The organism is Methanolapillus africanus, assembly GCF_032714475.1.
GTDB classification, from domain to species: domain Archaea; phylum Halobacteriota; class Methanosarcinia; order Methanosarcinales; family Methanosarcinaceae; genus Methanolapillus; species Methanolapillus africanus.
The window spans coordinates 1-57,671 of record NZ_JAWDKD010000015.1; the positions used below are offsets into that span (position 1 = coordinate 1).

Below are 57,671 nucleotides of genomic sequence, written 5' to 3' on the forward strand. Positions count from 1 at the left end.
GATTGATAAAAGGTATTTTAATCTTTACTTAAAAGAATGTGAATTTAGGTACAATTATAGGAATGAGAATTTATATCTGAAAATCCTGGAAATTATCAGAGAAAATCCTCTATTCTTATCATGACCCTTATTATTTATCTTAATTTTCCGTTCCGACAATGATAAAGTTTTAATAAAAATGGGGAATTAGTCCCTCAATCTATCCATTATATTTTATCAAATTATTTCACTCAAAAATCAAATTTAAAAATAAATTCAAAAATGAATTTTATTCATCAAGGTATTAAAATGACAGAAATTACACATTGGGCCGACGTTGTTGCCGAAGAAGTCGCGTCAAAACGCGCGCAAAACACCATCTCCACCGGCATTACCCCGTCCGGTCACATCCACATCGGAAATATGCGTGAAGTGGTCACGGCGGACGCCGTTTACCGGGCCGTAAAGGACCAGGGCGTCAACCCCGAATTTTATTACATTGCCGACAACTACGACCCGCTCCGGAAAGTCTATCCGTTTTTAACGGAAGAAGAATACGCCGGACACGTCGGCAAACCGATTTCCGAAATTCCGTGCCCGTGCAAACAACACAAGAGTTATGCGGAACACTTCCTGGAACCCTTTTTAGAATCCATGAACAAACTCGGGATTCATCCGAAAGTGCATCGAACCGACGAACTTTACAAAGCCGGCGCCTTTGCCGGCTCCATTAAAACAGCGCTGCGCTGCCGCGACCAAATCGCCGTTATTTTAAAAGAAGTGTCCGGCAAAGACGTGCTCCCGGACTGGAGCCCATTCAATCCGATTTGTGAAAACTGTTTGAAAATCAATACCGCCAAAGTGACCGGTTTTGACGAAGAAGAAGAAACCGTCAGTTACACCTGTTCCTGCGGCAAATCCGGCAAAGTGTCCATGACCGGCGGCGGCAAACTCACCTGGCGCGTCGAATGGCCGGCCAAATGGGGCATTTTGGGTGTCACCGTCGAACCGTTCGGCAAAGACCACGGCTCCAGCGGCGGTTCTTACGATTCCGGCGTTCGGATCGCGCGCGAAGTTTTCGGCTACGAACCGCCGTACCCAATCGTTTATGAATGGATTATGCTGGGCGAACAAGGCGCTATGTCGTCGTCGTCGGGCGTCGTCGTGTCCATTTCAGACATGCTTGACGTCGTTCCGCCGGAAACGCTGCGTTTCCTCATCATGAAAACAAAGCCGGAAAAGCACATTAAATTCGACCCGGGACAGCCGCTCTTGAACCTCGTGGACGAATACGAACGCTTGCGCGACAAAGAAGACGCGACCGGTATCGAGAAGCGGATCGTCGAACTCTCCAAAGCGGAAGGCGTCCGCCAATCCAAGATTCCGTTTAAGCAAATGGTTACTATTTATCAAGTCGCCGGCGGCGACCTGGCGCAAATCGATAAAATCGCCAAACGCTCCGGCTTTGACGAAGATCCCGAAGTCATCAACCAAATGGCAAAAAACGTCGGTGTCTGGCTCGATAAATACGCGCCGCCGTTTGCGAAGTTCGGCGTCAAAGACACGGTTCCGGTTCAATGCGCGTCGCTCACCAATACCCAGCGCGCCTTTTTGAACGCCTTTGCAGACGAATTATCCGGCCTTCAAAACGAGCTGACCGCCGAAGACGTTCAGCGGATTGTTTATGAAACAAAAACCGCCGGCACATCCATTGCCGAAAGCATGGTGAAATACGCCGGCGCTGCCATTCCGGAAAGCGAAGTCGACCCGAAAAACTTCTTCGCCGCCATTTATCTGGCGCTTCTCGGACAAACTTCCGGCCCCAAAGCCGGCTGGTTCTTGACGTCCTTTGACAACGCCTTCCTCATTCAGCGGTTTAAAGAAGCAGCGGCTTACCGGCCGTAACTTCTTTTCATTTTTTTCCGTTTTTTTATTTTACCGGGAACTTTTATTTTGTAATGATTTATTCTTTCCGTAATTGATTCTGATTTCTTTCGGAGATGACAAAATGCTTGAAAAACTCAAAAAATCTCTTGTCGAGGCGCCGGTGATTCAAAAAGAGTCCGACGGAAAGATTTACAATTATTTCGTTCATCCGATTTCCGACGGCATTCCGTCGATTCATGCGGATATTTTGGATGAAATCTCCGATTTCATCATCCGTTCCGAGGGCGGCCTTTCCGGCGTCGACGCGGTTTTGACGGTGGAATCGATGGGCATTCCGATCGCCATTCCGGTGACCATGAAAACCGGCGTTCCGACCTGTATCGTTCGAAAACGCAAATACGGTTTGCCCGGCGAAGTTGAATTATCGCAATCGACCGGCTATTCCAAAGGGCAACTTTTCTTGAACGGACTCAAAAAAGGCGACCGGGTTTTGGTCGTCGACGACGTCATCAGCACCGGCGGTACTCTTTTAGCGCTTCTCAACTGTTTGAACCGGATGGGCGTCACCGTTGCCGGCGTGTATTGCGTGATCGGGCGCGGCAGCGGCCCGGAAATCATTTTGAAAGAAACCGGACACAAAGTGACGGTTTTGGTAGATATTGACGTGACAAAAGACGGCGTGACCATCGCCGGGGGCTGCGAATGAAAACACCGATTTGTTTGAGCCCGTGCAGCGGCGGCAACGCCGAAGATCCGTCAGCGGACGATCCGTATATTGATTTTACGAAAGCGTCTTATGATTTTGAAGTGACTCAAATATTGGACAAAATCGAACAAATTCAAACGCAGAAGAATCAGACCGGCGACTTTTCCCCAATTTTGGTCGGTCTTCAATTTCCGGAAGGGCTCAAAAAACATGCCGTCGAATTATCATTTTTGATTGAAAACATCACCGGCGCTTCTGTTTTAATCTCGGCCGACCCGTGTTTCGGCGCCTGCGACTTGGACGCCGCCTTGATTTCCAAAACCGACGTGATGTTTCACTTCGGGCATGCGCAGCTGGAACACACCGATTTGGAGAAAAAAGTTTGTTTTATTGAAACCCGTTCCAAAGTGGACGTCAACCCTGCAATTCTGTCAGCGCTGGCGCTTCTTCCCGAAAAGAAAATCGGACTGGTGACGACGGTTCAACACGTTCACCAATTGGAAAACGTCAAATCCATTTTGGAAGACGCCGGGAAAACAGTTGTGATTGCACGGGGCGACAGCCGGACGCCGTACCCCGGACAGGTTTTGGGATGCAATTTCTCCGCGGCGCGCCCGTCAAAAGGCGATTGCGACGTTTATCTTTTTATCGGCAGCGGACGGTTCCATCCGATCGGCGTGGCCCTTTCTTCTAAAAAGCGGGTGGTTTGTGCAGATCCGTTTTTTTCGGAAGCGTTTGAACTGGATTTCCGGAAATTTTTGATGCAAAGAAGCGCCGTCATCGGCAATTCCATGGACGCCGAAACGTTCGGGATTATCGTATCCACCAAAAATGGACAATGCCGGGAAAAACTGGCGCAGCGCCTTAAAGAAAAAGCAAACGCACACGGAAAACAGGCCGTCATTTTAAGAATGGATTTGGTGACGCCAGACCAGATGCTGAATTTCCCGGTCGGCGCCTTTGTCAACACAGCTTGTCCGCGGCTGGCCATTGACGATTCCGGACGGTATCCGGTCCCGGTTTTGACGCCGCAGGAATTTGAAATCGTTCTGGGAGAACGGGATTGGGAAGATTTGATTTTGGACGAAATTTTAGAAGGGGAAAGGGAATAAAATTATCTATCAAACTCTTCTCCATATTGATTCATGTCGGATTATTTCTCCAACCGATGGTTGGAGAAATTCATTTCCTTGATACGCGTTTACTATCTTTTTGTTTGTTTTTTTGACGGGCGGCATGCGCGCGCGTTACAGCACACATTTTCTTTGCATTTCTAAAATCGAGGGTGCATTTTTCGAAGATGTCGTCCAAACCAACCCGTAAAATCAAACGCGATAGCGTTTGTATTTTACGGATACCACTGAGCAGATATAATTTTAGTTGTCAGTAAGGTGCAAATCGGATCAAGAAAGACGTGTATTGTTAGAAACAGAAGATGCAAACTGAAATCTAAAAACAGTCACCTGTCGGTGCAATTTGAAATTTAAATAATGGTGAACTGTCAGATGCAATCGGAATCTAAAGATAGTAAACTGCAGGTGCAAACTGTAATTTTAAAATGGTGAACGATCAGGTACAATCTGATCCGTTTACAAAAAATCAACTCTTAACTTTAAATACAGTCGGTCCACACCAATTTGTATCTATTTTGCAGCGGTATCCGTTTAAACAGACGCGATACGCGTCTGTTTAAACGGGATGGTTTGCTTGATGACAGAAAAATATTCTTTTTGCCACTTTATTTTTTATTCTTTATTTTCAACACCCTTTTTTTAAACCCAAACAAAGAGTCCGACCACGTAAATGACATAAATAACGGCAATCAAACCGCCCTGCCACCGGGTAATTCTTTTTTTGTAGCCGAAAATTGCCAGCAGAACGAACAGAACCATCATAAAAATAAAATCATAATTCATCAGCTGGCTGTTCACCGGCAATTTGGCGAAAAGCGATGAAACGCCTAAAATCATCGTGATATCGAGAACGTTGGCGCCGACAATGTTGCCGACGGACAGTTCTTGGCAGCCTTTTCGAAAAGACGTGATGGCGGTCACAATTTCCGGCAGCGACGTGCCGATGGAAATCACGGTCAAACTGATAATCAGTTCGGGAATACCGAGTTGCTGCGCAATCGTAATACCGTTGTCCACCACCAGTTTGCTGCCGAGAATGACCAAGGCGGCGCCGACAATGAAAACAACGGCGTCGAGCTTGTATCCGGAAAGCGGCACTTTCGCCCAAACGCCGGTTTTATCGTCCGGCAATTCGCAGGAAACCGTATCCGGATTCTTCTTTTGAGCCACATAGGTGTAAATCATGTAGGCGGCAAAAATCGCCAGCAGAATAAGGCCGTCAAAAGCGGTGATCATACCGTCGAGACACAACAGGAATAAAACGGCGCCGGAAATCAGAAGAAGGAGAACTTTGACGTTAAACGCTTTGTCGTCGACGCGAATGGCTTTGAGAACGGCGATAAAACCGATCGCGATACCGATGTTGCAAATCGTAGAGCCGACCGCGTTGCCGATCGCCATGTCGGCGTGTCCGGTCACGGCGGCCATAAAACTGACGGTAAATTCAGGCGCCGTTGTCGCAAAACTGACCACCGTCGCGCCGATGACGGCTTTGGGGATGCCGCTGCGCTTTGAAATACTGACGGCGGAATCCACGAACCAGTCCGCGCCTTTGGCAATTAAAATTAAGCCGAGAATAAATAAAACATAAATAAGAATGCTTGAAATCATAGTTTTTCACCCAAAAAATTCAATTAAAACAAATCCGTTATCGCAGGATTGACCGGCAGCGGTTACCACTTGATGGCATTTGGAAATTAAATCTGAAAATTTGATCGGAGAAAATAAAACACAAAAGTGGTATAAAAGGAATTTCCTTTTAAAAGATGCCGGATAAAGACAAAACAAATCATCTTGACGCCGAAAAAAAAGAAAACAAGACAAAAGAGAAAGAAAGAGAAAGAAAAATAGAATGAAGAATAAAAAATTCCGATTATGTTTCCGTTTTTGACGTTTTGGAAATTAAATGCCCGCTCTATTTTGATTCTGATTCCGAATTTGATTTGACCGAATCAAATTATTTTTCTTTTTAACCCCGGATATTCCGATTATTGAACGTGAATGAAACCGCCGGAGGAGCCGTTTGTGCTGTCCGGAACAGTTGTGTTGTTGGCCGAAACAGTTGTGTTGTTCGTGGCCGGAACAGTCGTGTTGTTCGTTGTCGGAACGGTTGTGTTGTTCGTTGTGTTCGGAACGGTTGTGTTGTCCGTGGTGTTCGGAACAGTTGTGTTGTCCGTGGCATTCGGAGCGGTTGTGTTGTCCGTTGTGTTCGGAACGGTGGTGTTATTTGTGCTGTTCGGCGACGTATTGTTCGCACCATCATCGACGCAGCCGCTGAGAGCGACGACTAAAAGAAGGAGCGCGATAGCCGCAAGGGTGAATAAAGATCGTGTTTGTTTTTGCATAAAAGAACCTTCTCCTGAACATGTCCAAGATTCACGTTTTTCAAAAAATCGTTTTTTAGAAAATTGTTTTTTAGAAAATTGTTTTTTAGAAAATTGTTTTTCAAGTCGTTTTTAAATGGTTTTTCAATCGTTTTTACTGTTTTTCAAATCGATTTCGAACATCATATTCAGAGACCGTTTTCAGATATCGTCGCATGATATCGATTTCGAATAACCGTTTTTCAAAGTCGTTTTTAGAGATTTGAGAAGCACAAAGCTTCCGAAAAAGTATGGCATAAAATATTATTTAAAATTTTGTGTAAAATATGGGTTTTAAAATTATAAAAAAAAGAAATAAAACAGATCCGGTCGAAATGAAAATCAAATAAAAAAAGAGGCAAAAAATAAGAAATTATGGCAAAAATAAGAAGTCATTCAAAAAATAAAAAATGATTTTGAATTGAATTTTATTTTATTCATATTCCGATTCAATCCAAAATCAATAAAATCAGGCGCGTGGATGACCTTTTTCAAATATGAGATCCGTAACACTCACATCAAATGTATTCGATGTGAAAGTGTCGATATCAAAGACCAAATTCCCGGCATCGTTGATGTAAGCTTTATATTCCGTACCGGCCACTGTGAGAATTAAATCGCCGGCTTCCGGGGTGCTTGTGTCAACGGCCCATTCTGTCAGATCGTCGGCAATCAGAGCATCCGGAATTGTAATGCCTCCCGGGGCGATATGTAATCTGAAAGTGAAGTTGTTACGCAAATCCAAATAACTCTCACTCGTGTTAAAATCGGTTGTTATAAACGTTGTTGGAGCATCTTCGCCGGTTGTAAAAGAGCCTTCAAATTCCTTCAAATCCCAATAGAGCCAAATGTCTTCTTCCCAAACCAGCGTCGTCACATCGATGGTGTAATCGTTGGAAATGGTTTCAAACGCGTCGAATGAAAGTGTTCCGTCGGTTGTGTTCAACGAAACGTTATAATCCGTGCCGTTGAACGTAAAGATGTAGTCACCGGCTTCACTTGTACGCGTATCGTTTGTCCAATTTCCGTTGCTCATCCACTCCGGCTGACCGGTGAAATTCATACTGAAACTGCACGCTCCGTCAGCTGAAACGGTCATTGTGCTGTTGTCCAACTCAGATGTATTGAATGGTATTGTCGGGCCGTCAGTCAGCGTAGCATTGAGTTCAACCATTTGAACTTTCCAAGTTCCGACAATCGAAATCTCCTTCACGGACGGCGTTGAACCGCCGCCGCCCGTCGACGGCGTGACTTGAATCACCGGCAGCGATGTGCTTGGCGTCGTGTTTGTTGTGTTGTTTGTTGTGTTGTTTGTGCTTGTATTGTTCGACCCGCTTGCATTGCTTGAGCCGCTTGTATTCGATGTGTTGCTCGCGTTGGTTGTGTTGTTTGACGTATTGTTCGTCGTATTGTTGGCGGTTGTGTCGTTTCCAAAATACGTACAACCGCTGACGCTGACCGACAGCGCGATAACGACGGCAACCGAAATGGTCAACATTATTTTGCTTAAACTTTTCTTCATCAGTTAACCCTCCTGCGAAGGAATCATAGAAATAAGCATAAATGCATATTTTTTGAAAATATGCCAAAAATAGATTATAATGAATATTATATATAAATATCAAAAAGAAGAAATTGAGGGAAGCTGAAAAGGATTTTACTTAAAAAAAAGAATGATTGGATCGGAAATTATTTTTTAAAAAAAAGAAAGGAAAATTGAATTGAAAAAAGATTCAATTCAATTATTCAAATCGGATTCAATCAAATTTAAACATTGACCAATTTAATCTGATCGTTGTTCAAAAACAAGGTCTTGGACTGTCACGACAAAACTGTTTGAATTAAAGGAATTGACGTTAAAGACCAAATCCCCATCATCGTTTATTTTTGCGTTATATTTGACGCCGTTGACCGTAAAAATTAAATCGCCCGCGTCTCGGGTATTTGTGTTAATGGACCATTCTGTGTTGTCTTCAACAACCAATGGTGCCGGAACATTAGACGCGGATTCATTTAACAATATCATTGCAAAGGTAAAATCACTCTCGTTCAAAATCAAATAACTGGCTGTCAAATTAAAATCGCCTTTTGTAAAAGGTATGCTTGGGCCGCCATCTGTTGTGAACGATCCGTTAAATTCTTTGAGGTCCCATGTTTCCCAAATGTCTTCTTCCAAAACAAGTGCTTCCAAATCAATGACGAAACCGTCGACAGTCGTATTAAACGCGTCAAAAGAGATGGTGCCGTTTGAGTTGGACTGAACTTTGTAATCCTTATCGGAAATTGTAAAAATATAATCACCGACTGCGCCTGTGCTCTTGTCGTATTTCCAGGTTCCTTTGCCGGTCATATTCGGCAAACCGCCGGCTCCATCGGCATCAACTTTAAAACTAAAATTCCCATCTTTGGAAATTGTGGCAGAACTGCTTGTAACGAACGACAGCGGAGTTGTCGAACATCCAACAGCACCAACATTAACGTAAATCGCTTCAATTTGCCACGTTCCGACAATGGAAATTTCACTCGGAACGGAACTGCCGCCGATTGACGGCGTCACTTTAATGACGTCCTTGTTGGTTGTGTTATTTGTTGTGTTGTTTGTTGTGTTGTTTGTCGTGTTATTTGTTGTGTTGTTTGTCGTGTTGTTGGTTGTGTTGTTGGTTGTGTTGTTTGTTGTTGTGTTGTTGGTGACGTTTTCATCGTCATCGCCGCCCAAACATCCGGCAGCGCCGACCGCAAAAACGGCCATCAAAACAACCGCGATTAAAAGAAACTGTTTTTGATATTGTTTTTTCATAGTTCGAACCTCATTTAAATGGCTTCAAAGCATTTTTAAAAAAACGGGAAAACACAACGACACGGAGACGTTATGCTTTCCGGTTATTGGAAAGTGACACTATGATTTTTTTATAAAATATGGAAATTAACAAGTAAAGCCAGCAAAATGACAGCTATTAAAAGAAACTGTTTTTGATACTGCAGATTCATAGTTCTAACCTTATTTGAACCGCTTCAAAGCGTTTTTAAAAAATAGAAATGCATAAAGACATGGAAACAATATGCTTCCGAATTATATTGGGGAGTTTTACTATAATAAATTTTTTATAAAATATACAAAGTAATAAATAATAATTCGATTAAAAAAATAAAATTTAAAATAAGATGCAATCGGATTGAAGATTAGAAGGTGAAGATCAAAAAATCGATCGGAAAAAAAAAATGAATTGAACTTTGGGTTCAATTCAAAATACATTTAATTATCATCTAAAGGTTCCGGGATGAAAACCGCCTCGTGCACAACAATGTGGTCGCTGCCGATATCGAGGTTGAAACCGGGTTCAATGATGAGATACCTGGCTCCGAAGACATGAACGATCCGGGCATTATATTCATTACCATCTCCGCCATCCATCCGGAAGGTGTAATCTCCCAAAAATTGGCTTTCGTTGATATCCCATGTTCCTTCAATCGGACCGGCCGGAACGTTTCCATCCAATATAATGGGGAGACTCCATGCCCCGTTGTCATAAAGATAAAGATCGATCGAGTCAATGAAATCATGGACGTTGTCGATGGAAATCGAATCGTTGCTGCCGTCCGGATTACGGGTGACATTCAAACCGATTAAACCATCGAAAAACAAACCGAATTCAACCGTCATCGGATGTTCTTTCAAACGGATATCCGTTGCCGTAACATTGACGCTGCCGATATCGATTTCCAAATCATCAAAGACCAAATATCCGGTTTCATCCAGGTGCGCATTGAATGCGGACGGACCGATGAAGAAAATGAAATCGTATGGCTGGGCGGTACTGAGATTGTACATCCAAAAACCGGATTGTGCCGGATAGTCGTTGATCTTAATTTCAACAGAATTGTTCGGATGGATCAGAATCTCAGAATCAGAAGAATTGACTGATACGCCGACATCGTCGACTTCCAGCGTCAAGTTGTCAACGACCCAAAGCATGGAAAGGGAATTTTCCTGCCATTGGAAAATCGGAAGTCCGTACGGACCGGCGTCCATTTTCCAAATATTATTGAAATCCCACGATGTCCATTCTTCCGGAATTTCCGTCGTGTAAGTGGACTCCGTGTACAATTCCGTGAACATTTTACCGGTGCCGCTGTAACTTTCGGGGTTGCCTCTTGAGTAAACCGACATCAATTCATAAGCATAGTTTTGGCTGTCGCTGTAATTGTTTTTGGCTTCGTCGCCTTTGATGAATCCGACAATCCGGCCGATTTGTCGGCCAGAGGGCTCTATACCTTTCTCTTGCAAAACGACACCACCGTTTGTAAAAATATTATTTTTCACAAAAGATTCGCCGCCTTCGACGCGGCCCACAATGCCGCCGACATTTGTTTCATTGCCGCAGATCACGCCCATGACATAACAGTTTGTAATGGAGGTGTTATCAATCCGGCCGGCAATGCCGCCGACATTTCGAAGGCCTATGATGTTACCGTCACTGCCGTCGGGAAGATATTCCGCCCGGAAATAACAATCTGTCACGGTTCCGGAATAAGACAAACCGGTAATGCCGCCAATCATGCCGCCGTCGTCTAGGTCGCCGAAAACCGCCGTGTTCATCACGGAACTTTCCCGAACGATGCCGCCGGCATTCAGCCCGGCGATGCCGCCAACGGCCATTGTTCCTTGAATCCGGCTGTTAAAAACCGTACAATTTTGAATAACGGCCGGACCGCTGAAGTATCCTTTGGAAATCAGGTCTTCAAACAGATCTGCATTTTCCGTGATTTCGTCAATTGCGGATTTGATGGCGTCAAACTGGCTTTCGCTGATATTGACATTTACGCCGACGATGCCGCCCATCCCTTCCTTCGCCTGAAACGAACGACCGTAAACATAGCTGTCCCGGATGGTCCCCGAGTTGATGCCGACTAAACCGCCTTTGGCGTAATCTGAGGATTCGCTCACGCCGCCTGCAGAATAGGAGATCGAACAGGAAGAAACCGTTCCCATGTTGATGTTGGCCAACTCGCCGGCGCCGATGAGACGGCTGAAAGTATTCGAATTCATCAACATGACATCGGACACGGACCCAGTTTTACCGATGATGTTAAAAAGCCCGCCGGCGTCGCGCGGCCGAGAGAAAGAAGCGCCGGAAGAACCGACCGGAAGCGGATAGCTGCCGAAATCAATCATTTTGCCGTTTCCATTAAAGGAACCGGTAAACGCATTTTTGAAGGATAGGCCGATCGGATCGTCCGAACCGACCATGTCAAGAAGACTTGGGTAACCAATCGGCGTCCAGTTGTTTCTGAAAAACGTGATATATTCAGATTCGCCGTTCCAGCTGCCGTCTGTGCCTTTGACGGCAGCCCAATCGACTTTTTGCCAATCTGCCGGGGTGAGGTTTTCAAATGACGTGGAAGAAGCAATTTCATTGCACACGAGCAGCCACTGATAGGCGGTTTGATTCCAAACATCCTGATTGCTGAAATCATAACATTCCGGATCATTGAAAGATAAATCATTCATCACGATGTAGTTGCCGTTCAGGTTGTTTCGGACGTTATACAAGTCTTCCACCGTATAGATTTTAACGGAAGATTTGGAACCGCCGGAACCGGAACCGCCATCCTGTGAAACGTAAATCGTATTGTTTTTCGATTCCGGATCCGAGCTGTTGTTTTGGTTGTTGTTCGTATCGTTTCCGGCCGGCGTCGCGGAGCCCGGACCCGACGAATTGTTTGTTGTATTTGGCTGTACGGGGTCATCGCCGTCGTAAATTCCGGCAAAGAGAAGCAGCAAGAATAAAAGAATCAAAATAGCTGCTGCTCCGATCAGGTACGTTTTTTTCTGTTTTTCATTCATAGACTAACCCTTCTAAGAGGTAAATCGTAAAATAAGAAAGGCATAATTGCACACGAGTCATGCAAAATATGCAAAATACATAAAATGCGCAAATGATGCACCTTATGAAAACAGACGGAATCTTATTTAAAATTTTCAAGATTGAATACAAATATTAAAATAATAGTTTGAATATTAAAATATAGACAGAATAGTTATTCACTCTGTTTTAAAAAAAGGAAAAATGAATTGAACCGAAGTTCAATTCAAAATTTGGGGGTTTGGTTTGAAGATTGTTCTCATTTGTCACGAATTACGAAGTTTTGAATATCAACATCATCAACGCCGTCGCCGTCAACATCGATGAGACTCGGCTCAATCATTATGTAATGATTTCCATAAATGAGAACGAGTCTGGCATTGTATTCTTCCGAACCGGTTCCGAAAGTCAGGAGGTAGTCGCCCATTGATTGAGTTTCGTTGATGTCCCAGGTTCCGTCTAATATGAACGGAAGGAGGGCAATGTTGATCGAGAAATTCCATGTGTTGTCGGAATGCGGAATCAAACCAAATGAAATCAGGTTCACTTCGGAATAAACACCGTTGCCGGATTCAAGATCAATGTCGATGTCAAAGAAAAGATCACCGGTCCAATTTCCGTAAGCTTCCGCCGTCACCGGACTTTCTTTTAATATTATACCGGTTGCATTGACATCAGTTCCGCTAAATTCAAAGTCCACGTCTTCGACAACCAGACAACCTTTTTCGTCGACATGTGCTTTGAAAATATAGTTCGAACCATTCAAGGAGAAAACAATATCTCCGAACTCGGGTGTGCTTAAATCATATGCCCAAGTGCCGTTTAAATCATTTCGCATTCCGTCAATGTAAATATAAACGCAGAACCCACCACCGTCATGGAAATGGATGTTGGTTGCACCAAATGCTTGCGAACTGTCGTTTATATTCAGTGTCATTGAGTCAATCTCCCAAAAGTCATGAATCGACGGTTCTTGCCACTTAAAAATCGGAAGTCCGTACGGACCGGCATCCATCTTCCAGACGGAATCGAAATCCCATGCCATCCAGTTGCTGTTTTCTTCCGTATAGGTTTCCTGTTGATAGAAGTCCCACAGAATTCTCAGCGTGCCGTCGCCGTCCTGTATCCCTCTTGTCATGATATCAGCACCGGCAGCGTTGACAATACCATCATAGACATAATTGTCAGCATCCGAATAGCCAACAACATCGGATGTGATTTCGCCGTAAACGGCACCGGATTTTGTGACCTGCCATTCCATAAACGGACCGATGACAACATTGTTCTTCACAACGGATTCGCTGCCGGAGATGCGGCCGGCGATGCCGCCGATGTTGGCAACAGCGTTCTCGCTGATTTTGCCGGTGAAATAACAGTTCGTGATTGACGTGTTGTAAACGGAACCGGCAATGCCGCCGACAAAATTCGGCGAATAACCCTTTTCGTCAACGATGTGAAGGTCTCTCGTGTAACAATCCCGGATGGTTCCGTAGAAGGAATAACCGACGATACCGCCGACGGATTCGTTTCCTTCCACTTGAACATTGTTGACGGAACTTTGCGTGATGGTTCCGCCGACGTTGAGACCGGCAATACCGCCGACGCATTTGTTGCTGAGAATGTAAACTTTGGGGATCGATTCGGATTTGGAATCATAGACCGAACAGTTTTCAATCAAACCGGCGCCGCTGAGATGTCCTCCGGAAACGAGTCCCGCGAAAACATTGGCATAGACGTCGGCATTGGAAACGCCGGACGCGGCCAACGCGTCGGCCAACGCCGAGAGGATGTCTGCATTGAACCATTGCGCGTCGGCGTTGGCATTGATGCCGGCGATGCCGCCGGCGCCGATCAGATTGACGTCGCCGTCTCGCGGATCTAAATAACCGCCGATCTGGGTATCAAAAATGAGACAATCCCGAACCGTTCCGATATTGACGCCGGTGATGCCGCCGACGGCAACGCTTGTGTCGACGCCGAGCAAATTGCTGCCGCGCACACCTGAAACAACGTTCGTGGCATAATTTGCCGTCACCACACAAGAAGAAATGGTTCCGAAATTAAAACCTGAAATCATGCCGACGCCAAACGAACTGTCTGTTTGGCCGGCGTTCAGGGTCAGATTTGAAACGGAACCGTTGCTGCCGATGACGCCGAAAAGGCCGCCCGAATGAGCGTTGAATTTGTTCAGGGATTCGTCAAGCGTTCCGTTCGGAAGATAGCTTTTCCCGCCGGTTTTAGAAATTCCGCCCCGTAAATTCCAGATCGTGTGTCCGTTGCCGTCAAACGATCCCATAAAAGATGTGTTGAAACCATTCGTAAAAGCAGCGTCCAGTTCGGATTGGTTCATGGCGGCCAAGATCGTTGAAACGTTTGAGGCGGTGAAATCCACACCCATCGACGTCGCCTTTTGTTTCAAAACGGTGCTTGCCGACTCGATGTCAATGTATCCGATCGGGGTCCAGTATTTTAGGAAGAAATCCATGTAGATGAAACGGTACTTATAAACTTCTTGACCGTTTTTTAATTCCTTACCTTTGATGATCGCCCAGTCGGCATCCGTCAGATTTTCCAAGCTGTCGCCTTCAAATGTTCCGGAAGATGACGTTTCGAGCAATTGTAAAGCCGCATAATTCCAAGCGCCCTGATGGCTAAAATCGTAAGAATTTGGGCCGCCAAAATTCAAGTCGTTCATCAAAACGTAACTGCCGTTCAAATTGTTCCGGATGCCGTACAAGCCTTCCACCGTACTGATTTCGATGACAGACCCGGATTCGTCGCCCGTCGGCCCGCCGAAACTGCTGTCCGGCGTGACGTAAATGGTGTCGTTTTTTGTCCCGGTATTCGTTCCGTTGCTTTCGTTGTTATCGCTGTTGCTGTCGTTATTGCTGCTGTTGCTGTTATTATTGCTGCCGTTTTCAGCCGGATCGAAACCCGGACCTGACGAATTGTTTGTCATGTTCGGCTGTTCGGGGTCCTGCCCGACGTAAACGCCGACAAAGAGAAGAAGCAAAAATAAAAGAATTAGGAGAGCAATCGCTCCGTAGAGATACGTTTTTTTCTGTTTTTCATCCATAAATAAAACCCTCTGTGAGGACAATTAAAAAATTGAAATGCATATTGCGTGTAAAATAAATGCAAATTATGCACCGTCTGAAAACAGAAGAAATCATATTTAAAATTTTCAAGATTGAATGGCACTATAAAAATAATAATTGAAGCATTAAACCTTGAAAAGAAGGTGTTGTTTATTTTTTAGTTTTTAAAAAAAGAAAATTGAATTGAACCTTGGGAGTTCAATTCAAAAATTGAAAATTCTGTCAATTAAAAATTCTGCAAACTGAAAATTCTGTAAACTGAAAATTCTGTAAACTGAAAATTCTGCAAACTGAATGCGTTTTTATGAATTCAGGTAATATCTATCCCCCGGAAAATAAGTTCTCTGACATCAACCGGAATCGTATCAACCGTGAAATTGAAATCTTCGTTCTCAACATCAACAATCAAATAATAACTCCGGCCGAGATAAACGATTCTGGCGCCGTATTTCTCGTCTTCGATTTCATCGAAAGTAAAAATAAAGTCGCCCAACAAACGCGTTGTTGTGTCGGACTCCCAAGTTCCTCCGGATGAAAATGAAGGATCTGTCACGCAGAAATCGTAAGTTCCGTCATTGAGACCGATTCTGAGATCCGGATACTGTAAATCATTTTCCGAATAAGGCATTTCGCCGGCCGTTGCATCCAGTTTGTAAATCTCCCAGAGTGGAATCGGCGGAACATCCTTCAATTTGATGTTGGTTGCGCTGACTGTGACAAAACTTCCGGGTCCATAATAATAATCAAAGATCATATTGTCAACAACAAGATTGCCGTTGTCGTCCAACTGCGCTTTGACCATGTTGTTATAGGGAGGCCATATTTCGAAAACAAAATCTCCTTGTTTTGAAGTTGTGTCATAGACCCAGGTACCTCCGAAAATAATGTTCCCCCCCGGAAGATCGTCCCCATTAAGTTCAATCCGCAAATGACCACTCGGATCGATTCTGATACGGGAGGTAATGTCATCTTCTGTAAGACTGAGGCTTCCGGCATTAATGTTGATCGTTTCAATCATCCAAAGTTCAGATATTGAAGAATCCTGCCATTTGAAAATCGGAAGTCCGTATGGGCCTCCATCCATCTTCCAAACGAAACCGAAATCCCAAGACGTCCAATCTTCTGCTGCACTTGCATAGGTGTCTTGTTGGTACAACTCATGAATTGTAATCAGTTTGCCGTCACAAGTTTCAGGATCAATGATATTTCCGTCCCATTCAATTCCGTCATACACATAATTTTCATCAATGGAATAGGTTGAAGCAAATTCTTCAGAAGCTATTCCGATGACGCCGTTCACGTCGTCATTTTCCCACGGGATGTAGGGGCCAACAACAACATTGTTTTTCACAACAGATTCCTCGCCGGAAACGGATCCGGCAATGCCGCCGGCCATTTCAGATCCATCAAGTTTTCCGCTGAAATAACAATTTGTAATCGATGCGTTTTCAACACCGCCGGCAATACCGCCGACCTCATTCGAACCGCTAATTTCCAAATTCTTTGTATAACAGTCTTGGACCATGCCGGATATGGAATATCCGACAATGCCGCCGACATCACCATATCCGTAAACATTTGTTTCGGAAACAGAACATTGAATGATTTCACCGACACTAAATCCGGCAATGCCGCCGATGTCGTAATCGCCGCTAATATAACCATAATTGACGGAACAATTTTGAATCTGACTGTAAACGGAATTTCCGGCAATGCCGCCGACATCACTCTCTCCGTAAACATCTGTTTCGAAAATAGAACTTTGTTTAATCATTCCAACCAGATTCAAACCGGCAATGCCGCCAACAACTGAATCGCCATAAAATTCACTATCCTCGACGGAACAGTTTTGAATCGTTGCCGGCCCGGTTAAGTATCCCTTTGAAATCAAGAAGAAAAGCGGCCCCTCCTCAGGTATTACCTCGGAAATAAACGAATTGTCAATGACAAGCTCGACGTCACTCACGTTGATGTTTATACCCGCAATACCGCCGATTCCGGAATCCCCCGACACGCTGCCGGAAAAACTGCTGTCCCGAATGGTTCCGGCATTGATGCCGACCAAACCGCCAGCGGCAAAACTTGCCATTTTCTTGGCTTTGACAATTACGGGAGCGGGAGCCGATTCAAACCATCCATAAGAAGAAACCGAACAGGAAGAAATCGTTCCCAAGTTAATGCCGGCAATATTGCCGTTCCCAAGGAAGCCGCCGGATGCAGAAGGACCCGCCAAATTAACGTTTGAAACGGAACCGGTTTTACCGATGACGGCAAAAAGGCCGCCTGAACTGCGCCGGACATCGTAAAGAGAGACGTCTTCGGACTGAGAAACGGACACCCCCCGCCCGCCGCCGCTGAAAATAATCGTTTTTCCGTTTCCGTTAAACGAACCCGTAAACGCGTTTTTGAAAACAGCGGCGATAAGAGCATTCCGGTCGTCCAAAATCGAATCGTCGAGCTTGGACGTGTCAAGCGTACCGATCGGCGTCCAAGATATTGAGAAATACCTCATGTATGCGCTTTTACGGAAGTTTGGATCAATTTCTAAAATCCAAGCCTTAGCTTCGCCAATGTTGGGAAACTGCCCACCCTCAACAAGATATTCTGCATAATCATTCAAGTTTTCATCCGCAAAATCCCAAGCATCCTGATTGCTGAAATCATAACATCCGGGATCGAAGAAAAACAAATCGTTCATCACGATGTAATTGCCGGCCAAGTTGTTCCGGACGTTGTATAAGTCTTCAACCGTGTAGATTTTCGTCGGCGGAATGGCTGACCCGGTACCGCCGGGCGTGGCGTAAATCGTATCGGCGTTGCTTGATAAGCCTTCGCCCGTATCGGACGTCGTCGGATCCGCCGGATTCGGCGTGTTTGGCGTGTTCGGCGTTGTGCCGTTTGTTGCGTTGCTGACCGGCGCGTTGTCGCAGCCGGAATAGTAGAGAAGGAAGAGAGCCGCCATAACAACTACGAGCGCAATTGCTCCGACGGCTAAATATTGCTGCGTTTTTTTATCCATAAAGCCCACCATGACCTTGGTTTTCAATTCAAAAAGCTGAAGGAATGGCATGATTAAATGTGCACATTCTTTATTTTTGTGCATTAGATAAAATTCTAAAAAATAAATATATAAACATTTTGAAACAGGAGAGAAGAGAATTGATTTAGAAAAATAAATAATGAAAAAAGAAACAAATTGAAAATTATAATGTATCACGAATAATTATGAGAAAAGAACAAAGCGGTTATAATATATAGAATGAAAGCGGCGAAAAAAAAACGGATTTTGAAAAAAGAAAAAATGAGTTTTTTAATTTAAAAAATGAATTTTATAAATTAAAAAAAGAAAATTGAATTGAACGTTGAGTTCAATTCAAAATGCAATTTTTTAGTCCCAATATCCGCTAATGACCAATTCATTGACAACAACCGGAACCTCACCGGCATTCACCCTGAAATCATCTGTTTCGATGATCAGATAATAATTCCAGTTGATACCGCGGACGATTCTGGCGTTGTACTCATCGTCGTCGATCGTGAAGAAATAGTCGCCCAACAGACGTGTTTCATCGTTGACCTGCCAATCTCCGCCGAATTCATAGCCATCGGAATCGACCTCCAGATAAATAAAGTATGTGTCGGGACCTAACTCAAGACTCAGGTTGGTAATATTTTCCTCAGAAATCGTCCCGGCTTCATCAACGGTTGCGTCAAAGACAATAATTTCTTCCCAGTACCACCAAACATCTTCGTTTGGCGGAATCTCTTTCAATTGAATGTCGCTGGCATTGATTTCAGTTCCGGAAATCTCAGAATCAAAATCATCCAGAATGAGGTTGCCTTTGCCATCCAAATGTGCCGTTATTGTGAATCCGCTCCAATGGGAGAGAATAATATCATCTTGCTCGGAAGTGCTTTGATCGTATTCCCAAGATCCATAAAAATACGTTTCGTCAGCATGGATTTCTGCGTATCCGCTCGGCCAAAGAGAAATGCTGAGAGAGTCTATATCTACAGATTCCCCATCAACCATTAAAGTTCCGGAATTACCGGCCCAATAATCGGAAAGCGAAGATTCCTGTCCTTTGAAAATCGGCAACCCGTACAAGCCTTCATCCATCTTCCAAATGCCGTTGAAATCCCACGGCGTCCATTGATCCGTGACCGCTGTTGTGTAGGTTGATTCTTGGTACAAATCGCCCAGCTTTATGTCAATACCGTCATAATTTTCGGAAGGATCCGTGCAATCAATCACCACACCTTCATAGGCGTAGTTTTGCTCCGGTTCATCGTTGTAGTTATCTTTGGCGTCATTGCCTTTGATAAATCCAATGATCCGGCCAACATTCTTGTTTTCAGTCCAATATGAATCCAGCTCAATATACGAATCAGCAACCACGTTATTTCTCACATAAGATTCGCCGCCTTCAACACGGCCGACAATACCGCCGACATTGGATTCATCACCGTAAACGTAACCTGTGAAATAACTGTTCGAAACGGTTGCATTGTAAATCCAGCCGGCAATACCACCGACATGTGCTGAGCCGTAAATACCGGTTTCTGATTTCCAAACCCGGTAGTAGCAGTCCGTGATGGCTCCATAATAAGATAAACCGACAATGCCGCCAACCATTTTTTCGCCGCCAACATAAGTGTCGGAAACAGAGCTTTGCTTGATGATTCCACCGGCATTCAAACCGGCGATGCCGCCGACAGCCATGCCGCCGCTGATGTCGCTGTTATTTACGGAACATTGTTGAATCGTTGCCGGACCGGTCAGATAGCCATCGGACAACAGAATGTCAATAAAATTGTTATTGTTTTCAACCTCGAAAAGGTCCGTTTCATCATACCAGTCTCCGCCATTGACGTTCACACCGGCAATGCCGCCGGACCCGACATCCGAACGCATAAATCCATTGAAGCTGCTGTTTTGAATCGTACCGGAATTGATGCCGGCCAGGCCGCCAAAAGCAATCGATGAAGGCTCCATTTTGGAAGCAGAAACAGCTATGCAATCCATTCCATGAGACATGACATGACAAGATGAAATCGTTCCCAAGTTAATATTGGCAAGATTTCCGATTCCAAAAACCCCGCCATTTTCAGAAATGAAAATGGTGGTATTTGAAACCGAACCGGTTTTGCCGATGATTCCGAAAAGACCGCGGCCATAGTTTTCAGAGGGCAAATCTTTTTTTACCGCAGTGACCGCAGGCTCGGATGGACGAACAGCGCCATCATAACCATCGAAGAAGATTGTTTTTTCGTTTCCGTTAAAAGAACCCGTAAAAGCCTTATTGAAAACGTCGTTTAAAGCGATCTCTAAGTCGGATCGATCCAATTCTCCTGCAAAGATTTCAGACCAATCGGCGGAACCAATCGGCGTCCATTCGTCTTGGAAAAACGCCATGTATCCATAACGATAGCCATAGAGATATTCCCCCGTTGACGTGTCCGGCTGCACTTCTTTGATTTTTGCCCAATCGTTATCGGTTAATGTATCAAGGGAATTGCCTTCAAACATTCCGGGATACAGTTCAAGCAAGTTTAAAGCCACATAATTCCAAGCGTCCGGACTGCTGAAATCGTAATGGCTTTCGTTGTTGAAATCCAAATCGTTCATCAAAATGTAACTGCCGGCCAAATTGTTCCGGACGTTGTACAAGTCTTCAATCGTGTAAATCCCGGTGGCTGCCGAAGAACTTCTGCCGCCAATCTCTTGATTGGCGTAAATTGTATTGCTGCCCGAACCGAGACCTGTGCCTTCGCCGCTTCCGTTAACGACCAAACCTGAACCGGATTGTACCGGCACTTGCGGCGGCGCCGATTCGTTCGGCGGTATGGGATCTTTACCATAATAAACCCCGGCCAAAATGAGAAGCGCCAACATGAGAATAGCGAGAGCGATCGCTCCGTAAGTTAATCTTTTTTTCTGTTGTTCATCCATAAACCATAACCCCCTGCGATGTGAATCACAGATAAATGATGCACAAAAAACACACACATTTATGCACCAATAAAAAAATGGAGAAAATAATATATAATAATTTCAAAATAAAAAAAATCACGAAAAGCCGAAAGAGATTTTATTTAAAAAAATCAGACAATCGATGTCGAATAATTTTAAATTGTTTGGAGAAAATTTAAAAAGAAAATAATTTAAAAAAAGAAAATTGAATTGAACTTTTGAGGTTCAATTCAATGATAGATGGTTTATTCAAGAAGGGCAGGACTTAAAACAAGAGTATTGACGGTAACAGTATAACCATCAACTTCAAATTGAATCGGCGTCGAAAATACCAGATTACCGGTGTTGTCACACTTCGCATTTAAAGTCGCGCCATTACCATCACTTATCGTGAAAGTGAGATCTCCTGCGTCTCGAGTGGATGTGTTAAACGTCCAAGTTCCATGATTGAATACCAATTTACTAAGGCTGGTTACATTAAGTTCTCCTTTGAAATCTCCGTCGGACGTCCCATCATTTGAAATTTGAATAAAGGTATCCGGCCCCAGGCTAGACTCATCTATTGGTAATATCACCGGTGTTCCAAAGTCGTAGGAAACCGTTGCTGAAAGATCTTCCACAATCCAATACTGTGGAATAGCTTCTACCCAAACAAGATCGCTCAATGTCGCCGTAAAGCAGCCGGATGTAATGTTAAACGAATCTGTAAAATTCAGTTTTCCGTCGCTTTCCAAAATAACATTGCATTCTTCACCGTCATATTTGAAAATGTAATCTCCGACCGTTGACGTCTTTTTATTATACGCCCATGTTCCGTCACCTTCAGCAATCGTAAGACCACCAGATTGTCCCCCAATATAAAAATAAGTATACAAATTAAATGTTCCATCTTCATAAACAAAGATTTCATAAACGGAAAGATCTGTTTGATCAAATGTTACAATGCCCGGAACTTCTCCGTTAACTGTTTCAATATCCCAGTATCCGACGATGGAAATTTCCTTCGCTGATGGTGTGCTGCCACCGATTGATTGATTGGCAACGATGGTCGGCGGCGTTGTATTGACCGGCGGATTGTTTGTCGGACTGCTCACAGGCGTCGTCTCTTGAAGACTTTCTCCGGCCGTGTCGGCCGGCGTGTCGGTTGGCGTATCGTTGACCGGCGCATTGTTGTTACCCCCAAAGAGTAAAAACAGCGCGAGTATGATGACAAGGAGTGCAATGACCCCGGCCACCACATATTGTTGTGTTTTTCTGTCCATAATCTAAACTCCACTGAATTTTCTAAAACCCTAAACCGAAATAATCATGCATAATTTGACCATTATGCATGTAATAAAAATCTAAAAGAATAATATATAAATTTTTATTAAATCAACAGACAGCGAATGAAAATTTTTATAGAATGAATCAAAAAAGAGAGATTTCTCAGAGAGTTATCGATCATAATTCGTCAAAAATCGATGATAAGACGGTTGTAATAAATAGAACCAGAACAATTATTATAGTTTTTAAAAAAAGGAAAATTGAATTGAACCGAAGTTCAATTCAAAATTTTAAATTCAGGTTTTGACGATTTTAGGTTTTGGTTTTAACCACATGAAAATGACATACTCGTCCGATTGAGGACATGACATCATTCTCATGTTTTTTGCTGATCTCGAATGACAAGTTCGTTCAATTCTATGGTGTACAGTCCTTCTTCAAAGCTGAAACCGGTTGTATCAACCATCAGATAATAGCCCGAATATCCGGAGAAAACAATTCTTGCATTGTATCTCTCGTCGTCAAACGTGAAGGTATAGTCTCCCAGCAGACGCGTTGTATTGATTTCCCATTCTCCTTCTTTTTCAAGTGATCCGAGATCAGTGATCCAGATATTAAAAGAATAGTCACCATTGTCATCAAGATCAAGAGACGCGTCTTCAATGTCGTCGATTGAAATTGGATCTTCGTCAACCGTTGCGTCAAATGCAACAATCGAATGCCAATATATCCTGCCACGTTGATCATTTGGCGGAACTTCTCTCAATTCGATTCCGATCATATCGATTTTATCGTCCTCACCATAGGTGAAACTCAAATCTTCAAAGATCAGGGTTCCTTGGTTGTCCAAATATGCTTTGAATTCGTATTCAAGACCATCCAAGTACCAGTACACAATGATGTCGCCTTGATCCGGAGTGCTTCGATCATATATCCAACGTCCGTACTGTCTGGAATATTCGTTGATCTCAATGAATACACTTCCATCTCTCATAAGGGAAATGAACGAAGATTTAATTAATACAGATCCATCATTTACGGTTAATTCTGTTCCGGGATCAATTGTCCAAAACTCAGCCAGAGAAGAGTCTTGTCCCTTGAAAATCGGAAGTCCGTACGGACCTTCGTCCATCTTCCAAATTGAAGTGAAATCCCAAGACGTCCATTTATTTTGAACAGCCTTCGTGTAGGTTGATTTTTGATATAAATCACCCAACTTCCGGTCAGCGCCGTTATAAGTTCCGGAATCATCCAATGAACAACTGATGGATATGCCTTTGTAGGCATAGTTTTGTTCATCATCGTAAGTGACGTCGTCTTCAATGAACCCGGCAATCCGGCCAACATGAACGCTGTCACCTTGTAACTCAATGCATGAATCGGCAACCATGTTGTTCTTCACAATGGATTCGCTGCCTTCGACGTGGCCGACGATGCCGCCGACATGGTCTTCACTGCCGCTGAGATTTCCTGTGAAATAACAGTTTGAAACAGTCGTATTGCAAATCCAACCGGCGATACCGCCGATATCACTTGAACCATGAATATAGGGCCACGTAATTTGTTTATAATAACAATTCTCGATTTTTCCGCCGTCAGATGCACCGACAATACCGCCGAGCATATCCCCGTCACTGACAGAAGTATTGGAAACGGAACAACGTCGAATCGTGCCGGCGCCATCCAAATTTGACGCCGACCCGGAAACAAGACCGGAAAAGATTGAAACGAGGCCTTCGATTTCTTCAACTTCTTCCGAAGACATTCCATCGTTCGTCAGTTTGCGAACCATATTATCTTCAATGCCCTCCGTTATCCATTGACCACCTGCGCCAACGTTAAATCCGGCAATGCCGCCGCCGCCAAAAGTACCTGCAATATACATACTGTCAACGTAACTGTCTTGAATGACGCCTGAATTAATACCGGATATCCCGCCGGCCAACGTTGTTCCGCGAACGTCTGTCGAACATCCCGTAGAATGAACGACCGACAAGGAAGAGAGCGTACCACAATTGACGACCGCAATACTTCCGCTAAACTCGTTGATGGCGCCGGAGTTAACCGTGTTCAAGTTTGAAACCGAACCGGTTTGACCGACAACGCCGAAAAGACCGCCGAAAAGAGAAGAAAATTGATCGTTTACTGACTCGGGTCTGTAGGGAGAACTGTCCGAATCCTTGAATTGAGATATTGTTTTTCCGTTCCCATCAAAAGACCCGGTGAACGATGTTTTAAAGGCCGTGTTGGACAACGCGGCCAAATCTGCCGTATTCATGCGGTTCAAAACATATTCGGTTTGCTCAACCGGCCCCATTTCGGAAAAACCTTCGTCCTCAAGATAAGATTGCGAACGCTCCTCAATGGTATCTGCGGAAGATTCAATGTCAATATACCCAATTGGTGTCCAATAATAGTTGAAAAATCCCGTGTAACCGCCTTGATTTTGATCCTGCAACTCCGAATCAGCGAGGACGGCTTCGATGAAATCATCAACGGTTGGATAGTCTTCATCATCAGCATAATTAACTGAGTAAACATAACTCCAAGCGCCCGTATGATTGAAATCATAGTCGTTATCATCGGAGAAATCCAAATCGTTCATCAGCTTGTAATTGCCGGACAAATCGTTTCGAATATCATACAAATCTTCAATGGAATAAATTTCAGCCACAGGCCCATCCGGCACCTGTTTTGAAGAACTGCCGCCGCCGGTACCTTGATTGGCGTAAATGGTGTTGTCGCCGGCCAAGCCTTCGCCCGTGCCGGAAGGTGACGGATCTGCAGCGTCCGGTGTGTTCGGCGATTCCGGCGTGCCCGATGGCGTGCCGTTCGTCGTATTTGTGTTATTGCCGGACGGGCCAACGCAACCGCCGGCACTGACCGAAACAATAAGCACGATAATCAAAAGAATCAGTGATAATTTGTTTAATTTTTGCCCCATAAAATCCAACCCCGCTTTGAATTTGATTCAAAGATTCTTTGGAAAAATAACGATTAAATATGCACATAATATTTTATTGTGCATAAAATAAAATGATTGAAGAGAATATATAAACTTTATGAGACCGAGATGCAGAGAACGAAATATTTGAAAAAAACTCTAAAAAAAGAACAAAATGGAGAAAATGTAAACATCATGATTTGTCACAAGTGAACAATAAAGCGGTTATAATAAATAGGATGAAAAAAGCGCAAAAACCTAAAATTCAAAAAAAGAAAACAAAAAGAAAAGCGGCAATTGGTTTGCCGGATTTGCTTTTGAATTTTGATTTTTAATGCTGAAACACAGTTTGACAACCGGAATCACAGATAGTAGTAATAGTAAGCGGCCAACGCAATGATTGCGATGATCACAATCGCGACGACGCCGTAGGTCAAGTATTTCTTTTGCTGTTCATCCATAATGACTGCCTCGCTTATTTTTTGAATACAAACGAATATAACAAATTGAACCGTGCACAACTTTTTATTATGCACTTACCCATAGATATATCATTATCATTATATAAAATCTTCTAATATATTGAAGCGCACATAATATCAAAAAATTGAGATCTTATTAAAATAAAGAATAGATTTATAAAAAGAATATAAATAGAAGAAAAAACAACATCCCATGATGTTTATGTCCGCCAAGCAATCCCAAAAAGTCGGTCTCCCGCCGGGTTCTTTGATTTATATCACCGAAGAGGAAGAGACGGAAATTCCGGAAAGTGAAAAAAAAGTGACGGTCTATGCCATCACATACAACGAATCCGGATATGAAGAGAAGAAGATCGAGTCCATCAACGATTTGAAAAATTTAATCACGGACGATCCGGCTTCGGCTGCCGCCGCCACGGCGCCCGCCGCATCCGCTGCACCGACGACTTGGATTCATGTGACGGGGCTGTGGGACATCGACGTCGTCCGCGCGCTGGGCGAAAAATACGGCATTGAGCCGCTGACGCTGGAAGATATTCTCAGCATGGGGCAGCGCCCGAAAACCGAAGAATTTGAAACATACATTTACACGATTTTAAAACATGTGATGTTTGACGACGACGATAAAGAAGTTATCAACGATCAAATCAGTATTATCACCAAAGACAAAACCGTCATCAGTTTCGCTGAAAAATCATACAATATCTTCGACCCGGTGATCAAACGCCTCAAAAAGGACGGCCGGATTCGGAAGTACGGCGCCGATTATCTCACTTACGCGCTCATTGACGTCGTCGTCGACAATTATTTCCTTGTCATGGAACAGTTTGAGGAATGGTTTGACGAAGTCGAAAAACGGATGGTCAGCCATCCGGAAAAAGAATCCGCCGGTGAAATCAACCGGATGCGGACGGAACTTTTCTTGTTCAACAAAGCCGTTTGGCCGCTGATTAACGTGACCGACAGTTTGGAAAAATCCGAATCCAAACTGATTAAAAAACCGACGCGCGTTTATTTCCGCGACGTTCAAGACCATGTCACAAGAATTGTGGAATCCATCGAAACCGGCCGCGAAACCGTGACCGGCATTTTTGATATCTACAATTCCGGCATTTCAAAACGGCTCAACGAGACCATGAAAGTGCTGACGGTTATTTCCACCATTTTCATTCCGCTGACGTTCATCGTCGGCGTCTACGGCATGAATTTCGAATACATGCCGGAGTTGTATTGGAAATACGGCTATTATGCTTGTCTCGGGTTGATGCTTTTGATCTTTGTGACGATGATTTTGTATTTCAAGAAAAGAGGTTGGTATTGAAAAACATCGGTTTTGCGGCTTACCGCTGCGAACGAAGTGAGTTTTTGGATAAACGATAAAATAAAAAATTCCGGAGCGAAGCGGAGGAATTTTTTATTGTAAGTTTTCAAATTTCAACGATCCAACCATATGTGGAAGAATACCTGTTCAAAAGACTCAATGCGTGTTTAAAATTTTCACGCTTGATACAATAATCGTATCTGTTTTGAGATTTATAACGATGAATCGCTTCTTTTTTGATCAACATTTTAAGAGCGTCTTTGACGAAACCAACTTCATGTTTTTTGACGCTTCTGCATAAACTTTCTTCTTGCATATGGCGGTTACAAACGATTCCGCATTGACAAATTTTGTATAAAACACGCAATTCGTATTCTGTGAAATCAACGTCCCAATCAACGGTCATAATATTTCGCAAGTTCTGAAAGTATATAACTGTACCTACTTTTTAAATAAATGAATAATATATTAAAAAATTATAAACAAGTAGGGATATTTATTTACTGTTCAAATAGGTAAACAATACCTTCAAAAAGTATAAATAATAAAGAGAGAATTGTTCAATAAATTGAACAATCAGTTTCATGGAGAAAAATAAAATGGCGCTTGAAGACTTTTTGGGAAAAACGACAGAAATAAAAATTATTGATTTTTTGTCTCAGAATGCGATGTCTAATTACAATCAAACCGAAATCAGCAGCTGTTTGGGCATATCCAGGACATCTGTGAATCAAAAACTGCCGGAACTCATTTTTAACGGAATCGTTGAAATAAAAGAAAAAAAGGGAAACTCCAATTATTACCAGCTTTCAAGCAACAATATTGTTAAAAAACTGATTGGCAGCATATTTGAAAATGTCTTGTTCATTTCAGAATATGAAAACGATGATGAAAAAGAAATCGATAAAATAAAAAATGTTGTTGGCGGAATAAATGACGCCGAAGAAAATGAATGTTTTATGAATTCGCCGGCGGAAGGCAACAGCCCAAAATACTATGATTCAGAAAAGCCGGCAAAGAACCCCAACAACCAGCTGATTTCTGCTTAAAGAGGCGACAAGATATGGAAAAAAAAGCAAGTACAATCAAAAAAAATATCGAAAAACCGGAGAAGAAAAACTTAAGCACCCCCAATGAAAAATATTCAATTATTCGAACACCATTGTTTGCAAAAACCTATGCGACAAATGTTTCCGTCATTCAGACCGATTTGGATTTCAGAATAGAATTATTTAATGAAAAGTATCAGGTTGGAGACGAGTGGATCTATCACAGCGACGGATTGGCCATACTGACGCCGGAAGCTGCTAAAATATTATGGACAGAACTGGGTTTAAAAATAGAAAAATATGAAAAAGAAAATGGCGAGATAGATATTTCAAAAAAACAAAGGTTGTGAAGAACTTATATTGATTGTAAAATAATGAGAAGAGAAAGATTTATTCAGAGTTAAGAAAGAAACTTAATTTTTGAATTAAATCAATAAAATTCGAAAATGATTTTCAAAATAAGGATTGAGCAGGTACACCACCACACCAACCCCGATTCCGGCTACAATGCTCAAAATGTTCAGCAAAACATAATCCGATTCGGAAATGTCCGGCAAAATCATTAAAAGAAGGTTGTCGCCAAAAAAATAAAGGGCATACGTAATTAAAATACCAAAAAGGGAGACGATAAACCTTTTGAGAAAAGGTTCGTTTTTCCAAAACTCTTTTCTTTTTGATAAAAGGCATACCGGGATCAAAAGTCCGCAGAACGATGAAAAGATCATAGATTTACTGGCCGAAACATTCAACGGAACACCGTCTCTCAAAAAAACAAAACTGAAAAAATAAGCGAAGATGAATATAGAAAGCGCTGACAAAACCCGGATCAATGTCCAATATTCTTTTTTCATGCCATTCAGCCCCGAATCCAATCCCAAATTTTTCCTTTTTTGTTGTTAAAATCGATGTTATCCAACAGTTTTTTGAAGCCGACGACGACGATGCTGAAAACAATGCCGTATAGAAGCAATGCCCAAAATTTCATGTAAGCCGCCGTCGGATCCAGCGGATATCCGAAATGATCCGTGAAATAATTGGAGATTTTGAAAAAGAAATACAACAGCGGAATCATCATGACGACGATGAAAAGAATGAAAATGCCCTTTTTATTCGGTTCAGCCGGCGGTTGATAAGACAAAAAGAAATTCACAAAAGTAAAACCGGCGATAAATGAATAGATGACTCCGAACTCAAGAATTGCCTCATTTAAATCATTGTAAGGCATATGAAAAGCCGCATACGTCATGATGATAATAAAGATTAAAGACATCAAAACCAAGAAGTTTTTCATAATACGGTCTGATTTTTTCTCATCTGCTTTTTTCCCTTCATCACTTTCGATATTGCCCCGTTCATAGAGTTTCCTGTTTCCCAACCAGGCCGCCAAAACAAAAATAATGCCGGCTAAGACCGCTAAAACAACAAAATACAAATTCGTGAGCGGTTCAGCGTTTGCGGATAGAATAAAGTTTCCGGCGACCATGAAAATGAAATAAATCAGAGACAATACAGACAATAGAACCGAACGGTTTCTTTTTTGAGAAACATTTTGAACCGGAAAAAGAAGGTAAAACATCAAAGTAAAAACAGTTATCAATAGAATAACAGTTGAGCTGAGCCGAAGCGGAACAATTCGAAAAGCATCTTGCGGATCTCCTTTAATCAAAAGAAAAATGGAGAACGGAAGAAAAAGAACGCACAAGCCCAGAACAACAGTTTGGAGAATAACTTTTCCGGCTTTATAATTGGCAGGGGACACTTCAGTCATATGTATTTCTCCAAATGAATGAATCAAAAATCAAAAAATTAAAAAACTTTGAACAAATATTCAGATTAACAGAATAAATACTTTTTTAATTCCGGAAAAATTATAAAAAGAGAGAAATCAGAATCAAAAAATCAGCGAATCCGAACATCCAGACAGATGTTGTATTGGTGCGGCGCATACGAGCGCACGTTTCTTTTTTCAACGACTTCGATTGTCCGACCTTGTTTTTCAGCGGCCGTTCGAATCTTTTCAATTTCGCCGTCAAAAAGATCGTCGTCGTTCGTCATCGCATAATAATGAATGACGCCGTCCGGTTTTGTCAATTCGACCGCCGTGTCCAAAAAGTCGCAGGCGTTGTGCGGCAAATTCATAATCACGTGGCCGCCTTTTCCGGCGTATTCCCGGCCCAAATCAATGGCGTCTAAATTCAACGCAACGACGTTTTTCACTTTGTTGAGCGCGATGTTTTCAATCAAAAGGGAAACGGCCGCTTCATTTTTGTCGTTGGCGACGACCATACTCGGTTTGGCGTTTTTGGCAATCAAAACGCTGTACGGACCGACGCCGGCAAACATGTCAATCACAAAATCGCCTTCTTGGATTTGAGACAGAATTCGGGCGCGTTCGGTCGACAGGCGGGGCGTAAAATAGGCGCGTCCCAAATCTATTTTGTAAGCGCAGCCATATTCTTTATGAACGGTCGCCGTCTTATTGTCGCCGGCAATAAATTCCAAATCACGAATCCGGAATTCTCCGGAGACAGGTCCGCGGGACAGGAGAACCGTTTGAATGCCGGGGTGCGCCGCCAAAATGGCGGCGGCAATTTCCGAAACAACGTCCGGCGTTTTTTCGGAAACGCTTTTGTCATCGATGACCGCAATGTCGCCGACCATTTCGTAAGCGACGGCATAACCCAAAATATCAGTGACGGTGAGCTGCTTTTCCTGAACGGCGAAATCGGCGTCGAGAATGAATTTTTCAAGCAGAAGTTTTTCGCCGGCGGAATCGCCGCCTAAAGAAAAAGAGGAGATCAATGCAAAGCTTTCCAGATGCGACAGGCGGGAAAGAATGGCGGTCAGTTGATCGCCGTCCGGACGATTCGTGAGCGGCAAATACAAGTAAGTGTCGTCGGCAAACGGCCGGCAGGCATAATTGAGAAGGGAAAGCTCGTCAAACAAGCGGCGGCAAGGCTCGCCGTCTTTTTTAAGGATTCGAAAAGCGGGATTTGAAAAAACAGGTTTGGGATTTGAATTCATTGTTTATTCCTATCGTTTTTGTATTTCATTTTGGAGGTTGTTTCAATATGATTTCAAGTGAGCTCAATACGATTTCAATATGATTTCAAGTGAGTTCAAATGATTTCAATATTATTTCAGAATCAAATCGGTCGGCGTCATACCACGGCATTGGTACCGCTTTTTCTTTTCCGTGAATTTGGTCCAATTGATGGCGGATTCGGGGCACCAGTTGATGCAGGCGAAGCACATTTCGCAGCGGTGGTTCCATTCCGGTTTGCCGTCTTTTAAGTCGATGTTGTCAACCGGACAGACGTTCACACAGGTGCCGCAAGACGTGCAGCTGTCGTTCACAGTGAACTTTTTGTCGAGTTCGGGTACTTTCTCATACATCGTGTCAAAAGCCGCCCAATTGATGGGTTTTGTGAGGAATGGCGTGGTTTGTTTGTCCATGTGGAAAAAACCGGTTTCGACGTTTTTGCAGATGAAATTGATTTTGTCGTCGATTTTTGAAAACGACGCGTCCACTTTTTTGTCGGATTTGGTTTTCGGCAGCACGATAAAATTGGAAATGAGCGGAATCACATAACCGGCGTTCATGCGGTTTTTGGTTTTGTCAATCGCGGACTGAACTTTATAAAGTGCGTCGCCGACCATCATACCGCAGGTCAGGACGACGAAAACGTAATCGGCTTTCGGCATTTTGGCGATAAAATCGAGAACGATATGCGGCGGGTTGGACATGTAAACCGGTAAAACGAGACCGAGACAAGAGATTTTCTCATCGGACGGCGGCACGTGAAGCGCGGAAACGATCGGAACCAGCTGCGTTTCAAGAACGACCATGTCGGCGCCGGATTTCGGATCTTTGTCCGCCCACGGTTTTGACAGCCGGGACGCGAGTTTTCGGGCGACAAGTAAGGAGTTGCCGGTGCCCGAAAAATAATAAATTTTATTCACTTTCGTGATAGGAGCAGGCTTTTCCGTGATTTTTTGAGACGACTGAACGAATTGATCGTAGGGGTTGACCGGACTGACAGGATTTGACGTTGACATGTTGATTCCACCAAATGAAGTCAAAAAGGCGTTCATTCATTTTAGTTCTTTGTATGGCAAAAAACAAAAGCATATATAGGAATCGAAAGTAATTGACAGAATTATGACGAATATTTCGGTTTTGGTTTCCGGGCGCGGCACGAACTTGCAGTCGATTATTGACGCGATTGAAAGCGGCGGCATTGCCGGTGCAAAAATCACCGCCGTGATCAGCGACAAGAAGGACGCCTACGCCTTGACCCGCGCCGAAAATCACAAGATTCCCGGCATTTTTGCCGACCCGAAGTCGTTTTCGTCCCGTCAGGCTTACGACGACCACCTGCTCAGCATTTTGCAGGAAAACAAAACCGACCTTGTTCTTTTAGCCGGCTACCTTCGAATTATCAGCGACAGTTTGATTGCCGCCTACGAAAACCGGATGATCAACATTCACCCGTCGCTTCTGCCGTCTTTTCGCGGCCTTCACGCGCAGCAGCAAGCCGTCGAGTACGGCGTTAAATTTTCCGGCTGCACGGTCCACTTCGTGGAACCGGCCTTGGACGGCGGCCCCGTGATTCTTCAAAAAGTCGTTCCGGTTTTGGACGGCGACACGGAAGAAACGTTAGCGGCAAGAATTTTGGTAGAGGAAAACAAAGCGTATCCGGAAGCAGTGAAACTGTTTGTGGAAGGCAAATTGAAAGTTGACGGGCGCATTGTGACGATTTTAGAATAAATTACTTTTTTCTTTTTGGCGGGCGGGGCGGCGCGCGCGTTATAGCGACACATTTTTTTTGGATTTCAAAAGTGAGAGTCTCATTTTTTATTTTGAGCTGAATAAATCAGTTCCTTCATTTCTATTTTTGAGCTGAGCAAATCAATTTCCCATTTCTAATGTCGAGTTGAGCAAACCATCCCGCTTAAACAGACGCTTTGCGTCTGTTTAAGCGGATACCGCAGAAAGGGAAGATGCAATTGGAAACAGCAGATGCAAAACTGAGCAAAGCAGCAACTGTATTGTTGGAAACTGCAGGTGCAAATTGGAACAAGAAAAGACTGTATTGTTAGAAAACAGATGATGTACCCTGAAAAAATAAAAATGATTGATAAAAAGAACTTATTTTTACTCGACCAATTCCCCAATAAAATAACCGGGCGTCGCGTCAATAATCCGAACCTTTGCCGTGTCTCCCGGCTTTAAATCCGTATTGTTGACAATCACCGGTTTATAATCGTCCGTTCTTGCCATCACGCCGCTTTCCTTGCCGTATTTGGACACGAAAATGTTTTCGACTTTTCCGACGCGCTTGTTTTTGTCTTCCAATTTGATTTCATCGGTGATTTCAGACAAAATCTTAGACCGCTCCGTCAGGATTCTGGAGTCCAGATTCCGAAGGCTGAACGCCTTTGTCCCCGGACGCGGCGAATATTTGGAAATGTTGACCTTGGCCGGCCTGTATTTTTTGATCCAATCAACCGTTTGTTGAAAATCGTCGTCGGTTTCGCCGCAAAAGCCGACGATAATGTCCGTGAACAGCGTCAAATCCGGGAACCGTTCCTGAAACGTTTGAATAATCAAATCGACGTCATCCATTTTATGGCGGCGGTTCATGGTTTTCAAAACATTTTCCGATGCTGATTGGATCGGCAAATGCAGAAACTTAAAGATTTTCGAATCCGAAAACACGTCAACCAATCTCGGAAGAATCGGCAAAACCGAAAATGGATTCATCATGCCAACCCGGATTTTAAAGTTGCCCGGAATTTGAACGATCATGGAAAGAAGTTCCGGCAGGCGAAGACCGTGGTAAGGCGAATCCGATTTGAAATCCATGCCGTATTGGCTGTCGTCCTGAGACGTCAGCCAAATTTCGGAGCAGCCGTCGGCAACCGCTGCCGTAATGTCGGCAATGATTTCTTCCGGCGGGAACGAAATCAGATTTCCGCGCGCCAACTTGACAATACAGTAAGAGCAGCCGAAGTTGCAGCCAGTGGAAATCTGGCAAATATGAATGTTGGAATTGTAACGTACTTTCGGCAAATTCAAAAAACCGTCCGGCGATTTTGAAAAAATGCGAACGGGCGCGGCGCGGACACGCACCGTGCCGTTTTCCCCGGAACCGGAAGAGGGTTGGGAGCCGGAATTGAAATTAGAATTGGAATTAGAATTGAAATCAGAATTTAAATTTAATTTTGAATTTTCAAGATTGGAAGCAATCCCGCCCAGAACGTTTTTGAGATCCAAAACGGAATTGATGCCCAAAACATAAGCTTCCGGATTGGCGTTTAAAATCAAATCCAGCTGCACTTCCGGCATACAGCCGGCCACCACCACGTAACGGCCGCTGTCCCCGAAACTGCGGATCTTGTGCAGAATTTTCTGTTCTGTCGTGTACTTCACCGTGCAGGTGTTGCAAACGTAAACGTCAGCGTCCGCTTCACTTGACGTCTCAAAACCCATGGAACGGATAATACCGAGCATGGTCTCCGCCGACGCTTGATTGGCGGAACAGCCGAACGTTTCAAAATAAATTTTCATCTTCATAGCGTTTTTGAAAATTAAAATTAAAATTAAAGTAAAATTAAAATGAGATTTGAAGACTGAATGAATCAGTATTCATCATCCCATTAAACATAAACGAATCAGACGTAAAACGGCTTGTTCTCTTTGTCTTTGACATAAACGCTTTCGACAACGCGAACGACGCCGGACGCGCCGATACAAATGCTGGTCATGCAAGCGTCGCCGTCTTTGAGCAATTTGGTGCCTTTCATAAACGGACCGTCGGTGACAGCCGTTGCCGCAAAAATCACGTCTTTGCCCGGAACCAGGTCGTTTGTTTCCCGGATTTTGCCGATGTCGTTTTTCGGAATGCCCATCTTTTCAAGCCGCGGAAGCTTTTCTTGGAGTTCTCCCTCAACATCCGCCGGCGATTTCCCGTTCGCCGCGCTCGGAAGAACCAAGCGCCCGGTAATCTTTCCGCCCAAACATTTGAGCGCGCTGGCCGTTAAAACCGCTTCGCCGGAACCGCCGGCGCCCATCACGACGTCAACACCCGAGTCGGCAAAACACGTCATGACGCCCGGCATCAAGTCGCCGTCCGGAACCAGCCGGACGCGTGCGCCGGCGGCGCGAATGTCGGAGATGGTTTTTTGGTGGCGCTCGCGGTCCAAAATAACAACGCAAATATCGGAAACGGGCTTTTCCAGCGCTTTGGAGACCAGTTCAAGCGTTTGTGCAACCGGAGCGTCGATGTTGATTTTCTGACCGGTTTTTTTCTCATACGCCGCCACCTTCGGGCCGACGACAATTTTGTCAAAATAAATATCCGGACCGTGGAAAACGCCGTCCTTTTCAGCCATGGACATGACCGCAATGGAACCGTTCACGTCGTCCGCCGCCAAATTGGTGCCTTCCAACGGATCGACGGCGATTTCAACGACCGGACCTTTGCCGGTGCCGACCGATTCGCCGATAAAAAGCATCGGGGCTTCGTCGCGCTCGCCTTCGCCGATTTTGATGGTTCCTTGAATGTCGATTTGATTGAGCATGCGCCGCATTGCTTCAACGGCGACGTGGTCGGCGTATTTGCGGTCGCCGCGGCCGATTTGATAAGCGGACGCCACGGCGGCGGCTTCCGTAATTTGAAGAAGGGAAAACATCACATTGCGTTCAATCGGGCCGGCCGAATTCATCATTTGTTCTGCGGTTTTGGGGTGGGGCATAAAGATCACTGAAATGAATTAATGAATTGAAAAACTGTAATCCATAAACAAGTTCAAAATAAAAATTTGAAAAGATTGTAATAATCTGTTTTTAAAGAACTGTTTATATTAAAAGTTTTCAATTCATATAAGTTATACATTTATAACGTCGTCGGATTTTGAATTTTCATCCCGGTCATCTGCCTGTTCCGATTGAGAATCCGGCAAAACAGGTTTTAAAACAATTACCGGCTCGTCTTTGAAAATCAGCAAGGGTTTGCCGACGTAAACTTCACCGGATTCGCGAACCGCGTCAAAAGAAAACAAACTGTCGTCCTGACGGGGAAAAATCACCTTAAAGAAACCGCTTGTTTCAAAAATGGGATCCGAAAGACCTGCTTCTTTAACCGATTTTTGGATTCTGGAAACGCCCGTCCCCATTTTCTCAACATAACCAGCCCGGAAAAGTAAATCTGCCAGAACCGGATTTCTGGACATGCTGACGGTCCCGAAATTTTCATTCGTCACGCCGTTGATAATGCCGCCCGGATTTGTAATTTCCAGCCGGTCGTCAAAGATTTCAATCATAATGCGCGACCCTTTGTTAAAATAATCCCGGTGGCAAACGGCATTGATCACAGCCTCCCGAAGAGCAATTTCCGGAATCTCAAGAATATTTTTGCGCGTCAATCCTTCAAAAACATAACGCGTTTTTAGATTTTGTTTCAAATAACGAAGCGATTGCTCAATATTTTCAATCAGATTTTCCGAAAATTCAACGGCCGCTAAAACGTTCGCCCGGTCCGTCCCTTTAAATAAAGTGCAGACGATGGAAGCATGACGAAAAATAAAGTCGTGTGCGTTGTTTCGGAAAAACAAGGCGCCCGCATTTGTATAAACCAATTCGCCGTCGTCATTTTTTTCAGCGCAATTCAAATTGAATAAAACGGCCTCTTTTGAAAAACACGGACTAATGCCGGATTTTTCCAAATAAGTTTGATAGAATTTTTCATTGAAATCATTCCGAACCAAAAAATCAGTAATCCATGAATCATAGCTGACAACACCTTCACTTTTCAAAAGACCGATGATTTCATCCCGCCTCAATTTCTGCGAATTCGGACCATACCGCATAAAAAAACCACTTGAGCAACAATATGGTTTACGGCCGCCAAATGGAACCGTCAGAATGATCAAACAGTTTTCAGAATCGATTTCCGTTTTAACCGGCAAAGGCGGTTCAATTTGGCGGATAAAATCCTGAATTTTTGAACGAGCCGAATTGCTGACGTCCGTTCCGGTCATATTTCCGGAATCGGAAACGCCGATATAAATCCGTCCGCCGGAAGCGTTGGCAAAAGCGCAAATTTCTTCGGCCAACTTTTTGTCCGGTTTTTCTTTAAACTCAACCGTGTAGCCTTCCCCTTCGGAAATAATGAGTTCTAAATCTTGAATCAAAGAAAATCCCTCCTTGAGCAAACAATCAAAATTATGTCATTAAGAAACAAAAATGAGGGAATTATATAAATGTTTTTAAAATGTTAAAATCGAAAAATTAAAATACAAAATAAAAACGGACTCTGAAGACCTAATTGATAGAAAGAAAATAAGATCGAAATAAAAGAAGAAAAAAATGAAAAAAGAAAAAGAGATGAAAAAAGAAAGAGAGATGAAAAAAGGAAAAGGGGGAGGAAAAAATATTATCTGGTCACGTCAACCAACGCAACGCGTTCCATCACCAAGTCTTTCAATTTGTCGTCGCCGCCCACGCCCAATTCTTCATTCGTAATACCAAATTGAGACATCAGATACGGCTTTTTTTCCTGCAAAGTTGTCGGCGTCGTCCGGCGGAGCTGGAATTCGTCAACAAACAGAGATTTGACCGGCTCAGGGTTCCTTAAATCGCCGAAAATCGCGAAAATACATTTGTTGTCGCCTGTGGCCAGACCCATCGAATAAGCTTTATCGATTTGGCGCTGCCCGGATGCAAACCGCATCATTTCAAGGCCCGGGTTTTTAGCCGCGTTGGTGTGGTTTGAAAAAGATTCTTTCGTCCGGTGAATGGCAAAAAGCAAATGGTCAATATCCGCCACTTTGCGCTCGTCAAAGCCCTGAATCGTCAAGGTGTGATCCTCACAATAAGAGCCCAGCGATTCCAAAAAAAACGGCAGATTTTTGATCGACATGCGGCCCAATACAAAACAAACATCATCTAAGTCGGGTTCCATATCCAGGAAGAATAAAGGGAATAGATAAATATCTTTCTAAAAAATAAAATCAAGATTGGTAAACTTAATCGAAAAGCTGAAAACGAAAACGTAAGCAGAGAGTAGAAAAGAAAAGATGTAAATGGAAAATAGATCAAGAAGAAACAAAAAAGGAGAAAAAAAAGCAGAGAATAAAATAATAGAAAAATAAAAAAATAGTGCGGGGGATGGGATTCGAACCCACGAACTCCTACGAGACTAGGCCCTCAACCTAGCGCCTTTGACCAGCTGGGCAACCCCCGCATTTCAATATTAAATGTGTTGAAAGACGTATTTGAAAAGTGTTTGATTTGTTGTTTGACCGCGCATTAATGCGGGCACAGTCTCTGAGAATACGGTTTATCGTATATAAAGATGTTGTTTAAAGCGGATTTTGTATCTCTTTTTGAATAAAAATGAAAGACAAAAGAATCAAAAATTTCAAATTTATTAAATTTTGAAAGATTGAAATTCAATTGCCGTTGTCATTTAAATTCGATTGAAAACTTACAAATCCTGCAAGATGCCCAAGAACTCTTCCGCACGGCCTTTGATGACGTCGGCGGATTTGAGAATGAGCTCGGACGCTGAATAAGAACCGTCGGACTCCATTGTGAAAACGAACGATGTTTCATCGAATGTAATTTTCAACGCGGAAGGGTCGTCTAAGTCGCTGACGCGCTTTTGGAAACCGCATTCTTTGCAGGTCAAAAGATCTTCGTCGGAAACACGTGCTTCGCCGTCGACCAAATAAACGATGCCGTTCGTCTCAAAGTTTTGATTGCCGCAAGCTTTGCAGGCTTCACCCGTGATAATCGGATTGTTTTTGTAACCGCAAGCGATTCCTGCCTGCCAGCGAACGTGGTCGCGTCCGTATCCGACGTGCGCAACGGCTTCAAGCATAATGCGCTGTCCTTCTTTTAAGTCGACGATCGGAACTTTTTCGTCCGCCGGACGAACTTTCGGATCGGCCGAGATGAAATCGCCGGAATAAACCGTTTTCGGACCTTCGACGTCCAAACGAAGCGTCACTTCGCAATACTGGCAGCCCTCGCCGCCGCATGTACATTCCGACTGCGGAACGTATTCGGAATCAGAGTCGGTCGAAAGCGGCACAAGCGCTAAGCGAAGACCGAGCTGCTCGTCATAAAGGACGGAAGTGTTGTCGTTTAAAATTAAATATTCGATTGCCAGCGTCGGGACGTCCGCAATCATCGCGCGCCGGATCCCGTTGGCAAAAGCCGCGTTGGTTCCCGACAGGACAAATTTGGCGGAATCTTTAGACAACTCGAGAATATCAATGTCCATTTAACTCACCTTGATTTTTAATGAATGAAAAAAGCGATTTCGGATTTGGAATACAACACCGATGCAATAAAAAATGAAAAAGAAGATTTGAAAACGAATGAAACATTGATTTCATTTTAGAAAACATGAAACCGTTTGTTGGATTCGTTTCAAATTTTTTGTTTCAGATTTAAACCGGCCTCTTAAATGCGGTGTTTGCCGCCTTTGGGTCTGGTACCGTCGTGGGGAATCGGGGTCACGTCTTCAATCCGGCCGATGCGGATGCCTGCACGTGCGAACGCACGGATGGTGGCTTGGGCGCCCGGTCCCGGATTTCTTTGTTTGTTGCCGCCCGGCGCTCTCACTTTAATGTGAATGCCGGTGATTCCTTTGTCTTTTAATTGTTCAGCCAGCTGGTTGGCCATCTGCATGGCCGTGTACGGAGAACTTTCGTCTCTGGCTGCTTTCACAACCATACCACCGGAGGATTTCGCGATGGTTTCGGCACCGGTCAAATCAGTGACGGTGATGATGGTGTTGTTGAACGAGGATTTGATGTGAGCGACTGCCCATTTCATTTCAGACATAATTAGTTCCTCCTGTTGCCGCTTGCGCCGCCTTTTGCCGGACCGCGCGCAGCGCCGGCACCACCGGTTGCACCGGCCGGAGCGTTACCGCGGGGGGGACCGCGTGGCGGACGTCCGCCCGGACCGCCTCTTTTACGGTCGCCGCCTTTCTTTCCGTCGTTTTGCGCCCGTGCTTTGCGGCTGTTTTCGGCAGCCGTTCTGAGGGTAACGCCGTCAACGATGGACGAAGCGATTTGGACCGGTCTTTCGGGGTGGGTTTCTGTCGTCAGCGGGGATTCGCCGTAGTAGGTGATGTTCATTTCATCTTCTTTGGAGATGAGCATACTCGGAATGGTTGCTCTTCTGCCGTTGATGGCAATGTGACCGTGGGTGATGAATTGGCGGGACTGGAGAACGGTTCTCGCAAGACCGAGTCTCAAAACTTGCGTTTGGAGGCGGCGTTCAAGAATGTTTTCCGGTTTGAGACCCAAAATATCATCGATTTCGGAGTCGGGTTTTAAAATACCGTACCGAATGAGTCTGCCGAGGATTTGGTCGGCTTCTGTTTTGGCCGGACCTTTTAATTCGCCTTCGGAAGCAGCCAAAAGTGCCAACAGGCCCATCGCGTCGGATCTGTATTTTCTGAGCAAACTTTCCGCTTTCCAGACTTCTCTTTTGTTACGAAGGCCGTATGCTTTAATCAGTTCAACTTCTCCGGCCATTCTGGCTTCCTGCCAGGGGTGGTTCGGAGTTTCATAAGTCTTGTGTTTCTTACCTGGATATACCATTTAACTCACGCTCACTTCTTCTTTCTAACACCGACAATCGAACCGCGTCTGCCTGTGGATTTTGTTCTCTGACCTCTGACTTTGAGTCCTCTTTCGTGCCGGAGACCTCTGTAAGCGCGCACTTTCTTCAATGTGTTGATATCTTCTTTGAAGGTCAAATCGATATCAATACCGAGAAGGTGTTTGTTTTCGCCGGTTGTTAAATCTCTTTGGCGGTTTAACATCCAGGTCGGCGCGGATTTTTCGATGCCCTGAAGCGCAACGTCGATTTTGGCGACGTCCTCGTCGGAAAGGTAGCCGATGATGGCGGTGGGGTCGATTCCTGCGTCTTTAGCGATAATTTTGGAGATGCGAAGGCCGATGCCGTCAATACCCGTTAAAGCGTATTGGACTTGCTGCGCGCCTTTCAAGTCGGTATTCATCACACGAACAAGATGCCTAATCTCGTCTTCCGGCGCTTCTTCTACGACCGGCGGACGGTTACTTGTCTTTTTTTCAAGATTCTCTTCTGATTTCTTAGCCATATGTTTTCCTCCATGGAAAAACGCATCTTGTAGCCCACACCTGCAAATAACGACAAACAGGTTGAGCAGCCCGTTAAAAAATAAAAGGCTTCAATAAATGCTCGAAACCCAAGGTATTCATCTTATATAACCTTTTCAGGTCTGAAAAAAGAGACACTATAATATAAGAAAAAAAGGAGAAGAAAAGAAGAAGAAAATGTGCCGGTTTTTGACAGCCGGCGCCGGTGCGCGCGTTGTGCGGCATTTTTCTTTCGAATGTCAAAATCCGGATCATTACTTTCTGAAAAAATATTGTTTCAAGTTTTGAATCGGCTTTTTTTCGCCGATCGGAATCAAACCGGGAACACGGCTCTTGTAGTCGGCATATTCGTCCCCGAACGCTTTTTCAAGCTCAGGTTCTTCAAAGTATTTATGATAGAAATAAGCCGGAACCGATGTGATAACAACCGTCAGCAAAAAGATTTCAAGGGACCCGGAAATCAGAAAGGCGATGCCGGCATAATAAATCAAATTTCCGATCACCAGCGGATTTCGGGACAGGCTGTACGGACCGGTCGTCACCAGTTTTTGGGGCGGAGCGTTAACGGCAGCGGACCCGGACCCGTAAATCCAAAGCTCGCGCATACACAAAGCCATCAAAAGAAGGCCGTAAAGAGCAGCCAAAATTGAAAAAATCATCATAAACCGGAACGAGCCGTCCGAAAGAGAAACGGACGTTCCCGGAAAAATAATATTTCCAATCATCAGCAAAATAACGGGTACGATGAAAAGATAAAAAACGGATTCAAAAGCACAGCTGCCGGCTTTGGCCCATCCGGTCATTTTTTGACGGTGCTTTTGGGACAAAAACAAAATAACACGTTCGTGAAAACCGGAAAATAATTGTTTCATCAATCCACCCCCAATAATATCATTTTAAACTGTATGCACAAATAATATATTTTATTTTATATAAATATAATTCTAAAACTTTTTTTAATAAAAAGAAAAGAATAGAAATAAAAAAGAACATGATCTTAAAAAGACCCAAAAAAGAGCAAAAACAGGAGAAAATTCACAAAAAGAGAACAGTAAACTAAAAACCGGGAGATAAGAAATAAAAGAGATATAAAAATTAAAACAAGGACATAAAGATCAAGATCAAAAGCAAGACCAAAAGCAAAATCAAAAGCAAAAACAAGATCAAAAGCAGAACAATGAAACAAAGAAGAAAGACACAGCTCAAAGAAATAACAAAGATTTACAAAATAAGAAACGAAGATATGAGAAATGAAAATATAAGAAACGAAGAACCGGAACGGTTAAAAAAATGAAATAATAAACCACAATTTTGAATTTTCGTTTTGAAACGTTTTTAGAGGGATTTTCTCAAAAGCTTTGTTGGGCCTTGAAAAAATCAACGGAACACACTACACAAGCTGAAACCTTTACAGACATCAGCTTCGGGACAAACACGGGGGTTTTGGAAATTGACACTTATGCCGCATAACTTCTGGACATGTCCTTCATCATACAGATTGTAAGAGCGTCAGCATCGTCGATGCGATCTAACGAACCCTTATGAATCATATAATGAATGACAGAGTTTTGAAGACGGGACAGATCTATATCATTCATAATTCCTAAATGATAAATCATGCATATATACTTTCTCATGACATTTTCGGCATGCAGTGACATGGCACGTGTTAACCAATGACATGGATTTAAAAAATATAATCGTGCGAAACGTGTCAAAAAAATCAGTTTTTTAGACATTTTTGAAAAAATATAATAATTAATGAATAATTAAAACCTCATCAAAAATAAGAAGAGATAGGCATTATTATATATCAAATAATTTAACAAAAGTAATAGAATAATCTTGACATTGGCAAAATATTTTTTAGAAGATAGGATTATCATAAGTTTGGAAATGACTTGGAGAATTATAAAGTAAATTTTTTTGGAAGTTTAACGGAAATGAAGAGAAAAATGAAAAAAACTGATTTTTCGGAAAATAAAAATTAAATTTCGAGGAGTCAGGGCAAAAACGAAAAAACAATTACAAGAGAAATAATAAAAATAAATAAAATCGAAAATGAATAGAGAGAGAATGAGTTATGAAATTTAATAAATAAACCGGGAAAAATAGGAACCAAAAACAGAAAAATCAAATGAAAATCAAAAAATCAAATTAAAATCAAAAAATCAAATTAAAATCAAAAAAACAGGCCGTCTTTTTTACAGATTCTCAGAATACACAAATCACAAATAAGAGATGCAGTTCATCATTTTTAGATTGCAGATTGCACCTCAGTTCACTATTTTTAAATTTCAGATTGCACCTACAGTTCACTATTTTTAAATTTCAGATTGCACCTCAGTTCACTATTTTTAGATTGCAGATTGCACCTCAGTTCACTATTTTTAAATTTCAGATTGCACCTACAGTTTACTATTTTCAAATTTCAGATTGCACCTGCAGTTGACTGTTTTTAGATTGCAGATTGCACCTGCTGTTTCCAGCAATACAGTTGATTTTTTGTCCGGTTTGCCGTGTCCAATTGCACCTTCCCGTTCTGCAGGATCCGATTAAACAGACGCAACGCGTCTGTTTAATCGGACCGGCTTGCTCAATTCAAAATTAAAAATGAGACCCTGAGTTTGAAATCCAAATGAAAACGTGTCGCCATAACGCGCGCGCATGCCGCTCGCCAAAAAACAAACAAAAAACCAAAGAAAACAAACAAAACGAAGAAATAAAGAAAAAACAAAACGAAAGAGAAAAACAAAAAAATAAAAGCGCCGAGAGGGAGACTTGAACTCCCGAGGGGCTACGCCCCACAAGCTTTCCAGGCTTGCGCCCTACCACTAGACTACCTCGGCATGAAGCAGGAGTTATAAAATAGATTTATTGTATATATTCTTTATTCTCAAAAGAGCGGTTTATTGGATTAACCAAGCCTTTTTTCAAGACCCGGCTGAATCAAAATCATCCGCAAAAATTCAGCAAATCAAGATTGAGTTGCCGAATCCTTGTGTTTCCAGTAAGACGGATACGTGCCCTTCTCCATAAGAACCGCTTTCGGCCTGGCGACAAAACCATTCGCCGCCTTCTGAATATCATCATGAGACATCAGCGCGACCGACAAGGAAATGATTTCTCCCTTTTGAGAAAAAATGGCAGCCATTTCTCCTTTTTGAAGGCTTGTCTCATAGCTGACAATACCGGCGCGCGCCAAAAAGGCGCCCGAGCAAAGCGCGTCGACCGCCGTATCGCGAACGACGATTTTCGGCAGATGCGAAAAAGCCGTCTCCATCGGCAAAATGATCCGCCGGAGTTCCGACTCGTCGCCGGATTCTTTCCAATCCGTATAAGCGTCCTTCAGTTCCCAAAGCGACACCCATTCGTCATCCGTAAACGGCCCGGCCTTAGAACGAATCAGTTCCTGCATGTGCGCGCCGACGCCCAGCGCCATGCCGGCGTCATGGCATAATTTCCGGATATAAGTGCCGGCCTCGCAGCCGACTTTCATCAAAACAAGCGTGTCCGAGATTTCAAGCGGCTCAATGTAATAGATTTGGCGGACCCGGACGGCACGCTTAACGGCCGAGCGGACGGGCGGCATTTGATAAACCCCGCCGACAAAATCAGCCAGCACCGCTTCGATTCTTTTCTTCGGAACCGCACGGTGAAGTTTCATAAGGCAAATGTATTCTTTTCCGGACAAACGAAGCGCTGCAACCGCGCGCGTCGCTTTTCCGATCATGACCGGCTGCGTTCCCGTGACGACCGGATCCAGCGATCCGGAATGTCCCGCAACGTCCGCTTCCAAAATGTCGCGGACAAACGCCGCCACCTCGTGGCTGGTCGGCCCGGACGGCTTGTTGATGACAACAACGCCCTTTTCAATATATTCCCGAATCGGACGGTCCTTCGGACAAACGCCGTGCTTGCCGGGCGCCGCCTCTGTTAAGTAAACCGTTTCTCCTTTATCGGAAAAAAAATAATCGTTTCTGAAAAGTTCCTTTCTTGCCATTTGAACAGAAAGAGGAGAATCAAAATTAAAAAGATAGCGATGAAAAAGGAGGTTTGATAATAATATCTGTAAAATCGACCCACCCTTTTACCTATTTAAAAAAAACGTCGCCGTAACGCGCGCGCACGACCCTCGCACACACGCGCCCGGCAACCCAAATTAAAGCGAATTCTTGGCGAATCCTTCAAAAATAAACGTCGTCTGAACCGGAACCGATCCTTTGCTGATGAAAACGTCTTCTTCGCGGGACGTTAAGTCAACCCGCTCCAGCGGAATATTTTCCGACCGCATGTAATCTTCAATCATCGCGCGTCCGGTTTCCCGGGCAAAAGCGACGGCGTCGTCGCGGTATTCAAATGCGCGCCGGCCGCCCGGATAATGAACCAAAACGCCTTTGCTTCGAAGATCGTATTTGGATTCCGTTTGAATGACCCGAACCGAAATTTCCACACGCTTGGACACTTTTCCGACAAGCGAACCGACCGCGTTGCCGACGTCAAAGAATTCCGGCGTTAAAAACTCAGCATCGAGGAGTTCATTGAGTTCGGGAACAAAAGCCTGAACAGGCCCCCCGATCATGACAACCGGAACGCTGACTTTGAATTTCGCATACGGTTTTTTGAAAGACAAAAATGACCGGATAAAGCTGCGGGAATCCGAGAGCGGTTTTCCGGCCGGCAACTCGCCCGACGGATCCGAAAGACCCTTTTCCGTCAGGAAATAAACGATTTCAAGCGCCATTTTTTGAGCGAACTGTTTTTTGACTTGCCGGCAAAATTCCACCGAATCCATCTCCAAAAACGAGGACAAGATCCGGGCGCCGATGGCAGACGCCTCCGCATTAAATTCCGTGTAGTCGCCCAAAACGTGCAAAACGTCCGTCGGGGTAAAACCGATCATGTAAACCGCTTTCTTTTGAACCAGCGACGACAGAATTTCCGACGGCAGATAATTGATGCCCCACAAAATATCATGAAGCGACGTCGGACGGTCGCCGATTTTGTCATAGATCTTTTGTTCGTCCGGCGTCAGCGCGACGTCGGCGCCGCTTCGAATGAAAAAGCGGATCGGTTGAACATACTCATTGAACCGGAATTTATCGAAAAAGATACGGTCGCCTAAAACGGATAAAATTTCCGGATAAAGCGCTGCGGCCCGGCACAGCGGAATAATACGGCGCGGACCCAGTTTTATTTTTTCCAAACTGAGATCGGAAACCGATGGAGAATGCAGCCAAACCTGACTGTCGCCGCCCAATGCCGACGTTTCCATCCGGATCGCCCGCACCTTTGTCTTCCAGCCGCCAACCGTCGCCCCGGATTCCGAAATATCCGGAAAACCGTCTTCCATCATGGAAATATCCGTGCTGGTGCCGCCGACGTCGATCATGAGGCACGTGTCGCGTTTGGACAAAAACGACGCGCCGAGAAGGCTGGCCGTCGGTCCTGAAAAAATAGATTCAACCGGCTTTTCCATCGCTTCGGAAATCCCGACGACGGCGCCGTTGCATTTTAAAATCTTAATATCGGCAGAGATTTTGCGCCGCTTCATTTCGGAAATGACCGCTTCGGCAAAACGGCGCGTCACCGGAAGCAGCATCGCGTTCAAATAAGCCGTGACGCCGCGCTCGTAAGCGCCCAGCGACTGCGCGAGTTCATGTCCGCAGACCACCGGATGGGAAACGCCGTCCGAAAGCGTCAATTTCGTAATCAGTTCCTTAGCGGCCAGCTCATGCGCCGGATTACGAATGCTGAAATAAGAAGAAACCGCAAAAGCCGACACTTTGTCTTTGACGGCAAGCACGAATTTTTCAATGGCGGCCGTGTCCAAAGGCGCCGATTCGTCGCCGTTGCCGTCATGCCCGCCATTGACGATAATATAATGTTCAATTTTGGAAGACGTCGAATCCGAGTCGTCCGTCTTCAAATACTTTTCATCGCCGATGAGAATCAAAGCGGCCGTATCGCCCGTATTTTCAAGAACGGTATTGGTTGAAAGCGTTGTTGACACCGCAATGGACGAAACGGCATTGAGATAGTCCGGCGATAAAGAATCCAAAACTTTCGAAATGCCGCCGATCGGATTCGGATAGGTTGTCAGCGATTTTTGAGATTCCAAAACAGTTTGATTTTCCACATCAACAATAACGGCGTCCGTATACGTGCCGCCGGTATCAATTCCTAAACAATATGTCATAAAACCCCTCGACTCAATATGAAATCGGAAATAAAAATAACGTGAACGCAGGAAATGAAATTAAATGTAAAAATAAATACAAAATAAAATAATTAAAATCAATAAAATTAATCAAAATAATCATAAAATCAATAAATTAATCAATAAAATAATTAAAATAATCATAAATTAATCAAAATAATTATAAATTAATCAAAATAATTATAAATTAATCAAAATACATAAAGAAAAAACAAACGATAGGAGAAAAACGATAAGGGAAGTATGACTTCCCTTATCGGACGGAAGGTAAAAAACAGACAGTATTTAAACGCCTGCAGCGGCCTTCACTTTTGCGACGGCGTCAGATGCGCTTTCGCCGTAGATGTTGGCGCCGATCTTGTTGGCCCAGTCTTGGGTGCACGGTGCACCGCCGATCATGGTTTTCACGCCTGCGCGAACGCCTGCTTCTTTGAGTTGTTCTTCGATTTGGATTTGGTTGACCATGGTGGTGGTCATCAAAGCGGAGGAAGCGACAACAACCGGCTTGTGTTCTTTCACGCTGGCAACGAATTGAGCGATCGGGACGTCACGGCCGAGGTCGATCACGTCAAAGCCGGCAATGCCGAGCATGGACGAAACGATGTCTTTGCCGATGGAGTGGATGTCGCCTTCGATGGTGCCGATAACGACTTTTCCCTTGCTTTGGGTTTGGGCTTTGACTTTTTCCATTTCCGGTTTTAAGACTTTGATACCGGCGTTCATGGCTTCAGAAGCTGCCAAAACGTGGGGGAGGAAAAGTTTGCCTTGTTCGAATTGTTTTCCGACTTCGTTCATGGCGGCAGTGTAACCGTTTTCAATCATTTCAACCGGGTTGACACCGGCTTTGATTGCTTCTTGTGCTGCTTCTTCTGCCATTTCACTGTCGAATTCCATGATGGATTCTCTTGCTTTTGCAATAATTTCGTCTTTGTTTGCCATATTTAAAACCTCTTTAGATATAATCCGTTATTGATTAATGATGATTTTGAACATTTCAAGATTTAAATGAAATGAATGAAATGTCAAAGATTCGGCTGCCAAAGATTTGAATGTCAAAAATTTGACTGTTAAATCCCATCCATTTAAATTTTCAATTCCATTCAAATTGAAATGAAAAAATAAAAGATCTGAATATCAGAATCAGATCTTGAATTCTTTGTCAGCTTTGTCGACAAGCGCCTTCATGGAAGCGTAGATGTCTTTGTCGATCGCCGGAACTTCGTGGTTCTTCATGACGTCAACGTAAACATCGTGCGCGCGGGTGGCGATGTCTTTGGATCCGGCGGAAGCCCAGTCGCCGAACATCATTCTGTCAATGAGTTTCGGGGAGGACGGGAGGTCCACAAGTTCTCTGGTCTTTTTAAGGGCCAAGAAGTTGTTGCCGATGCCGACTTTCTTGATTTGGTCGACGCCGAGGGTCTCTTCAGAAACCGGGATGCCTTCCATGGCTTTTTTGACCATTTGGATGATGTCGTTGTCGATGATGAGTTGTTCCATGGAGAACGTCATACCGAGTTCGAGCATACCGGCACCGTAGATGGTGTTGGCGCCGCCGAGGGCCGCCATCATGGTGGTGATGGTTTTCTCGTGGCCGGCTTGTCCGTCCGGAACTTTGGCGTCGGTCTATGCACCAGCGACGAAGGCGGGGAGGCCGTAGAATTTAGCGAGTTTGGACACACCGGCGCTGATCAAACCGAGTTCCGGAGATCCGACAGGTGCTGTTCCTTTCTTCAAGTCGAAGGTGGTGGTGGAGCTGCCGTAGAAAACAGGTGCTCCCGGGTTGGCGATTTGTGCCAAGACGATACCGGCGAGAACTTCGGCGTTGTGGGTCACAAGGGTTCCGGCAAGGTAAACCGGAGCGGAACCGCCGGACATGGCCATACTGAGAACGTTGACCGGCATGTTGTAGCGGGCGCCCTTCATGATGACTTGACAGGCGTTGCTGCTGAGTTCGAGCGGGCTGGTCGGGCAGACCAACATGGACATGATCGGCTTCTTGCGGGCTTCTTCTTCGTTGCCGCCGTAGTAAGCTTTAATGATTTCCCAGTATTTTTCGACGTTTTCGCCGACCGGGTCAATGTCGTGGTAGTGTTTCTCGGTGGAGGTGAGCGGGGTGAAGACTTCGTGAACGTCTTGCGCACCCTTTCCGGCCCAGTCTCTGGCGGACACCGGCAAGGAGAAGTAGTCAATGTTTTCGGCCCAGTCGCAAAGCTTGGCAATGTTGGCAATGTCTTGCTCGACGGAGTCAACGGTTTCGTATTTTCCCGGGGAGACGTAGTTGCACATTTTGACACCGGTACCGAAACAGGTCCAGTGAACTTTGCCGCCGCATTCTTGGACGGTGTTGTATTTTTTGTTTCTGGCCCAAAGGGTGAACCGGGACGGAGCGGTTTGGAGTGCTCTTCTGACAACGAATTCCGGAATCTTGACGACTTTGGTGGCTTCGTCAACGATACAGCCGGCTTCTTTGAAAGCAGCTCTGGCGTTCACATCGGAAACCTGGATACCCGGGTCGCTCAAAACGTCCATGGTCGCTTCATGAATGGCTTTTAATTCATCCGGTGTGAAGAGTTCAAACTCGACACCGTTGAGTGCTTTGGTTGCAGCAAATGCATTGCATTTTGACATCGTTTAAAACCTCTTTATTTAAATAAAAATAAATAACTTTTTTTATGGAATTGAAATCTCGTTTTTATTGCGGCTCCCGATTTTGGACCGATTCGAACGTGAAACGCCGAATGAATACCGGATCAAGAACCTTTTTTTAAATTTTCGTTTTTGGAGCGCTGAAAGATTAAACAAAAGAATCAACTTCAGGATACAAAAGAATCGCAAAAGAATCAACTTAAGAATAAACCGGCGCAGAAGTCAAATTTGGGCCGCCCCAAACGAATTTGAGGCGGTCGTCCAAACATGATTTTTAGTTTGTATTCGATTTTAGATCGAATTACTTCTTGAGTTGGTTTCTGAAGAAGTCGCAGCTGTTGATCTTGATGTCAAGAGCTTTTTCGATGTTCATCTTGGCAGCGGTTCCCTTCGGGGTGCCCGGCATAGAGGTGATAACACCGATTCCGAGTTCTTCACGAACGTCTCTCATGGCGTATTCGTCGGAAAGGTCGTACGGGTCGACACCGACTTTCTTGGCAACGTATTCCTTGGCTTCCTTGATCTTCATCTTCTTGGAGAATTCCATGCGGGCAACCAAGTCGCCGCCGGCGCGCATACCGGTCATACCGGAGGCCATGATGTGGGCGATCGGCATACCGAGCGGGTCACCGACACCGATCTATATACCGTCAACGCCGGCCATTTCGACCATTGCTTTGCTGGCGCGGGTGACCGCGTCAATCGGCGGGGTTTCGAGCATCGGGATACCGCCGACACCCATTCCCATGTCGACGTGGACCGGGATTTTGGAAGCTTTGGCGGCTGCTTTGATGAAGGTGATCGAGCGGGCAAGGTTCCACGGGAAGGTTCTGCTGGTGTTGGTGTTCACGACAGGTCCAAAGACGCTGGCGCCTGCTTTCTCAACGACCGGAGCCTGTTGCTGGGGCCAGAGGCCGGCAAGGGCGTGTCCTTCGAATTCGAGCATGCCGTGCATACCGATGATGCTTTCTCCGGCCATACCGACTTCGATGTACATGTCCGGGAATTGTTGGCGGAGTGCTTTCACAGCGGTTAATGTACCGAATGCGTCACCGTCGCCGGCTGCTGCAGTTGTGTCCAAGTTGACACCGTCTGCGCCGCTGGCCCAGAGTTTTTGCATGATCCAGACAATGTCGCGGGAAAGGTGTTCCGCGGAGTGTTCAATGGAGGCAAAGGCTTCTTCGAGTTTGAAGGCTTTCATCAAGTCTCCCGGGTTTTCGAACGGTCCGTCCGGGGTGTAGTAGAGACCCATATTCGGCATCGCACCGTAGAAGAGCGGGATGGTGGTCAAGTTTTGACACATTTCCATGGTTTGACATTCTTGGGAAACGATCGGCTTAACCGGCTTGTAGCTGTAGTCGATGTGGCCGAGTTCCATGGTGTCGGCACCAAAGGCGCGTTCGTGGGTCAAGATACCGACCAGTCTGCTGGACGGAATACCGACGCCGCTGTTGCCCTGGTCGCCGTCGAGACGGATGGTGCTGATGTCGTGTGTGACCGGAACTTCCATACCGTATTCAACACTGACAGCCTTTCCGGGCATCGTGATAATTTCGATTAATTTTTCAACTTCGTTGGCGGACAGGTCCGGAACTTCTCCGTAGTCAACCGCATTTCCGGCACCGGCAAGGACGTCTTCTTTGATTTTGTCTTTGGTCATGAAGACTCTGCTGCCGTCACCCATTCTTAATGCATATTCTGTTGCCATTTAAATCACCTTAGAGTAAGAGTCTTTTTGCTTCGGAAACGGCTTCGCTGGCGTTTTCGGCATAGCAGTCTGCGCCGATCTTTTTGGCCCATGCGGTTGTTGCCGGTGCGCCACCGACCATGACTTTAACTTTGTCTCTCATGCCGTTGGCTTTGAGGAGTTCGATAACGTCTTTTTGGCCGTTTAAGGTGGTTGTCATCAGAGCGGACAAGCCGACCATGTCAGCGTTGTATTCTTTGATTGCGTCAATGAATTTTTGGAGCGGAACGTCGCGGCCGAGGTCGTGGACTTCAAAGCCGGAGGATTGGAGCATGGTGGACACGATGGATTTACCGATGTCGTGAACGTCTCCTTCGACGGTTCCGTTGATAATGACTTTCTTCACAGCGACTGCGCCGCCGGCGCCGCCGATGTTGAGGGAGTCAACAGCTGCTTGCATAGCCGTTGCGGCCATCATGACGTGCGGAAGGAATAATTTTCCACGTTCGAATTGGTCGCCGACTGCGGTCATACCTGCGGAAAGACCTTCGATGATTTCTTCGCCCGGCATGCCGGCTGCTTTCGCTTTGTCAACTGCGGCCATAATGGTGTCTTTTTTACAGGAAACCATGGCGTCAGACAAGTCTTTTAAAATTTGTTGTTTGTCCATTTATTTACCTCCGTAAATATTCTAGTTTTTGGATGAATGATCCCACTTTTGATCCTCGGATAAACTCAATAATATCAATGATTTATCGCGCAATTGTCAGGATTATTCATTTGAACGAAATGGAGCGGTTTTTTAGACACGAAAAACAACTTCGCATCCCCCCTTGTACAATAAAAAACCCCCTGGAAAATACTTGTACGGGCAGTCATAAGGTATGAAAAATATATAGCATAACCGTTTTTTACTTTCGTCTTTGATAAAAATAAATCACAAACTGATAACTTTCTGAATAGGTTGCAAGATTGTAATTGACATAATGTTTTAGAGCCGGACAAGATATTCAACGCAAGATGTAAATCAGCGGACACAGAAAAGGCCTAAAACCAAATGAAATGATATTTTTTAAAAAATCATAAAATGAAACGTCAAAAATAATTGAAAAAAATTAAAATTAAAACAAATTGACTTGATTTTTCCGGAAATTTCACGGAATAATCGGAGAATTAAACAAATAATATTCAAAGGATTCCGAAAGATTTAAGAAATATATAATAAATGATCGGGATAATTTATCATTTTTTAAGTCAAATTATAAAAAGAAAGGAAAGAAAAGAAGATAAAAAAATGACAAATACCGATGTCAAAAATTTAAAGATTCATTTTTTTCAAAAAATCAATGTAGCCGAGTTTGAAAAATTGATAGTTTTCTTCAATGTCGTCCGGCGAATAAGCCTTCAGCGCCAGAAGCGTTTCGCGAGCGAATTCCAAATATCCGGTCCCGTTTGCCGTGACCAGATGGCCGTCGCGCACCGCCGGTTCATTTAAATAATGATCGCCGCCTGTGTAATTTTCCTGCGCGGCGGCAGTCAAATCGCCAAGCATGTTGGAGGTATGCTTTTTATCATTCAGCAGCCCGTTCATGCCGAGAAAAACAGTTGCGTCGCAAATGGCGCCCACCACTTTTCCATCTTCATAGGCTTTGACAACGGAAGGTGCGACTTTTTTCGCGTCCGGCGTCCGCCAGGAATTGCCGCCGACCAGAATGAGTCCGGCGTAATCCGACGGCATTTCATCAATTCCATAATCGGGGAGCGTTGTAAAATTACCGATGGATTTGACGGGATCACGGTTCAGAGAGACGGTTTTGACGTCATAAGGCGACGTTTTGCCTTTGAACCCGCCTTGCAGCGCCGTTGCCAAAAATGAATATTCCCAATCCGCGTATTGGTCCAAAATCACAAAAAGAACTTTTTCCTTCATTTCTTAAAACCTCGTGTTATGCATTATTTCTTTTTCATTTGAATTTGTTGCTGCTCAAGAAATGTGTTGTGTCAAACAGAAATTATTTGATTCAAATTGTTGATTCAAATTTATGTTCAAATTATTAATTCAATTTATTTGGTTCAATATATATACAAATAAACTCTTACTGGTTTTTGTGAAACCCATCGAATCCATGAAGATCAAAGTCGCCTTATTCGTTATCGGTATGGCTGTTTTGCAATTTTTAGCGTATTATTTTTCGGAATTACGCCCCATTTACGCACTGGTCGGCGGTTTAGTCAGTACTTTTTTTGTCAGTACGATCGTGTCGACGCTCATCGGCACTTATGTGGAGAGGGCAACCGGTAATATTTATAAAAATAAATATTACGTTATCAACTTCTTCCGCTGGCATATTTCCATTTCCGCGTTCATGGTGCTGACATTTATGGCAACGGTGGTTTCCGTCACGGTGATTTATTATTTCTCAGATGTTGATTCTTATCTCTTGGACGTCTATAACTACCTGAATCAATCGGATTTGCTTTGACCGGTGCCGGACGCGCGCGTAATACAGCGGGTTTAAAGATAGAAAAGTAAAACAAAAGGCTGTTTTTTAAAAAAGGAAAAAAGAGAATGAAATGAATTTCATTCTTTTTAATTTAATTAGTCGGATTCGATTCTCGGCGCCAACAAGAATGTTACGTGGCAGACGGCCGGCGCAATATCGAATTGGATCAAAATCGGGAAGTCGCAGCCGATGGAAAGCGCCACTTCATTGGCTTTTCCGGCGGGTTTGATGATGTCAAGCAAGTAGTCCAGCGAGAACAAGGAGTTTGCTTCGCCCGATTTGAGATCGATCAATTGGTTGGAGTCCATTTCCAGGCGCACTTGGTCGGTATCGCCCTTGGCTTCCATGAAAAAGATATTTCCGGAAACGCCGAGCGTCATGTGGTCGCTGATTTTTTCGGCGGCTTTGACGGCGCGTTTGAGGTCCTGGCCGTTTAAAACGACGCGGGCCGGAAGATCCAATTGCGGAACGCGCGGCTCGGAGCGGATGGTGGACGGGTCAAGCAAAGAAAGCGTGTACGAAAGACCGCCAAAGTTGAGGTGAAGTTTCTGAGCGGCGGTTTCAAGCTCCATGTCGACGAGCGTCTTCTTTTCGACGATGCCCAAAATGTCGTTGAGTTTCACCAAGTCGAGACCGATTTCGGTTTCGTCGGCGCTGAAGCTTTCAAAAGCGGACGCCTTTAAATCAAAAATAACCATGGCGACGTTGGCCGCGTCAACGGCTTTCACGGAAAGGCCGGCCGGTGAAATTTTTAAGCGGACCTCGTCAACGATGACGGAGAGCGCGGCAATCGAATCCCGAAGGAGATCAATATCGATAGAAGCTTTGAACATATGAATCACTCTTTTTCAAAATTAAAGATAATCATGAAAGGACAATTTAAAATAAAATGATTTTCGTGAAAATTTCTCATGATATAAAAGAGTTCAGATATATAATATTTGATATTCTGAATAAATGGAAAAGTTTAAATGGGGAATTAAAAACCGATGTTTTAAAAATAAAAGGATGAAGAGAAGAAAATCAGAAAAACGGAGATGGTTTTTACCGACGTCTCAAAAATGTGCCGCCATAACGCGCGCGTTGCCGGCGGAAAAAATAAAAGCCGGCATTATTGCCAGCGTTTCAACATCGGGAAAAATTGCTGCATCATTTTGCGGGCGTCTTCTTCCGACATGCCGGCGTTGGCTTCCATATGCGGGGCGCACATGTCAATCATTTCTTGCATGGAAACGTCGGCGGTAAACTGTCCGTTTTCATAACAGTATTGGCAGTAATCTTTGCTTTTGCCGCCGTTTTTTTCAGTGCCGTACAGTTCGTCCGTTTCGCCCATCGGCATGCCGCAGCTTTGACAATATTTTTCTTCCATGAAATAAACCTCCGTTTTTGAATAATTTAATTAAATCATGGAATGATGGACGTCATTCTATTTATTATTTTTTTAGTCGTATTCCCGCCAGGTGTAGGCGCATTTGGTGCATTTGAAGAAGCGGGTTTCGGATTCGTCGGCGGACCGGAGCTGGCGCAGCCACCAGTAGGCGGTTCTGTTTTTGCATTCCGGGCACATGACGTCCGTTGTCGGCAAACCTTCCTCGATGTCGCCTTCCAAAACAACGACTTCGCGTTCCTTGATTTCGGATTTGAACGAGGTGCTGGAACCCTGTTCCATTTCGGACGTGCAGCCGCACTTTTTACACTTGTACTCGCCGTTGGCGGGGAACATCATACTCTTACATTTCGGACAAAATTGCATAATAGATCACTCTGATCAAAATTGGAAAAATAATAACATACAAATTGAGATGAAAATCAGTTCGGATAAAATGAATGAATGCTAAGAATGTCATTTCAGCATTTAACCGTTTCTATTAAAATGAAAATAAATGAAGAATTCACACAGGAGATGCCAAACAATGAATTTATTAATGAATAGGGTTTTTTCCATCCCGTTGATTTCAATCCCATCAGATTTTAAAAATCAAGCCAAATATTAAAAATCAATATCAGGTGAAAAGAAAATGACGAAAACTGTGGCCGTTATCCGTGGAGACGGCGTTGGTCCCGAACTTGTGGACGCGATGATGAAAGTCTTGAAAGCGGCCGGTACGAAAGCTGAATTTAAAATGTGCGACGCCGGCGAAACCTGGTGGAAAGCCAACGGCGGCAACTCGCTCGTCCCGCCCGAAACCTGGGACATTTTAAAATCAACGGACGCCTGTTTCAAAGGCCCGACCACAACGCCCGGCGGTATCGGCTCTCCGAGAAGCGTCGCCGTGTCCATCCGCAAAGCGTTTGACCTTTACGCCAACGTCCGCCCGATCAAATCCGTCGACGGCGCCATCGGTCCGCTCGGAAAAGTTGAGCACGTCTGCGTCCGGGAAGGAACGGAAGGCCTTTACATCGGCGAGGAAGTCGAACTGTCCGACGACATGGTCATCGCCATCCGGAAAATCACCAAGAGCGCGTCCCGCAAAATTGCGGTTTACGCCTTTGAAGAAGCCCGCCGCCGCGGTTACAAAGCGGTCGTGCCGATTCACAAGAGCAACATCCTGAAAAAGACATGCGGCACATTCCTCGCGGTCGTCGAAGACGTCGCCAAGGATTATCCCGACATCGAAGTTTGGGAATACCACATCGACAACGTCGCGATGCAGCTCATTAAAAACCCGCAATCCTTCGACAAAACCGTTCTCTTGTCCACGAACTTGTTCATGGACGTTATCAGCGAAGAATGTTCGGCTTTGGTCGGCAGCATCGGCATGATTTATTCCGCCAACATCGGCGACAACTACGCCATGTTTGAGCCGGCGCACGGTTCCGCGCCGAAATACACCGGCATGGACAAAGTCAATCCCTACGCCACCATTTTGGCCGGCGCCTGGATGCTCGATTATTTGGGCGAAAAGGAACAATCCCAAAAGATCTTCGCGGCTGCCGAAAAAGCAATTGCGGAAGGTTATGTGACGTATGACTTGGGCGGCGACAAAAAGCTCAGCGAAGTCGCGGACAAAATTATTGAAATTATGAAAAAGAACTAACCGTTCTTTTTTATTTCATTTTTAATTTTTGTTTTTTGTTGCGGCGCCGGCGCGCGCGTTATGGCGCGAATTTTTCAAAGAATTCAGCAAAAACGGCTGATTAATTTTTAAAAAATAATTTTAATAAAAAGAAACCGTATAAATATATGATTAAATTTATATATAATTCGGAACTATTTTAATCCGTTTAAAGTATTTCAAACAAAGTCTCAAAAAGACGTTGTTTTAAAAAATTAAAAAGGAATGATAAAATGAAGAAACTTCTTAAGATTGCGATTTTAGTCTTAGCCGGCGTTGCCGCCTTTGCGATGTTGAAACACCACATGGACGGCGGATGCTG

The 57,671-nt window shown here is 44.3% G+C and carries 42 protein-coding genes, 2 tRNA genes and 3 pseudogenes (1 of these 47 running past the window's edge); 11 read left to right on the forward strand and 36 right to left on the reverse strand.

Annotated elements, in window-relative coordinates:
• The first annotated feature begins 288 nt into the window (after positions 1-288).
• The 3 genes from lysS to dph2 all read left to right on the forward strand — a co-directional run bounded on the left by lysS (position 289) and on the right by dph2 (position 3,684).
• A complete protein-coding gene (gene lysS / locus MsAg5_RS03860) occupies positions 289-1,884 on the forward strand; it encodes a lysine--tRNA ligase (RefSeq protein ID WP_338099306.1) in 1,596 nt (531 codons plus the stop codon).
• Positions 1,885-1,987: 103 nt separating this feature from the next.
• Entirely contained in the window at positions 1,988-2,572 is a 585-nt protein-coding gene (hpt, locus tag MsAg5_RS03865; RefSeq protein ID WP_338099307.1) for a hypoxanthine/guanine phosphoribosyltransferase, read from the forward strand.
• Entirely contained in the window at positions 2,569-3,684 is a 1,116-nt protein-coding gene (dph2, locus tag MsAg5_RS03870) for a diphthamide biosynthesis enzyme Dph2 (protein WP_338099308.1), read from the forward strand. The genes hpt and dph2 overlap by 4 nt, the downstream gene beginning before the upstream one ends.
• Positions 3,685-4,344: 660 nt before the next feature.
• On the opposite strand, the gene MsAg5_RS03875 is transcribed toward dph2, so the two are convergent.
• The 10 genes from MsAg5_RS03875 to MsAg5_RS03920 form a co-directional block, all read right to left on the reverse strand.
• Positions 4,345-5,316 (reverse strand): calcium/sodium antiporter, encoded by a 972-nt coding sequence (locus tag MsAg5_RS03875; RefSeq protein ID WP_338099309.1) that lies wholly within the window; start codon positions 5,314-5,316, stop codon positions 4,345-4,347.
• Positions 5,317-5,693: 377 nt separating this feature from the next.
• Positions 5,694-6,050, reverse strand: a complete 357-nt coding sequence (locus MsAg5_RS03880) for a hypothetical protein (protein ID WP_338099310.1) — start codon at positions 6,048-6,050, stop codon at positions 5,694-5,696.
• A 487-nt stretch (positions 6,051-6,537) separates the two neighbouring features.
• Positions 6,538-7,590 carry a hypothetical protein gene (locus MsAg5_RS03885; protein WP_338099311.1) on the reverse strand — a complete coding sequence of 351 codons (1,053 nt, stop codon included), beginning with the start codon at positions 7,588-7,590 and terminating at the stop codon, positions 6,538-6,540.
• A 261-nt stretch (positions 7,591-7,851) separates the two neighbouring features.
• Positions 7,852-8,865 carry a hypothetical protein gene (locus tag MsAg5_RS03890; RefSeq protein WP_338099312.1) on the reverse strand — a complete coding sequence of 338 codons (1,014 nt, stop codon included), beginning with the start codon at positions 8,863-8,865 and terminating at the stop codon, positions 7,852-7,854.
• Between the two features lie 456 nt (positions 8,866-9,321).
• On the reverse strand, positions 9,322-11,913 hold the full coding sequence (locus MsAg5_RS03895; RefSeq protein ID WP_338099313.1) for a hypothetical protein: 2,592 nt from the start codon (positions 11,911-11,913) through the stop codon (positions 9,322-9,324).
• Between the two features lie 278 nt (positions 11,914-12,191).
• Positions 12,192-15,008 (reverse strand): GLUG motif-containing protein, encoded by a 2,817-nt coding sequence (locus MsAg5_RS03900; protein WP_338099314.1) that lies wholly within the window; start codon positions 15,006-15,008, stop codon positions 12,192-12,194.
• Positions 15,009-15,340: 332 nt separating this feature from the next.
• The gene (locus tag MsAg5_RS03905) at positions 15,341-18,049 is read right to left on the reverse strand and encodes a GLUG motif-containing protein (protein WP_338099315.1); all 2,709 of its coding nucleotides are present in this window, start codon (positions 18,047-18,049) and stop codon (positions 15,341-15,343) included.
• A gap of 369 nt (positions 18,050-18,418) precedes the next feature.
• On the reverse strand, positions 18,419-20,983 hold the full coding sequence (locus MsAg5_RS03910) for a hypothetical protein (RefSeq protein ID WP_338099316.1): 2,565 nt from the start codon (positions 20,981-20,983) through the stop codon (positions 18,419-18,421).
• Positions 20,984-21,249: 266 nt separating this feature from the next.
• Positions 21,250-22,266 carry a hypothetical protein gene (locus tag MsAg5_RS03915; RefSeq protein WP_338099317.1) on the reverse strand — a complete coding sequence of 339 codons (1,017 nt, stop codon included), beginning with the start codon at positions 22,264-22,266 and terminating at the stop codon, positions 21,250-21,252.
• 380 nt (positions 22,267-22,646) lie between these two features.
• Positions 22,647-25,214: a hypothetical protein gene (locus MsAg5_RS03920; RefSeq protein ID WP_338099318.1), complete on the reverse strand. Its 2,568-nt coding sequence runs from the start codon at positions 25,212-25,214 to the stop codon at positions 22,647-22,649.
• A 200-nt stretch (positions 25,215-25,414) separates the two neighbouring features.
• Here MsAg5_RS03920 and MsAg5_RS03925 point away from each other — a divergent pair, with 200 nt between their 5' ends.
• Positions 25,415-25,549, forward strand: coding sequence for a hypothetical protein (locus MsAg5_RS03925; protein ID WP_338099319.1), 135 nt, complete (start codon positions 25,415-25,417; stop codon positions 25,547-25,549).
• Between the two features lie 340 nt (positions 25,550-25,889).
• The gene (corA, locus tag MsAg5_RS03930; protein ID WP_338099320.1) at positions 25,890-27,017 is read left to right on the forward strand and encodes a magnesium/cobalt transporter CorA; all 1,128 of its coding nucleotides are present in this window, start codon (positions 25,890-25,892) and stop codon (positions 27,015-27,017) included.
• 106 nt (positions 27,018-27,123) lie between these two features.
• Here the strand turns inward: corA and MsAg5_RS03935 are convergent, their stop codons facing one another.
• Entirely contained in the window at positions 27,124-27,333 is a 210-nt protein-coding gene (locus MsAg5_RS03935; RefSeq protein WP_338099321.1) for a hypothetical protein, read from the reverse strand.
• 268 nt (positions 27,334-27,601) lie between these two features.
• Here MsAg5_RS03935 and MsAg5_RS03940 point away from each other — a divergent pair, with 268 nt between their 5' ends.
• Together MsAg5_RS03940 and MsAg5_RS03945 are read left to right on the forward strand one after the other, a co-directional pair.
• Positions 27,602-28,066, forward strand: coding sequence for a winged helix-turn-helix domain-containing protein (locus tag MsAg5_RS03940; RefSeq protein ID WP_338099322.1), 465 nt, complete (start codon positions 27,602-27,604; stop codon positions 28,064-28,066).
• Positions 28,067-28,080: 14 nt separating this feature from the next.
• Entirely contained in the window at positions 28,081-28,416 is a 336-nt protein-coding gene (locus MsAg5_RS03945) for a DUF3467 domain-containing protein (protein WP_338099323.1), read from the forward strand.
• 506 nt (positions 28,417-28,922) lie between these two features.
• Here the strand turns inward: MsAg5_RS03945 and MsAg5_RS03950 are convergent.
• The 3 genes from MsAg5_RS03950 to MsAg5_RS03960 form a co-directional block, all read right to left on the reverse strand.
• Complete coding sequence (locus tag MsAg5_RS03950; RefSeq protein ID WP_338099324.1) at positions 28,923-29,834, reverse strand: hypothetical protein; 912 nt, start codon at positions 29,832-29,834, stop codon at positions 28,923-28,925.
• 131 nt (positions 29,835-29,965) lie between these two features.
• A complete protein-coding gene (locus MsAg5_RS03955; RefSeq protein ID WP_338099325.1) occupies positions 29,966-31,090 on the reverse strand; it encodes a class I SAM-dependent methyltransferase in 1,125 nt (374 codons plus the stop codon).
• Between the two features lie 111 nt (positions 31,091-31,201).
• Positions 31,202-32,125: an EFR1 family ferrodoxin gene (locus MsAg5_RS03960; protein WP_338099326.1), complete on the reverse strand. Its 924-nt coding sequence runs from the start codon at positions 32,123-32,125 to the stop codon at positions 31,202-31,204.
• Positions 32,126-32,225: 100 nt separating this feature from the next.
• Between MsAg5_RS03960 and purN the strand changes: the two genes are divergently transcribed.
• Positions 32,226-32,837, forward strand: coding sequence for a phosphoribosylglycinamide formyltransferase (purN, locus tag MsAg5_RS03965; protein ID WP_338099416.1), 612 nt, complete (start codon positions 32,226-32,228; stop codon positions 32,835-32,837).
• A 387-nt stretch (positions 32,838-33,224) separates the two neighbouring features.
• Here the strand turns inward: purN and MsAg5_RS03970 are convergent, their stop codons facing one another.
• From MsAg5_RS03970 to MsAg5_RS04060, 19 genes and pseudogenes are all read right to left on the reverse strand, one after another.
• Positions 33,225-34,640 (reverse strand): tRNA (N(6)-L-threonylcarbamoyladenosine(37)-C(2))-methylthiotransferase, encoded by a 1,416-nt coding sequence (locus tag MsAg5_RS03970; protein ID WP_338099327.1) that lies wholly within the window; start codon positions 34,638-34,640, stop codon positions 33,225-33,227.
• A 104-nt stretch (positions 34,641-34,744) separates the two neighbouring features.
• On the reverse strand, positions 34,745-35,827 hold the full coding sequence (glpX, locus tag MsAg5_RS03975; protein WP_338099328.1) for a class II fructose-bisphosphatase: 1,083 nt from the start codon (positions 35,825-35,827) through the stop codon (positions 34,745-34,747).
• 132 nt (positions 35,828-35,959) lie between these two features.
• Positions 35,960-37,264 carry an ATP-binding protein gene (locus tag MsAg5_RS03980; RefSeq protein ID WP_338099329.1) on the reverse strand — a complete coding sequence of 435 codons (1,305 nt, stop codon included), beginning with the start codon at positions 37,262-37,264 and terminating at the stop codon, positions 35,960-35,962.
• A 242-nt stretch (positions 37,265-37,506) separates the two neighbouring features.
• On the reverse strand, positions 37,507-38,034 hold the full coding sequence (gene cgi121 / locus MsAg5_RS03985) for a KEOPS complex subunit Cgi121 (RefSeq protein ID WP_338099330.1): 528 nt from the start codon (positions 38,032-38,034) through the stop codon (positions 37,507-37,509).
• A gap of 198 nt (positions 38,035-38,232) precedes the next feature.
• Positions 38,233-38,316: transfer RNA gene (locus MsAg5_RS03990), tRNA-Leu, on the reverse strand.
• A gap of 243 nt (positions 38,317-38,559) precedes the next feature.
• Complete coding sequence (locus tag MsAg5_RS03995) at positions 38,560-39,360, reverse strand: DNA-directed RNA polymerase subunit D (RefSeq protein WP_338099331.1); 801 nt, start codon at positions 39,358-39,360, stop codon at positions 38,560-38,562.
• Positions 39,361-39,542: 182 nt separating this feature from the next.
• Positions 39,543-39,926, reverse strand: coding sequence for a 30S ribosomal protein S11 (locus MsAg5_RS04000; protein WP_338099333.1), 384 nt, complete (start codon positions 39,924-39,926; stop codon positions 39,543-39,545).
• Between the two features lie 217 nt (positions 39,927-40,143).
• Positions 40,144-40,693, reverse strand: a pseudogene (locus MsAg5_RS04005) (30S ribosomal protein S4); the annotation flags it as partial.
• A gap of 11 nt (positions 40,694-40,704) precedes the next feature.
• On the reverse strand, positions 40,705-41,217 hold the full coding sequence (locus tag MsAg5_RS04010) for a 30S ribosomal protein S13 (protein WP_338099335.1): 513 nt from the start codon (positions 41,215-41,217) through the stop codon (positions 40,705-40,707).
• 273 nt (positions 41,218-41,490) lie between these two features.
• Entirely contained in the window at positions 41,491-42,108 is a 618-nt protein-coding gene (locus tag MsAg5_RS04015) for a methyltransferase family protein (RefSeq protein ID WP_338099336.1), read from the reverse strand.
• 585 nt (positions 42,109-42,693) lie between these two features.
• The gene (locus tag MsAg5_RS04020; RefSeq protein WP_338099337.1) at positions 42,694-42,834 is read right to left on the reverse strand and encodes a hypothetical protein; all 141 of its coding nucleotides are present in this window, start codon (positions 42,832-42,834) and stop codon (positions 42,694-42,696) included.
• A gap of 1,168 nt (positions 42,835-44,002) precedes the next feature.
• Positions 44,003-44,085, reverse strand: a tRNA-Ser gene (locus MsAg5_RS04025).
• 128 nt (positions 44,086-44,213) lie between these two features.
• On the reverse strand, positions 44,214-45,239 hold the full coding sequence (locus MsAg5_RS04030) for an RNA-guided pseudouridylation complex pseudouridine synthase subunit Cbf5 (RefSeq protein ID WP_338099338.1): 1,026 nt from the start codon (positions 45,237-45,239) through the stop codon (positions 44,214-44,216).
• A gap of 159 nt (positions 45,240-45,398) precedes the next feature.
• Entirely contained in the window at positions 45,399-47,435 is a 2,037-nt protein-coding gene (locus tag MsAg5_RS04035) for a hydantoinase/oxoprolinase N-terminal domain-containing protein (protein ID WP_338099339.1), read from the reverse strand.
• A 306-nt stretch (positions 47,436-47,741) separates the two neighbouring features.
• Positions 47,742-48,395 carry a methyltransferase cognate corrinoid protein gene (locus MsAg5_RS04040; RefSeq protein ID WP_338099340.1) on the reverse strand — a complete coding sequence of 218 codons (654 nt, stop codon included), beginning with the start codon at positions 48,393-48,395 and terminating at the stop codon, positions 47,742-47,744.
• A gap of 201 nt (positions 48,396-48,596) precedes the next feature.
• Positions 48,597-50,084: pseudogene (gene mttB / locus MsAg5_RS04045) on the reverse strand ([trimethylamine--corrinoid protein] Co-methyltransferase).
• Positions 50,085-50,403: 319 nt separating this feature from the next.
• Positions 50,404-51,810: pseudogene (mtbB, locus tag MsAg5_RS04050) on the reverse strand ([dimethylamine--corrinoid protein] Co-methyltransferase).
• A 10-nt stretch (positions 51,811-51,820) separates the two neighbouring features.
• Positions 51,821-52,459 carry a methyltransferase cognate corrinoid protein gene (locus tag MsAg5_RS04055; RefSeq protein ID WP_338099341.1) on the reverse strand — a complete coding sequence of 213 codons (639 nt, stop codon included), beginning with the start codon at positions 52,457-52,459 and terminating at the stop codon, positions 51,821-51,823.
• Between the two features lie 648 nt (positions 52,460-53,107).
• Positions 53,108-53,719: a type 1 glutamine amidotransferase family protein gene (locus tag MsAg5_RS04060; RefSeq protein ID WP_338099342.1), complete on the reverse strand. Its 612-nt coding sequence runs from the start codon at positions 53,717-53,719 to the stop codon at positions 53,108-53,110.
• A 196-nt stretch (positions 53,720-53,915) separates the two neighbouring features.
• On the opposite strand from MsAg5_RS04060, the gene MsAg5_RS04065 reads away from it, so the two are divergent.
• Positions 53,916-54,272: a hypothetical protein gene (locus MsAg5_RS04065; protein ID WP_338099343.1), complete on the forward strand. Its 357-nt coding sequence runs from the start codon at positions 53,916-53,918 to the stop codon at positions 54,270-54,272.
• A 116-nt stretch (positions 54,273-54,388) separates the two neighbouring features.
• Here MsAg5_RS04065 and MsAg5_RS04070 read toward each other — a convergent pair whose 3' ends face one another.
• From MsAg5_RS04070 to MsAg5_RS04080, 3 genes are all read right to left on the reverse strand, one after another.
• A complete protein-coding gene (locus tag MsAg5_RS04070) occupies positions 54,389-55,126 on the reverse strand; it encodes a DNA polymerase sliding clamp (RefSeq protein ID WP_338099344.1) in 738 nt (245 codons plus the stop codon).
• Positions 55,127-55,404: 278 nt separating this feature from the next.
• Complete coding sequence (locus MsAg5_RS04075; RefSeq protein ID WP_338099345.1) at positions 55,405-55,662, reverse strand: zinc ribbon domain-containing protein; 258 nt, start codon at positions 55,660-55,662, stop codon at positions 55,405-55,407.
• Positions 55,663-55,734: 72 nt separating this feature from the next.
• A complete protein-coding gene (locus MsAg5_RS04080) occupies positions 55,735-56,046 on the reverse strand; it encodes a transcription factor S (RefSeq protein WP_338099346.1) in 312 nt (103 codons plus the stop codon).
• 265 nt (positions 56,047-56,311) lie between these two features.
• Between MsAg5_RS04080 and MsAg5_RS04085 the strand changes: the two genes are divergently transcribed.
• The gene (locus tag MsAg5_RS04085; RefSeq protein WP_338099347.1) at positions 56,312-57,331 is read left to right on the forward strand and encodes an isocitrate/isopropylmalate dehydrogenase family protein; all 1,020 of its coding nucleotides are present in this window, start codon (positions 56,312-56,314) and stop codon (positions 57,329-57,331) included.
• Positions 57,332-57,582: 251 nt separating this feature from the next.
• Positions 57,583-57,671, forward strand: partial view of a hypothetical protein gene (locus MsAg5_RS04090; RefSeq protein ID WP_338099348.1) — the 5' portion only. 67 nt of this gene lie beyond the right edge of the window; 89 of the gene's 156 nt are visible here — the first part of the coding sequence; the start codon lies at positions 57,583-57,585; the stop codon falls past the right edge of the window.

What these genes read in the sequence shown, in the direction of transcription:
- dph2 (WP_338099308.1), top strand. Translation starts at nt 2,569, where the DNA reads ATGAAAACACCGATTTGTTTGAGCCCGTGCAGCGGCGGCAACGCCGAA.
- MsAg5_RS04010 (WP_338099335.1), bottom strand. Translation starts at nt 41,217, where the DNA reads ATGGCTAAGAAATCAGAAGAGAATCTTGAAAAAAAGACAAGTAACCGT.
- MsAg5_RS04015 (WP_338099336.1), bottom strand. Translation starts at nt 42,108, where the DNA reads ATGAAACAATTATTTTCCGGTTTTCACGAACGTGTTATTTTGTTTTTG.
- MsAg5_RS03905 (WP_338099315.1), bottom strand. Translation starts at nt 18,049, where the DNA reads ATGGATAAAAAAACGCAGCAATATTTAGCCGTCGGAGCAATTGCGCTC.
- MsAg5_RS03900 (WP_338099314.1), bottom strand. Translation starts at nt 15,008, where the DNA reads ATGGATGAAAAACAGAAAAAAACGTATCTCTACGGAGCGATTGCTCTC.
- MsAg5_RS04080 (WP_338099346.1), bottom strand. Translation starts at nt 56,046, where the DNA reads ATGCAATTTTGTCCGAAATGTAAGAGTATGATGTTCCCCGCCAACGGC.
- MsAg5_RS03950 (WP_338099324.1), bottom strand. Translation starts at nt 29,834, where the DNA reads ATGACTGAAGTGTCCCCTGCCAATTATAAAGCCGGAAAAGTTATTCTC.
- MsAg5_RS04030 (WP_338099338.1), bottom strand. Translation starts at nt 45,239, where the DNA reads ATGGCAAGAAAGGAACTTTTCAGAAACGATTATTTTTTTTCCGATAAA.
- MsAg5_RS04000 (WP_338099333.1), bottom strand. Translation starts at nt 39,926, where the DNA reads ATGTCTGAAATGAAATGGGCAGTCGCTCACATCAAATCCTCGTTCAAC.
- MsAg5_RS04060 (WP_338099342.1), bottom strand. Translation starts at nt 53,719, where the DNA reads ATGAAGGAAAAAGTTCTTTTTGTGATTTTGGACCAATACGCGGATTGG.
- MsAg5_RS03885 (WP_338099311.1), bottom strand. Translation starts at nt 7,590, where the DNA reads ATGAAGAAAAGTTTAAGCAAAATAATGTTGACCATTTCGGTTGCCGTC.
- MsAg5_RS03880 (WP_338099310.1), bottom strand. Translation starts at nt 6,050, where the DNA reads ATGCAAAAACAAACACGATCTTTATTCACCCTTGCGGCTATCGCGCTC.
- corA (WP_338099320.1), top strand. Translation starts at nt 25,890, where the DNA reads ATGATGTTTATGTCCGCCAAGCAATCCCAAAAAGTCGGTCTCCCGCCG.
- MsAg5_RS03940 (WP_338099322.1), top strand. Translation starts at nt 27,602, where the DNA reads ATGGAGAAAAATAAAATGGCGCTTGAAGACTTTTTGGGAAAAACGACA.
- MsAg5_RS04085 (WP_338099347.1), top strand. Translation starts at nt 56,312, where the DNA reads ATGACGAAAACTGTGGCCGTTATCCGTGGAGACGGCGTTGGTCCCGAA.
- MsAg5_RS03895 (WP_338099313.1), bottom strand. Translation starts at nt 11,913, where the DNA reads ATGAATGAAAAACAGAAAAAAACGTACCTGATCGGAGCAGCAGCTATT.
- MsAg5_RS03935 (WP_338099321.1), bottom strand. Translation starts at nt 27,333, where the DNA reads ATGCAAGAAGAAAGTTTATGCAGAAGCGTCAAAAAACATGAAGTTGGT.
- MsAg5_RS03920 (WP_338099318.1), bottom strand. Translation starts at nt 25,214, where the DNA reads ATGGGGCAAAAATTAAACAAATTATCACTGATTCTTTTGATTATCGTG.
- cgi121 (WP_338099330.1), bottom strand. Translation starts at nt 38,034, where the DNA reads ATGGAACCCGACTTAGATGATGTTTGTTTTGTATTGGGCCGCATGTCG.
- MsAg5_RS04035 (WP_338099339.1), bottom strand. Translation starts at nt 47,435, where the DNA reads ATGACATATTGTTTAGGAATTGATACCGGCGGCACGTATACGGACGCC.
- MsAg5_RS03890 (WP_338099312.1), bottom strand. Translation starts at nt 8,865, where the DNA reads ATGAAAAAACAATATCAAAAACAGTTTCTTTTAATCGCGGTTGTTTTG.
- MsAg5_RS04065 (WP_338099343.1), top strand. Translation starts at nt 53,916, where the DNA reads ATGAAGATCAAAGTCGCCTTATTCGTTATCGGTATGGCTGTTTTGCAA.
- MsAg5_RS03995 (WP_338099331.1), bottom strand. Translation starts at nt 39,360, where the DNA reads ATGGACATTGATATTCTCGAGTTGTCTAAAGATTCCGCCAAATTTGTC.
- MsAg5_RS03945 (WP_338099323.1), top strand. Translation starts at nt 28,081, where the DNA reads ATGGAAAAAAAAGCAAGTACAATCAAAAAAAATATCGAAAAACCGGAG.
- MsAg5_RS04040 (WP_338099340.1), bottom strand. Translation starts at nt 48,395, where the DNA reads ATGGCAAACAAAGACGAAATTATTGCAAAAGCAAGAGAATCCATCATG.
- MsAg5_RS03955 (WP_338099325.1), bottom strand. Translation starts at nt 31,090, where the DNA reads ATGAATTCAAATCCCAAACCTGTTTTTTCAAATCCCGCTTTTCGAATC.
- MsAg5_RS04070 (WP_338099344.1), bottom strand. Translation starts at nt 55,126, where the DNA reads ATGTTCAAAGCTTCTATCGATATTGATCTCCTTCGGGATTCGATTGCC.
- glpX (WP_338099328.1), bottom strand. Translation starts at nt 35,827, where the DNA reads ATGCCCCACCCCAAAACCGCAGAACAAATGATGAATTCGGCCGGCCCG.
- lysS (WP_338099306.1), top strand. Translation starts at nt 289, where the DNA reads ATGACAGAAATTACACATTGGGCCGACGTTGTTGCCGAAGAAGTCGCG.
- MsAg5_RS04020 (WP_338099337.1), bottom strand. Translation starts at nt 42,834, where the DNA reads ATGAATGATATAGATCTGTCCCGTCTTCAAAACTCTGTCATTCATTAT.
- hpt (WP_338099307.1), top strand. Translation starts at nt 1,988, where the DNA reads ATGCTTGAAAAACTCAAAAAATCTCTTGTCGAGGCGCCGGTGATTCAA.
- MsAg5_RS03970 (WP_338099327.1), bottom strand. Translation starts at nt 34,640, where the DNA reads ATGAAAATTTATTTTGAAACGTTCGGCTGTTCCGCCAATCAAGCGTCG.
- MsAg5_RS04055 (WP_338099341.1), bottom strand. Translation starts at nt 52,459, where the DNA reads ATGGACAAACAACAAATTTTAAAAGACTTGTCTGACGCCATGGTTTCC.
- MsAg5_RS03910 (WP_338099316.1), bottom strand. Translation starts at nt 20,983, where the DNA reads ATGGATGAACAACAGAAAAAAAGATTAACTTACGGAGCGATCGCTCTC.
- MsAg5_RS03960 (WP_338099326.1), bottom strand. Translation starts at nt 32,125, where the DNA reads ATGTCAACGTCAAATCCTGTCAGTCCGGTCAACCCCTACGATCAATTC.
- MsAg5_RS03915 (WP_338099317.1), bottom strand. Translation starts at nt 22,266, where the DNA reads ATGGACAGAAAAACACAACAATATGTGGTGGCCGGGGTCATTGCACTC.
- MsAg5_RS03875 (WP_338099309.1), bottom strand. Translation starts at nt 5,316, where the DNA reads ATGATTTCAAGCATTCTTATTTATGTTTTATTTATTCTCGGCTTAATT.
- MsAg5_RS04075 (WP_338099345.1), bottom strand. Translation starts at nt 55,662, where the DNA reads ATGGAAGAAAAATATTGTCAAAGCTGCGGCATGCCGATGGGCGAAACG.